Source organism: Streptomyces sp. D2-8 (assembly GCF_023184515.1).
Classification (GTDB): Bacteria; Actinomycetota; Actinomycetes; order Streptomycetales; family Streptomycetaceae; genus Streptomyces.
Genome location: NZ_JAAHBP010000019.1, coordinates 1 through 55,640, shown reverse-complemented (window position 1 = coordinate 55,640; position 55,640 = coordinate 1). Strand labels below are relative to the sequence as shown.

At 71.6% G+C, this 55,640-nt stretch carries 53 protein-coding genes, 6 tRNA genes and 1 pseudogene (1 of these 60 running past the window's edge); 21 read left to right on the top strand and 39 right to left on the bottom strand.

What is annotated here, in order from left to right; genetic code table 11:
- From G3I77_RS28590 to G3I77_RS28580, 3 genes are all read left to right on the top strand, one after another.
- Positions 1–1,006: the 3' portion of a helix-turn-helix domain-containing protein gene (locus G3I77_RS28590; protein ID WP_248508189.1), read on the top strand. Its footprint begins 656 nt before the window's first position; 1,006 of the gene's 1,662 nt are visible here — the last part of the coding sequence; its start codon lies beyond the left edge, outside the window; it ends in the stop codon at positions 1,004–1,006.
- A 248-nt stretch (positions 1,007–1,254) separates the two neighbouring features.
- A complete protein-coding gene (locus tag G3I77_RS28585) occupies positions 1,255–2,610 on the top strand; it encodes a diaminopimelate decarboxylase (RefSeq protein WP_248508188.1) in 1,356 nt (451 codons plus the stop codon).
- Between the two features lie 11 nt (positions 2,611–2,621).
- Positions 2,622–2,828: a hypothetical protein gene (locus G3I77_RS28580; protein WP_248508187.1), complete on the top strand. Its 207-nt coding sequence runs from the start codon at positions 2,622–2,624 to the stop codon at positions 2,826–2,828.
- 54 nt (positions 2,829–2,882) lie between these two features.
- Here G3I77_RS28580 and G3I77_RS28575 read toward each other — a convergent pair whose 3' ends face one another.
- The 7 genes from G3I77_RS28575 to G3I77_RS28545 all read right to left on the bottom strand — a co-directional run bounded on the left by G3I77_RS28575 (position 2,883) and on the right by G3I77_RS28545 (position 11,290).
- Entirely contained in the window at positions 2,883–5,618 is a 2,736-nt protein-coding gene (locus G3I77_RS28575) for a Tat pathway signal sequence domain protein (RefSeq protein WP_248508186.1), read from the bottom strand.
- Positions 5,619–5,730: 112 nt separating this feature from the next.
- Positions 5,731–6,321 (bottom strand): hypothetical protein, encoded by a 591-nt coding sequence (locus tag G3I77_RS28570; RefSeq protein WP_248508185.1) that lies wholly within the window; start codon positions 6,319–6,321, stop codon positions 5,731–5,733.
- 7 nt (positions 6,322–6,328) lie between these two features.
- The gene (locus G3I77_RS28565; RefSeq protein WP_248508184.1) at positions 6,329–7,216 is read right to left on the bottom strand and encodes a carbohydrate ABC transporter permease; all 888 of its coding nucleotides are present in this window, start codon (positions 7,214–7,216) and stop codon (positions 6,329–6,331) included.
- Positions 7,213–8,214, bottom strand: coding sequence for a carbohydrate ABC transporter permease (locus G3I77_RS28560; RefSeq protein WP_248508183.1), 1,002 nt, complete (start codon positions 8,212–8,214; stop codon positions 7,213–7,215). The genes G3I77_RS28565 and G3I77_RS28560 overlap by 4 nt, the downstream gene beginning before the upstream one ends.
- Positions 8,214–9,503, bottom strand: a complete 1,290-nt coding sequence (locus G3I77_RS28555) for an ABC transporter substrate-binding protein (RefSeq protein WP_248508182.1) — start codon at positions 9,501–9,503, stop codon at positions 8,214–8,216. Before G3I77_RS28555 ends, G3I77_RS28560 begins: the two co-directional genes overlap by 1 nt.
- Positions 9,504–10,683: 1,180 nt before the next feature.
- Positions 10,684–10,755 (bottom strand) — tRNA-Val (locus G3I77_RS28550).
- Between the two features lie 76 nt (positions 10,756–10,831).
- Complete coding sequence (locus tag G3I77_RS28545) at positions 10,832–11,290, bottom strand: TIGR02611 family protein (RefSeq protein ID WP_248508181.1); 459 nt, start codon at positions 11,288–11,290, stop codon at positions 10,832–10,834.
- A gap of 191 nt (positions 11,291–11,481) precedes the next feature.
- On the opposite strand from G3I77_RS28545, the gene G3I77_RS28540 reads away from it, so the two are divergent.
- Both G3I77_RS28540 and G3I77_RS28535 read left to right on the top strand, forming a co-directional pair.
- Complete coding sequence (locus tag G3I77_RS28540) at positions 11,482–11,895, top strand: SsgA family sporulation/cell division regulator (RefSeq protein WP_004002642.1); 414 nt, start codon at positions 11,482–11,484, stop codon at positions 11,893–11,895.
- 287 nt (positions 11,896–12,182) lie between these two features.
- Positions 12,183–12,743: a CGNR zinc finger domain-containing protein gene (locus G3I77_RS28535; RefSeq protein WP_248508180.1), complete on the top strand. Its 561-nt coding sequence runs from the start codon at positions 12,183–12,185 to the stop codon at positions 12,741–12,743.
- Between the two features lie 89 nt (positions 12,744–12,832).
- Here the strand turns inward: G3I77_RS28535 and G3I77_RS28530 are convergent, their stop codons facing one another.
- Both G3I77_RS28530 and G3I77_RS28525 read right to left on the bottom strand, forming a co-directional pair.
- Positions 12,833–13,009 (bottom strand): hypothetical protein, encoded by a 177-nt coding sequence (locus G3I77_RS28530; RefSeq protein WP_248508179.1) that lies wholly within the window; start codon positions 13,007–13,009, stop codon positions 12,833–12,835.
- Positions 13,010–13,166: 157 nt separating this feature from the next.
- Positions 13,167–13,607 carry a hypothetical protein gene (locus tag G3I77_RS28525; RefSeq protein WP_248508178.1) on the bottom strand — a complete coding sequence of 147 codons (441 nt, stop codon included), beginning with the start codon at positions 13,605–13,607 and terminating at the stop codon, positions 13,167–13,169.
- A 176-nt stretch (positions 13,608–13,783) separates the two neighbouring features.
- Between G3I77_RS28525 and G3I77_RS28520 the strand changes: the two genes are divergently transcribed.
- Positions 13,784–14,308 carry a DsbA family protein gene (locus G3I77_RS28520; protein ID WP_248508177.1) on the top strand — a complete coding sequence of 175 codons (525 nt, stop codon included), beginning with the start codon at positions 13,784–13,786 and terminating at the stop codon, positions 14,306–14,308.
- 32 nt (positions 14,309–14,340) lie between these two features.
- Here G3I77_RS28520 and G3I77_RS28515 read toward each other — a convergent pair whose 3' ends face one another.
- Genes G3I77_RS28515 through G3I77_RS28505 form a run of 3 tightly spaced genes read right to left on the bottom strand, consistent with a single transcriptional unit; the run spans position 14,341 to position 17,080 of the window.
- Entirely contained in the window at positions 14,341–15,165 is an 825-nt protein-coding gene (locus G3I77_RS28515) for an N-acetyltransferase (RefSeq protein ID WP_248508176.1), read from the bottom strand.
- Positions 15,166–15,218: 53 nt separating this feature from the next.
- Positions 15,219–16,040: an aminodeoxychorismate lyase gene (locus G3I77_RS28510; protein WP_248508175.1), complete on the bottom strand. Its 822-nt coding sequence runs from the start codon at positions 16,038–16,040 to the stop codon at positions 15,219–15,221.
- Positions 16,037–17,080 (bottom strand): chorismate-binding protein, encoded by a 1,044-nt coding sequence (locus G3I77_RS28505; RefSeq protein WP_248508174.1) that lies wholly within the window; start codon positions 17,078–17,080, stop codon positions 16,037–16,039. Before G3I77_RS28505 ends, G3I77_RS28510 begins: the two co-directional genes overlap by 4 nt.
- A gap of 176 nt (positions 17,081–17,256) precedes the next feature.
- On the opposite strand from G3I77_RS28505, the gene G3I77_RS28500 reads away from it, so the two are divergent.
- The 5 genes from G3I77_RS28500 to G3I77_RS28480 all read left to right on the top strand — a co-directional run bounded on the left by G3I77_RS28500 (position 17,257) and on the right by G3I77_RS28480 (position 17,725).
- A tRNA-Gly gene (locus G3I77_RS28500) sits at positions 17,257–17,329 on the top strand.
- A 38-nt stretch (positions 17,330–17,367) separates the two neighbouring features.
- Positions 17,368–17,441, top strand: a tRNA-Cys gene (locus tag G3I77_RS28495).
- Between the two features lies 1 nt (position 17,442).
- A tRNA-Val gene (locus tag G3I77_RS28490) sits at positions 17,443–17,514 on the top strand.
- A gap of 24 nt (positions 17,515–17,538) precedes the next feature.
- Positions 17,539–17,610 (top strand) — tRNA-Val (locus tag G3I77_RS28485).
- A gap of 43 nt (positions 17,611–17,653) precedes the next feature.
- Positions 17,654–17,725, top strand: a tRNA-Val gene (locus G3I77_RS28480).
- 48 nt (positions 17,726–17,773) lie between these two features.
- Here G3I77_RS28480 and G3I77_RS28475 read toward each other — a convergent pair.
- The 4 genes from G3I77_RS28475 to G3I77_RS28460 form a co-directional block, all read right to left on the bottom strand.
- Entirely contained in the window at positions 17,774–18,073 is a 300-nt protein-coding gene (locus G3I77_RS28475) for a zf-TFIIB domain-containing protein (RefSeq protein ID WP_248508173.1), read from the bottom strand.
- Positions 18,074–18,152: 79 nt separating this feature from the next.
- Entirely contained in the window at positions 18,153–19,088 is a 936-nt protein-coding gene (locus G3I77_RS28470) for an aminoglycoside phosphotransferase family protein (RefSeq protein WP_248508172.1), read from the bottom strand.
- Positions 19,089–19,387: 299 nt separating this feature from the next.
- On the bottom strand, positions 19,388–19,597 hold the full coding sequence (locus tag G3I77_RS28465; RefSeq protein ID WP_248508171.1) for a hypothetical protein: 210 nt from the start codon (positions 19,595–19,597) through the stop codon (positions 19,388–19,390).
- Between the two features lie 236 nt (positions 19,598–19,833).
- On the bottom strand, positions 19,834–20,073 hold the full coding sequence (locus tag G3I77_RS28460) for a hypothetical protein (protein WP_031139098.1): 240 nt from the start codon (positions 20,071–20,073) through the stop codon (positions 19,834–19,836).
- 195 nt (positions 20,074–20,268) lie between these two features.
- Here G3I77_RS28460 and G3I77_RS28455 point away from each other — a divergent pair, with 195 nt between their 5' ends.
- Complete coding sequence (locus G3I77_RS28455) at positions 20,269–21,711, top strand: serine/threonine-protein kinase (protein ID WP_248508170.1); 1,443 nt, start codon at positions 20,269–20,271, stop codon at positions 21,709–21,711.
- Between the two features lie 36 nt (positions 21,712–21,747).
- On the opposite strand, the gene G3I77_RS28450 is transcribed toward G3I77_RS28455, so the two are convergent.
- The 10 genes from G3I77_RS28450 to G3I77_RS28405 form a co-directional block, all read right to left on the bottom strand.
- The gene (locus G3I77_RS28450) at positions 21,748–22,140 is read right to left on the bottom strand and encodes an NUDIX domain-containing protein (protein WP_248508169.1); all 393 of its coding nucleotides are present in this window, start codon (positions 22,138–22,140) and stop codon (positions 21,748–21,750) included.
- A gap of 10 nt (positions 22,141–22,150) precedes the next feature.
- Positions 22,151–22,969, bottom strand: coding sequence for an RNA methyltransferase (locus G3I77_RS28445; RefSeq protein ID WP_248508168.1), 819 nt, complete (start codon positions 22,967–22,969; stop codon positions 22,151–22,153).
- Between the two features lie 64 nt (positions 22,970–23,033).
- Entirely contained in the window at positions 23,034–24,275 is a 1,242-nt protein-coding gene (cobA, locus tag G3I77_RS28440; protein WP_248508167.1) for a uroporphyrinogen-III C-methyltransferase, read from the bottom strand.
- 181 nt (positions 24,276–24,456) lie between these two features.
- Positions 24,457–28,608: a nicotinate-nucleotide--dimethylbenzimidazole phosphoribosyltransferase gene (cobT, locus tag G3I77_RS28435; protein ID WP_248508166.1), complete on the bottom strand. Its 4,152-nt coding sequence runs from the start codon at positions 28,606–28,608 to the stop codon at positions 24,457–24,459.
- 367 nt (positions 28,609–28,975) lie between these two features.
- Entirely contained in the window at positions 28,976–30,196 is a 1,221-nt protein-coding gene (gene cbiE, locus G3I77_RS28430; protein WP_248508165.1) for a precorrin-6y C5,15-methyltransferase (decarboxylating) subunit CbiE, read from the bottom strand.
- Positions 30,197–30,341: 145 nt separating this feature from the next.
- Complete coding sequence (locus G3I77_RS28425) at positions 30,342–30,974, bottom strand: GNAT family N-acetyltransferase (protein WP_248508164.1); 633 nt, start codon at positions 30,972–30,974, stop codon at positions 30,342–30,344.
- A gap of 141 nt (positions 30,975–31,115) precedes the next feature.
- Entirely contained in the window at positions 31,116–31,934 is an 819-nt protein-coding gene (locus G3I77_RS28420) for a MetQ/NlpA family ABC transporter substrate-binding protein (protein WP_248508163.1), read from the bottom strand.
- 63 nt (positions 31,935–31,997) lie between these two features.
- A complete protein-coding gene (locus G3I77_RS28415) occupies positions 31,998–32,705 on the bottom strand; it encodes a methionine ABC transporter permease (protein ID WP_248508162.1) in 708 nt (235 codons plus the stop codon).
- Positions 32,702–33,736 (bottom strand): methionine ABC transporter ATP-binding protein, encoded by a 1,035-nt coding sequence (locus G3I77_RS28410; RefSeq protein WP_248508161.1) that lies wholly within the window; start codon positions 33,734–33,736, stop codon positions 32,702–32,704. Before G3I77_RS28410 ends, G3I77_RS28415 begins: the two co-directional genes overlap by 4 nt.
- A 376-nt stretch (positions 33,737–34,112) precedes the next feature.
- Positions 34,113–34,763 carry an HAD family hydrolase gene (locus G3I77_RS28405; protein WP_248508160.1) on the bottom strand — a complete coding sequence of 217 codons (651 nt, stop codon included), beginning with the start codon at positions 34,761–34,763 and terminating at the stop codon, positions 34,113–34,115.
- Between the two features lie 69 nt (positions 34,764–34,832).
- On the opposite strand from G3I77_RS28405, the gene G3I77_RS28400 reads away from it, so the two are divergent.
- Together G3I77_RS28400 and G3I77_RS28395 are read left to right on the top strand one after the other, a co-directional pair.
- Positions 34,833–35,192 (top strand): hypothetical protein, encoded by a 360-nt coding sequence (locus G3I77_RS28400; protein ID WP_248508159.1) that lies wholly within the window; start codon positions 34,833–34,835, stop codon positions 35,190–35,192.
- The gene (locus G3I77_RS28395; protein ID WP_248508158.1) at positions 35,173–35,601 is read left to right on the top strand and encodes a hypothetical protein; all 429 of its coding nucleotides are present in this window, start codon (positions 35,173–35,175) and stop codon (positions 35,599–35,601) included. The genes G3I77_RS28400 and G3I77_RS28395 overlap by 20 nt, the downstream gene beginning before the upstream one ends.
- 72 nt (positions 35,602–35,673) lie before the next feature.
- Here G3I77_RS28395 and G3I77_RS28390 read toward each other — a convergent pair whose 3' ends face one another.
- The 3 genes from G3I77_RS28390 to G3I77_RS28380 all read right to left on the bottom strand — a co-directional run bounded on the left by G3I77_RS28390 (position 35,674) and on the right by G3I77_RS28380 (position 37,974).
- A complete protein-coding gene (locus tag G3I77_RS28390) occupies positions 35,674–36,171 on the bottom strand; it encodes a GNAT family N-acetyltransferase (protein ID WP_248508316.1) in 498 nt (165 codons plus the stop codon).
- Positions 36,172–36,228: 57 nt separating this feature from the next.
- Positions 36,229–36,723 carry an RNA polymerase sigma factor gene (locus tag G3I77_RS28385; RefSeq protein ID WP_248508157.1) on the bottom strand — a complete coding sequence of 165 codons (495 nt, stop codon included), beginning with the start codon at positions 36,721–36,723 and terminating at the stop codon, positions 36,229–36,231.
- A gap of 90 nt (positions 36,724–36,813) precedes the next feature.
- Positions 36,814–37,974: a glycerophosphodiester phosphodiesterase gene (locus G3I77_RS28380; RefSeq protein WP_248508156.1), complete on the bottom strand. Its 1,161-nt coding sequence runs from the start codon at positions 37,972–37,974 to the stop codon at positions 36,814–36,816.
- Between the two features lie 385 nt (positions 37,975–38,359).
- Between G3I77_RS28380 and G3I77_RS28375 the strand changes: the two genes are divergently transcribed.
- A complete protein-coding gene (locus G3I77_RS28375) occupies positions 38,360–39,034 on the top strand; it encodes a 1-acyl-sn-glycerol-3-phosphate acyltransferase (RefSeq protein WP_248508315.1) in 675 nt (224 codons plus the stop codon).
- A gap of 175 nt (positions 39,035–39,209) precedes the next feature.
- On the opposite strand, the gene G3I77_RS28370 is transcribed toward G3I77_RS28375, so the two are convergent.
- From G3I77_RS28370 to argH, 4 genes are all read right to left on the bottom strand, one after another.
- Complete coding sequence (locus G3I77_RS28370) at positions 39,210–40,745, bottom strand: MFS transporter (RefSeq protein ID WP_248508155.1); 1,536 nt, start codon at positions 40,743–40,745, stop codon at positions 39,210–39,212.
- A complete protein-coding gene (locus G3I77_RS28365) occupies positions 40,742–41,308 on the bottom strand; it encodes a TetR/AcrR family transcriptional regulator (protein WP_248508154.1) in 567 nt (188 codons plus the stop codon). The genes G3I77_RS28370 and G3I77_RS28365 overlap by 4 nt, the downstream gene beginning before the upstream one ends.
- Positions 41,309–41,397: 89 nt before the next feature.
- Positions 41,398–42,369: an aldo/keto reductase gene (locus G3I77_RS28360; protein WP_248508153.1), complete on the bottom strand. Its 972-nt coding sequence runs from the start codon at positions 42,367–42,369 to the stop codon at positions 41,398–41,400.
- Positions 42,370–42,505: 136 nt separating this feature from the next.
- Positions 42,506–43,939: an argininosuccinate lyase gene (gene argH / locus G3I77_RS28355; RefSeq protein WP_248508152.1), complete on the bottom strand. Its 1,434-nt coding sequence runs from the start codon at positions 43,937–43,939 to the stop codon at positions 42,506–42,508.
- A gap of 282 nt (positions 43,940–44,221) precedes the next feature.
- Between argH and G3I77_RS28350 the strand changes: the two genes are divergently transcribed.
- The 6 genes from G3I77_RS28350 (at position 44,222) to G3I77_RS28325 (ending at position 49,965) form a co-directional block, all read left to right on the top strand.
- The gene (locus G3I77_RS28350; RefSeq protein WP_248508151.1) at positions 44,222–45,133 is read left to right on the top strand and encodes a hypothetical protein; all 912 of its coding nucleotides are present in this window, start codon (positions 44,222–44,224) and stop codon (positions 45,131–45,133) included.
- Positions 45,134–45,273: 140 nt separating this feature from the next.
- Complete coding sequence (locus G3I77_RS28345) at positions 45,274–45,861, top strand: pyridoxamine 5'-phosphate oxidase family protein (protein WP_248508150.1); 588 nt, start codon at positions 45,274–45,276, stop codon at positions 45,859–45,861.
- A 3-nt stretch (positions 45,862–45,864) separates the two neighbouring features.
- Positions 45,865–46,563 (top strand): L,D-transpeptidase, encoded by a 699-nt coding sequence (locus tag G3I77_RS28340; protein ID WP_248508149.1) that lies wholly within the window; start codon positions 45,865–45,867, stop codon positions 46,561–46,563.
- A gap of 127 nt (positions 46,564–46,690) precedes the next feature.
- Positions 46,691–48,073, top strand: a complete 1,383-nt coding sequence (locus tag G3I77_RS28335) for a ferredoxin reductase family protein (RefSeq protein WP_248508148.1) — start codon at positions 46,691–46,693, stop codon at positions 48,071–48,073.
- Between the two features lie 40 nt (positions 48,074–48,113).
- Positions 48,114–49,169 (top strand): FMN-binding protein, encoded by a 1,056-nt coding sequence (locus G3I77_RS28330; RefSeq protein ID WP_248508147.1) that lies wholly within the window; start codon positions 48,114–48,116, stop codon positions 49,167–49,169.
- Entirely contained in the window at positions 49,162–49,965 is an 804-nt protein-coding gene (locus G3I77_RS28325; protein WP_248508146.1) for an FAD:protein FMN transferase, read from the top strand. The genes G3I77_RS28330 and G3I77_RS28325 overlap by 8 nt, the downstream gene beginning before the upstream one ends.
- A 98-nt stretch (positions 49,966–50,063) precedes the next feature.
- Here G3I77_RS28325 and G3I77_RS28320 read toward each other — a convergent pair whose 3' ends face one another.
- The 6 genes and pseudogenes from G3I77_RS28320 to G3I77_RS28295 form a co-directional block, all read right to left on the bottom strand.
- The gene (locus G3I77_RS28320) at positions 50,064–50,609 is read right to left on the bottom strand and encodes an arginine repressor (RefSeq protein ID WP_033311957.1); all 546 of its coding nucleotides are present in this window, start codon (positions 50,607–50,609) and stop codon (positions 50,064–50,066) included.
- 7 nt (positions 50,610–50,616) lie between these two features.
- Positions 50,617–51,816, bottom strand: coding sequence for an acetylornithine transaminase (locus G3I77_RS28315; protein WP_248508145.1), 1,200 nt, complete (start codon positions 51,814–51,816; stop codon positions 50,617–50,619).
- Positions 51,813–52,727, bottom strand: coding sequence for an acetylglutamate kinase (gene argB, locus G3I77_RS28310; RefSeq protein ID WP_248508144.1), 915 nt, complete (start codon positions 52,725–52,727; stop codon positions 51,813–51,815). Before argB ends, G3I77_RS28315 begins: the two co-directional genes overlap by 4 nt.
- Complete coding sequence (argJ, locus tag G3I77_RS28305) at positions 52,724–53,875, bottom strand: bifunctional glutamate N-acetyltransferase/amino-acid acetyltransferase ArgJ (protein WP_248508143.1); 1,152 nt, start codon at positions 53,873–53,875, stop codon at positions 52,724–52,726. Before argJ ends, argB begins: the two co-directional genes overlap by 4 nt.
- Complete coding sequence (argC, locus tag G3I77_RS28300; protein WP_248508142.1) at positions 53,872–54,900, bottom strand: N-acetyl-gamma-glutamyl-phosphate reductase; 1,029 nt, start codon at positions 54,898–54,900, stop codon at positions 53,872–53,874. The genes argJ and argC overlap by 4 nt, the downstream gene beginning before the upstream one ends.
- Before the next feature lie 608 nt (positions 54,901–55,508).
- Positions 55,509–55,640, bottom strand: a pseudogene (locus G3I77_RS28295) (IS481 family transposase); the annotation flags it as partial.

Sequence of the window (55,640 nt, the reverse complement as noted above, 5' to 3'; positions counted from 1 at the left end):
GTGGGGGGCGGGCGATGTGCTGCACCGGCCCGCCCACGGCCAGGACCCGGAGCGTCTGGTCGGCGCCGTGCGGGCGGGCGGAGAGGCGCTGGGGTCCATCTGGGTGGCGGCGGTCGCCGGCCGCCCGCTCGCGCCGAACGCCGCGGAGACGCTGCGCGCGGCGGCCCGGGCCGCCGCCGCCCACCTGCTGCATCACCGCACCCACAGCTCGGACGGCCGCCTGGTGGAGGATGCGGCTCGGGCGCTGCTGGAGGACCGTGGATCCGTCGAGGTGCTCGCGGAGCGGGCCTCTCTGCCGCCCCGGCAGCCCTGTGCCGTCCTCGCGGTCGGGACCGGGTCAGGCCACCACGGGGACGACGACCCGTCCGGGTTGTACGGGCTGCTCACCCTGCACTGCGCGGCGTTGGGCCACCGCGTCGTGGTGGTCCCGGCGGGCGGCAGGATCCTGGTGCTGCTGAGCGGGCTGGAGCGCGGCCCGGGTCGGGCCGACGGCCAGGTGCGCCGACTCGGGGAATCACTGGCCGATCAACTGTCGACGACGATCGGCCCCGCGGTGAAGGTGGGCCTCGGCGACGTGGTCCCCGGCCTGGCAGGGGCGCCCGCGTCACGACGGTCGGCCGAGCGGACCCTGCAGGCGCTCATCGCGGCCGCCGGGCCCCGCACGGTCGCGCGGAGCGAGGACGTCGCGGACACCGTGGGCATCCTCCAAGTCGTCGACGCCCTGCGGGAGGTGGCGCTGCCACCGCGGACCTCGGTGGCCCGGCTGAGGGAGTTCGACGCCGAACACAGCGGCAGTTGCCTGGTGGAGACCCTGCGCGCCTACCTCGACCACTTCGGTGACGTGTCCGCCGCCTCGCGCGCGCTGGGCGTGCACTCCAACAGCCTGCGCTACCGGTTGCGCCGGATCACGCAGGTGTCGGGGCTGGATCTGGAGAGTCCCGACGCCCGGCTGCTCGCACAGGTGCAGTTGCGTCTGGGGGGAGACGCCGACGGCGCACGCCCCTGAGCGACCGGCACGAGGCGGCCGCGGGCGTGCCGTCCGTCGCCTTGGCCGCGGCCACCATCGAAGGGCCTCTCCTTCGTCGTACCGCACAACGCCCTTGCCCGGCACGGCGGTTGTTGCGTCCAACCGCCGTCGGCGAGGCCCGCGTCTTTGACGACTCGACGAAGACGCCCTCCCGGTGCGGACAGCAGCCTGGTACTCCGCCCCGGGGAGGTCCCGGGCGCTGCGCGTACGACACCGGAAGGCTCACCATGACCGGACTGACCAGCGCCGCCGAGCGGCGCGAACGGATCCTCCAGGAAGCGGTGCGGCAGGGACTGCTGGACGCCGGGCGGTCCCAGCTGGCCGCCTTCGTCGACCTCGACGGCGTCGCCGCGACCGTCGCCTCCCTGCACCGCGCCTTCCCCTCTGCGCCGCGTGTGCTGCACGCGTTCGCCGCCAAGGCCAACTGCCTGGTGCCGGTGCTGGCGGAGCTGCGGCGGCTCGGCATGGGCTGCGAGGTGGCCACCGCGGGTGAGCTGGCCCGCGCGCTGGCCGCCGGATTCGCACCGGATCGGATCGTCTTCGACTCTCCGGCCAAGACGGAGGCCGAACTGCGGCACGCCCTCGACCTGGGGGTGACCGTCAACGCCGACAACTACCAGGAACTGGCCAGGATCGACCGGGCGTTGGGCGATCGCGTCCCGGTGTCGCGGATCGGGGTGCGCGTCAACTCCCAGCTCGGCGGCGGCAGCATCGCCGCGATGAGCACGGCGACGAGCACCTCGAAGTTCGGCGTCCCCCTGGCGGACCCGGGCAGCCGACGACGGTTGCTGCGCGCCTACCACGACCACCCGTGGCTGACCTGGGTGCACACGCACGCCGGTTCGCAGGGCTGCCCGCTCGACCTCATGGCCGGCGGGGTCGCGCAGGCCGTGGCGTTCGCCGAGGAGGTCAACGCCTCGCTCGGACGGCGCCAGGTCGTCGGCATCGACATCGGCGGCGGACTGCCCGTCAACTTCGCCGACGACGAGACCACGCCGACCTTCGGCACGTACGTCCGGCAGCTGCGCGCCCAGGCGCCCGCGCTCTTCTCCGGCGGGTACGAGATCGTCACCGAGTTCGGGCGCTCCGTCCTCGCCAAGAACGGGTTCACCGCCGCGTACGTCGAGTACACGAAGAGCATGGGCGGCCGGCCGATCGCGGTCACCCACGCCGGTGTGCAGGTGGCCACCCGGACGGTGTTCAACCCCGACGCCTGGCCGCTGCGGATCGAGGCGCACGACGGGAGCGGCAGGACCAAGCGGGGCGGACCGGTCCGCCAGGACATCGCGGGACCCGCCTGCTTCGCCGGGGATCTGCTGGCGCGGGACCGCGCTCTGCCGCTCCTGGAACCCGGCGACATCATCACCGTCCCGGACACGGGCGCCTACTACTTCTCGACGCCCTTCCACTACAACAGCCTGCCGGAACCCGCCGTGCACGGGGTCCGGACGAGCGGTGACGGCGGCGCTGTCCGCTTCGAACTCCTGCGCCCCGCCCAGGATCCGTGGGACGTGCCGGGCCCGGGCGGCCGCGGCACTCCCCCGCGGCAGCGGGCGCACGAGCCCGTTCACGGCGTCGGCTGAGGAGCACCGAGGTGGCACAGGCCGACCGTCGGGGGCCCGGCCGGGACGGACCGCTCCTCAGTCAGCGCGCCGCGATCGTCTTCCTGCTGGCATCCCTGGTCGGCATCGGTGCCACTGTCCTGGCGGCGCTGGCCGGCAACGTGTGGCCGGTCGCGGTGAGCGTCGGAGGCGGGGTGCTGGCCCCGGCCGTCCTGTTCTTCAACCAGATCATCGACTGAAACGAGCGGTTCCCGCTACGGCGTCGCCACGGGAACCGCTCGTTCAGCTTCCCGTTACGGCATCTTGTCCCCGAGCAGTGCCAGGTTCTCGATGGCGGCGAGGCCGTACAGCGCGGTCTCGTTCGTGGAGACCCAGGTGGCCTCGCTGCCCGGCACCAGCGCGACCGGACCGCTCAGCTTCTCCGTCCGCCAGGGTGCCGACTCCTTGTAGCCGTCGGAGTTGTAGAACTTCTCCCACGCCCGCTTGGCGAGCTTCTCGTCGCCGGTCTTGACGGACGCGTAGGCGTCGAGGCGCGAGTGGCCCTGGAAGAGCAGCAGGTTGCCGAAGTTGGAGCCGTAGCGGGCCGCCTGTTCGGCCTTGGTGGCGTTGAAGTAGCGGCAGTAGTCGAAGTACGCCTCGTTGAACTTCGGCATGTCGACGAGGTCGATGAGCTCGGCGCACAGCTCGTTCAGGCCGAAGACGGCCGACAGGTGCGAGACCTCCACCTTGGCGGCCCCGGCGACGGCGAACCTGCCGGTGTCCAGGTCGTACAGGCCGCTGCCCTGGACGAAGCCGTTGGGCTGGGCGGCAATGGTCTCCATCGTGGACAGCACGCGGGCCTTGGCCTTCTCCCACTTCGGGCCCTTGCGTTCCCACTCCGTCAGCCAGGCCGACACCAGGCCGCTCCAGTCCGTGCCGAAGCCGATCGACAGGGCGTGCCGGTCGGGGGTGTACGGCTCGGTGCGGATCTTGCGGAGCGGGTCGAGGGCGAGGAACGTCTCGTCGGAGTCGACGTTGGCGTGCATGAGGTCGCCGACCCGCTCGTCCGCCGTGAGGAAGTAGTAGTAGCGCCGGTAGGTGGTGTTGGCGATGCGCTGCTGCTTGGCGCTGTCGGCGAAGTGCTGCACGCCGTGCCGGGTGCCGAGGCCCGCCCATTTGCCCAGGTGGTAGACGTCGACCTCGCCGGTGTGCCGGGTCATCGCCTCGGCGAAGCGGAAGATGTCGGCGCGGCCGGAGCGCAGGTAGGCGAACCAGAGCCACAGGTCCGGCGACAGCTCGGAGTTGTCCCAGGCGTAGCCACCGATGTCGTACCGCCACTGGTGCCGGAACGTGTCGTAGGTGTGCATGATGTCGCCGTAGTCCCAGAAGCCGTACCAGCGGCGCTGCTCCACCTGGTCCTTGTAGTAGGTGAAGAGGAAGTCGAGGTGGTCCTCGATCTTCGCCTTGGCCGGGGTGGAGCGGTCGGGCTCGGAGTACAGGTTCGGCCCGAAGACCTGAGCCTTGATGAGCTGCTTGGGCGGGGCGGCCAGCTGCGGCAGCACGCGGACGGCCTCGACCTGCTCGGCGAACCGGTCGGGGCTGGGGGTCGACTCGTTGGCCCAGAAGAGGAGTTCGGAGGTGCGGGCGATGCCGTACGGGGTGCCGAACTCCGGCTCGTAGTCCTCGTAGGTGATGTTGAGGCCTTCGATCTGCTCCGGGTAGGTGGCCTGGCCCATGCCGTCGTGGTAGAAGCGCATGTCCATGGGCTGGGCCTCGGGTGACCAGAGCCAGAGGGTGACCTCGGCCTCGTCGGTGTGGGCGTCCCGGATGTCGAGCTGGGCGGGGAACTTCTCCCAGAAGTCGCGCAGTCCGAAGGAGAACCCGCCGCTCGCCCCTCCGACGTAGCCGAAGCCGGACGCGCGCCGGCCACCGCCCGCGGCGACCCAGCCGTGGCCCTTCTTGGTGCGCTTGCGCAGCGTGAAGCCGTCGGCGGAGAGCTGGGAGAGGGTGTAGTCGCCCCACTCGGGGATGTACTGCAGCCGGGTCGTCACCCGCTGGTCCCAGGTGGCGGGATCGGGCAGCTTCTTGCCCTCGAACTGGGCCGCCTGCACGGCCGCGCCCGGGTCCCGGCGCAGTCCGGTGATGCCCTTGACGGCCTCGCGCAGCAGTCCGGTGCCGTCGCCGCCGATGCGGATGTGGCGGTCGTACGCCTCGTCCCGCAGGGGCACGGTGAAGCGGACTCCGAGGCCGCGGATGAAGTCGCCACTGGCCTTGCCCGGTTCCTGCGTGCCGTCGTAGGTGATGGTGTGCACCATGCGGAAGGAGTCGGCGCCCGCGTAGAAGTAGAGCCGGATCGAGAAGGGCAGCCAGCTGCGGCCGCCCTTGCGGTGCTTGCCGTCGATGCGGACGACCGCGCGGACCGGGCCCGCCTGCTCGACCTCGACCTTGGTGATCGCGCCGTCGAAGCGCTCGGTCTTGACCGCGCCCTGGTCCTCGTCCTCGATCTCGGGCTGGCGGATCAGCACGAGCCGGCCGTTCTTCGCGATCTCCGTGGAGCCGCGGCTGACGGACTTGACGAGCGTGGAGCCGGACGTGCCGATCTTCGCGTTGATGACGCCGGTCGAGATGTCGATGGTGCCGCCGCGCTTGACGACGGTGACCTTCTTCTCGGGTGCGGCGGGCGTCCCGGCGGCGAGGGTGAGCTTGCCGTCGCCCGAGGCGACCGCGTGCGCGGTCCACTTGAGGGAGCCGTCGGGCCAGTAGGCGATGGGCCAGGACTGCACGGGTACGGCCTTGCCGCCGGCGTCCGTCAGCGTGAAGGTCTGGCCCTTCTGGTATGCGCCCTTGGGCCAGGGCACGCCGACGGTGGAGCCGGGTGCGGCGCCGAGGCCGCCGTCCTCCAGCCAGTCGAGGGTCACCGGGTCCGCGTCGGCGGGTCCGGCTCCGGGCGCGGCCTGGGCGTCCTGGGCTCCCAGCGCCCAGCTGAACTGGGCGGCGGCTCCGGTGACGGCGGCTGCCTTCAGGAGGGACCTGCGGGGGATGGGAGACATGGCGATGCTGCCTTTCCTCGTCCGTGCGGGAAGCGATTCCGTACGCTGGTCAGGGGCATGACAGAGAGAGGTGCGACGCCGGGGCGCCGACCTGGAAGGGGGGCACCGCCGTTCAGCGGTGCCGGTACCGCTCCTCCACCGCGACGGCCGCCGCCGCCACGGCCCCGAGGACGGCGATCGCCAGCGGTGCGGCGAACCAGGCGGACAGGGCCACCACGGCGAGCCCGCCGACGATCAGGAAGGACCCGGCCGGATCGAGCACCGTCCGCCGCCCGGCCTCGGCCAGCAGCGTCCGCCAGCGGGCGCCCGGCACCCAGACCGCCGCCGCACGCAGCCCGGCGACCACGAGCCCGATGAGCGCGACGACACCGAGGGCCCCGACGAACGGCCCGCCGGGGATCCCCGCCCGGGCCGCCTGCACGTCCACCCAGACCGCGGCAAGCGCCGCCCACCCGGCGAGCCCGGCGAGCCACCCGCCGCGCAGGGCCGTGCGGAAGTCGGCGGCGAACTCCCGCCAGCCACCGCCCTCATGAGAGGTACGGCGCCGCAGATGCCGCGCCCCCGCGGCGAACGCGGCGGGGTAGGTGACGACTCCCAGGGAGGCCACCGCGATCCACACACCGGTCAGCAGACACTCGGCGAACACCGCGAACCGCTCGGCGAGCGCTGACTCGCCCCGTGCTTTCACTCGTGTCACGGCCATGCCCGCCTCAGCCCTTCAGACCCGACGTGGCCATGCCGTCGATCAGGTAGCGCTGGAAGGCGAGGAAGAAGGCGAGGACCGGCAGCAGCGCGACCAGCGACATGGCGATCATGCCACCGTAATTGGCCAGCCCTTCCTGGTCGACGAACATCTTCAGGCCGAGCGAGACCGTGTACTTGTCGGGCTCGTTGAGGTAGATCAGCGGGCCCATGAAGTCGTTCCAGGAGTTGATGAAGGTGAAGATCGCGCTGGTGATCAGGGCCGGCCGGCTCAGCGGCAGCACGATCGACCAGTAGATCCGCAGGTGTCCGCAGCCGTCGAGGCGGGCCGCCTCGTCCAGTTCCCTGGGCATGTTGCGCATGAACTGCACCATCAGGAAGACGAAGAACGCCTCGGTGGCCAGGTACTTCCCGAGCAGCAGCGGCGTGTAGGTGTTGATCAGCTCCATGTTGCGGAACAGCACATACTGCGGGATCAGCAGCACGTGGTACGGCAGCAGGAGTGTGCCGATCATCAGCGTGAACAGCAGGTTCCGCCCCGCGAACCGGATCCTGGCGAAGGCGTAGGCCGTCAGCGAGCAGGACACCAGGATGCCGACGACCGAACCGACCGCGAGGAAGAGCGAGTTGAAGAAGAACGTGGAGATCGAGATGTCGGCGATGCCGTCGGCCAGGCTCGTGTAGTTGGCGATGACCGGGTCGCCCGGGAAGAGGTCCAGGCTGCCGACGATGTCCTCGCTCTTCTTGAAGGACCCGCCGATGACCCAGATCACCGGATAGAGGATCACCGCGAGGATCAGCAGGGACCCGATGTGCCAGGCGAGGGAGCCGGGCAGCCTGCGCCTCAGCGCCCCGGCTCCGGCGGCGGGCTTGATGTCGGTGGCCTGCGCACTCATCGGGCGCCCTCCTCGTAGTGCACCCAGCGCTTCTGGGACCAGAACAGCACCGCCGTCACCAGGGCGACCGCGACCAGCAGCAGCCAGGCCATCGCCGAGGCCAGACCCATGCGGCTGTTCTCGAAGCCCTGGACGTAGAGGTAGCAGGTGTAGACCATCGAGCCGTCGGCCGGACCGCAGGCGTTGCCTCCGGCGCCGCCGCCGACGATGTACGCCGAGCTGAAGATCTGGAAGGAGTGGATCGTCTCCAGCAGGACGTTGAAGAAGAGCACCGGCGAGATCATCGGCAGCGTGATGTTCCAGAACCGCCGCAGCTTGCCCGCCCCATCGACCTCGGCCGCCTCGTACAGCTCGCGCGGGACCTGCTTGAGACCGGCCAGGAAGATGACCATGGGGGCGCCGAACTGCCAGACGGTGAGCGCCACCAGGCTGTAGATGATCATGTCCGGGTCGCCGGTCCAGCCGCCGACGTCGATCCCGAAGATCTTCTGCGTACGGTCGACGATCGCGTCGTCCGAGAAGATCGCCTTCCACACGATCGCGACGGAGACACTCGCGCCGATGAGCGACGGCGCGTAGAACGCGGCCCGGTAGAAGGCCTGCCCGCGCCGGCTCTGCGCCAGCAGCAGCGCCACACCGAGGGCGGCGATCAGCTTGAGCGGCGTGCCGACGGCGACGTACCAGAGCGTCACCTGCACCGAGTGGCGCCAGCGCGGATCGCCGAACATCTCGGAGAAGTTGTCGAGGCCGATCCACTGGGGCGCGTCGAACAGGTTGTAGTCGGTGAAGGCGAAGTAGAGCGAGGCGATCATCGGACCCGCTGTGAGCAGCAGGAACCCGGCGATCCACGGGGACATGAAGAGATAGCCGGCCAGGTTCTCCCGGCGCCGCCGCCGCTTGAGGGCGGCGGGGCGCGCGGGCTTCACCGGACCGTGCCGCGGCTCGGAGTCCTGGGACAGGTCCTCCATCGCAGGGGCGTGTGTCACGGTGGTTCCCATCAGGTGCCGAGAGCCGTCTTCGACTCGGTGAAGAACTGCTTGACGGCTTCCGCCACCGACCTCTTGCCCAGGCCCATCTCCTCGGCGATGCGCAGGAACGCCGACTCGCAGATGTCCGCGCCGTTCGGGTGCGGGGTGATGGGCTCGAGGACACCGGCCTTGACGAGGGACTGCTCGTAGGCGGCTATCGCCTGGTTGACCGGGTCGGTCGGCTTGTACGCGTCGAACTGGGCCTGCGTGGCGGGCACGCCCCGGTCGTACCCCATGATCTTGGCGACCTCGGGTTCGTGCACCATGAAGTCGATGAACTGGGCGACTTCCTTGGGGTGCTGGGTGCGCTTGGAGGCGCTCAGCATCAGGGAACCGAGGTACTGGCCGGTCTTCTTGCCGTCCGTCGTCGGGATGGGGGCCAGGCCGTACTCGCTCTTGCCCTCGGAGGTGTAGCGGACGGTGAAGTTGTCCCAGGTGTACTCGCCACCGGAGAGCTCCGCGGCGAGCGCCGACTTGGGCTTGATCTGGGCGACCTTCTTGGGGTCGGAGTAGAGGCCCTCCTCGACGCCCTTCCTGGCCTTCGTCCACCAGTCCGTCAGGTCCGCCTCGGTGAAGCCGAGTCCGTCCTCGGTGAAGAACGCTTTGCTGTTCTGGCGCAGGTAGAGGTCGTAGAGGTACATGGTGCCGTACATGCCGCTGTCACCGGCGCGGCCCGTCTTGTCGCGGATCTTCTTCATCGCCGCGTCGAAGTCGTCCCAGGTCCAGCCCTGCTCCGGCTTGATGCCGGCGCGAGTGTAGACGGGCTTGTCGATGACCAGGGCCATCGAGTTCGAACCGACCGGAACGCCGAGGAGCTTGCCGTCTATCTCGCCGAACTTCTCGAGGCCCGCGCGGAATCCGTCCATCCGGAGGTTGCCGGCCTCGACCTGCTCGCTGAGATCGAGCAGCACGTTCTTCGCGTCGTATTTCCGGAGGAAGCCGATCGCGTTCTGGAACACGTCCGGCGGATTTCCCCCGGAGGCCTGGGTGTTGAACTTCTTCCAGAAGTCGAGATAAGGCTGGAAGTCCGTTTTCACCTTGATCTTCGGGTACTTCTTCTCGAAGAGCTCGATCGTCTTGTTGATTCTCTCGGCGCGGTCCTCCGCACCCCACCACGCGTAACGGATCGTCACCGTCCCGTCCGCGGAGGCCCCTCCGTCACCACCGCAACCGGTCGTCGCGGCCAGCCCCAGCGTGGCTGCCGTGGCTCCGGCCGCCTTCAGGATGGTGCGTCTCTCAACATTCCTGCCGTTCACCACGGTTGGACCTCCCCGCACGTCGTCCCGCTCGCATGAATCGTTTCAAGTAAGCGCTTGCTGGCACAAGGTACGGAGGGGCTGAGAGTGCGTCAATGATTCGGACAAGATTTTCTTACCGCGGGAGTGGGCGACGGGGTGGGCCGCGGAGGTGGGGCTGGAAGCGGGGCCGGACGACGCCGCTGGTGACGACCGCGCAACCGGAACGCCGAACGGGGATGGGGAGTCGGGCTGCTTTCGGGGGCGTCCGAAAGTCGATGGTGGGGTGGTGGGAGTGGGTTGTGGGCGCGGGGGTTGGATTTGGCCATGTGGCGTTTGGGTGGGGGGCGTTGTGGGTGGGGGTTGGCGGGGTGACGGCAACTGGGGGCGACGGGGGCTGGATGAGGGCGGGCGGGTCGGCGACTCGTTAGGTCGCGGGTGGCCAGCCCCTGCGGGCGGGATCTGCGACGGCGGGTTCGGCGGGTGGCCGATGTGTGGGGGGCGGGCGGCTGTGCGGGGCGACGGGGCGATGGCATGGACGGGCTGACGTCCAGGATTCGACGACGGTACGGGCGGATGGGCAGTGTCGGCACGGGCGCCCTGGCGGACGGAGTCGGCCTGACGGCGGACCGGTGACAGTCGGCTTGATCGGTGCGTCTCGGCGACCATCGGGTTCGACGAAGAGCGACGGCACGGGCGGCTCACCGGCAGAGGTTTCCGGCATGCCTGATCCGGGGCGAATCGCGGGGCGAGCAGGCTCGACGAGGGGGCCCTGCGCCAGTTGGCTGGACGGCGGCGGCGCGGGCGGCTCACTGGTAGGGGGTTTGTCTGCCACACCGGCCCCGGGCAGATCTTGGCCCTGGCCGGCCCGATGGCCGGATCTCGGCATCAGCCGCCTCGACGGAGAGCGGTGGCGCAAGCGGGCTCACCAGGCAGGGGATCCGGCCCGCCCAGCCCCGAGGTGATAACGCGGCGCAATCTGCCCCGACAAGGGGGTCTCGGCGTCACCAGCGGCCCGGGGGACGCGCTCGGGAACGGTGTGAGCGGGCCGGCCGAGGCGAGTTCCAGCCACGCCGGGTGTCGGGCGCCTGGCACGCCTGACACCCGCAGCGCCGTCACTCGTCAGGCCCCGGCCCGACGCTCCCCGGGCGGATACAACGACGGCGGCCCACCTGCGCAATCGCAGGTGGGCCGCCGGTCCGGGTGGGCGATACTGGGTTCGAACCAGTGACCTCTTCGGTGTGAACGAAGCGCTCTCCCACTGAGCTAATCGCCCGGACGCAGGAAGAACATTACCCCATGTCAGCGGGTGCCTGTGACCAGCCGGCCGGCACCCGCACCCCGGTCGTCGCTCACTGGTCCTTGATCTTCCACGGCATGACGATGCCGAATTTCCACAGGTAGATACCAACCAGTACGCCCACGATGACCAGCCCGATCGACGTCAGGATGATGTTGCGGCGCCGCACCTTGGGATCGAGGGCGCGCTGGGCCGCCTCGGTGACCTTCCGCTTGGTCCAGCGGAGCACCAGCTGGGCCCAGACGAACTCCGTCGCCCAGATCGCCATGCCGCCGAAGATCACGACCCAGCCCGGCCCGGGCAGGGGCAGCATGATGATGCCGGCCACGACGACCGCGAGCCCGATGATGAAAACGCCGACCTGCCAGCTCACGTGCAGCGCCCGACGGGCCTTGATGAATTCCGGCGCCCGCGAACCGAGCCCACGGTGCTGCTCGCCGTACGTCTCGCCCGTCCCCGTCTCGTCCGACGCCACGGCCACCTCGCCCGGCTCGTTACTCCCCGTATTCATACGGCCAAACACTACCCGAGCGAAACCAGTCACCGGAATGGACGCACGACGCGAACGATCTCTCGGCCGGAAGAGTTACGTAAAGGCACGCAAAACACTCAGAGGGGTTTACAACGGCACCGTAGGTGGCATGTCGATTTCGCCGACGTGCGAATCCCCGAGCGCACACTGAGCGAAAGGCCCTGGCGCTTATGAACACCACGGTCAGCTGCGAGCTGCACCTGCGCCTCGTTGTGTCGAGCGAGTCCTCCCTGCCTGTCCCCGCAGGCCTGCGGTACGACACGGCCGACCCCTACGCCGTGCACGCCACCTTCCACACCGGAGCCGAGGAAACCGTCGAGTGGGTGTTCGCCCGCGACCTCCTCGCCGAGGGGCTTCACCGCCCTACGGGCACCGGCGACGTCCGCGTCTGGCCGTCGCGCAGTCACGGTCAGGGCGTCGTGTGCATCGCCCTGAGCTCGCCGGAGGGCGAGGCCCTGCTCGAGGCCCCGGCACGGGCCCTGGAGTCCTTCCTGAAGCGGACCGACGCCGCCGTGCCGCCCGGCACGGAACACCGGCACTTCGACCTCGATCAGGAGCTCTCGCACATCCTGGCGGAAAGCTAGGGCGAGGCCCCCACAAAGCCGCCCGGCGCCGTCGACTCGGGGAGACGGCTCGGGCCCGGACAACCGCATACGGGATGACACCGGCGCCGGTCCGCGGCTCACGCGGCACGGCGCCGGTTCACGTGCGAGCACCCCTCCCCCACCGTCGCCGCGGGAACCCTGGCGGGCCCGGCGGCGTTGTATTCGAAGCCATGTGCGGGCATGAGGGCGGTCCGGCGGTGGTGGAGCGGTTACCATCGGCCAGCATCGGCGGGCGCCCGCCCGACCCTCAGGCCAGGGAGCGAATCGTGCTGATCACCCACGACACCCGGTGCGCCCTCGACACCGTGGTCGATCTGGTGAACACCGCACCGGAGGACGACACGGCGTCGGACGGGCTGCCGGACGTGGCGGCCCTCGCGGACTTCGTGCGGAACCACGAGATCAGCGATGTCGGGGTGCTCTCGGAGTTCGACCTCTCCGCGGTGCGCAAGATCCGCGGGCGCTTCGCCGCCGTCTTCGCCGCCCCCGAAGCCCGGGCCGCCGCCGGACACATCAACGAGCTGGTCGCGGCCGCCGGGACCACGCCCCGGCTCACGGACCACGACGGCTACGACTGGCATGTGCACTACTTCGCGCCCGGTGCCTCCGTCGCCGATCATCTGGCCGCCGACTGCGGGATGGCCCTGGCGTTCTTCGTGGTCGCCGGCGAGCAGGAGCGGCTGCGGCGGTGCGAGGCGCCCGACTGCCGGCGCGCCTTCGTCGACCTGTCCCGCAACCGCTCGCGGCGGTACTGCGACAGCCGCACCTGCGGAAACCGCCTGCACGTGGCCGCCTACCGGGCGCGCCGCAAGGAGGCGGCGGGCTGAGCTGACAGCCGTCGCCGGGACGCGGGATCGCGGAGGACGTCGATGCCGACGCGGCCCCGGCGGGTGACGCCGGGTACCGCGGGTAAGGCTCACAGCAACAGCAGATCGTGCAACGAGGCCATGAGCAGCAGGCTCCCGATCACCGCCAGGAAGATCATCAGCGGTGGCTGGGAGAGGGCGAAGAGGCAACCACGCGGCTCGTCCTGCCGGGGACGTGGCTCGTCCTGCGGCGGTGCGGGGTCGCTCTGTTTCGTCGTGTCCAGCATCTCGCGGCGATGATGGCGCAGTCGCCCCACCGGACGCGATCAGCGCCCTCGTTGCGTGCGGGAGTGCGCCGATTCCGTGAGGTCCGGTTCGGGTTGTGATCACTTCCGCGCGTCGGCGGACCCACTGTGACGATTCAGCCCCGGGCGGGCTGCTCGGTCATATGCCGTGCTTCTTGAGGATGGCCTCGATGTCGCTGAAGTCCTCGTCGCCGCGGGACGCGGGCGCGGGCCGGGTCGCCGGGCGGGAGCCCTGACCCAGGGAGGGAGCCGTGGCAGCCGGGGCCACCGCATCGGGCTGGTCGGCCGCGCGGGCCGCCGCCCTGCGCTCCTTGCGGGTGCCGCCACGGCGGCGCTCCACGGCTCGTGTGCTCATGAAGAGCACCCACGCGACGCCGAGCACCCCGAACCCGGCCCAGGCCGTCGGGCTGAACGCGGTGTCGGCCAGCCACTCGACGACCCCTGTCATGACCAGGCCGATCGGGACGAGGGAGTAGGCGGCGATACGGACCGCGGCGAGGTAGCGCTTGCGGTACGCCGTGACGACCGCAATGCCCAGGCCTGCCGCGGACACGGCGGAGCAGACGGTCTCGGCAATCATCCGGTCCTCCAGGCGTGGCGCGGTCGGGTCGGGGCACTTCGTCCCTTCCATCCTGCACCCGCCGTACCCCGGCGGGCCATGCTCCGGCCCGACATCAGGGACATCTCCGGGTCATCTCCTCCGCAGGTGCCGGTGCGGGCCGCGTCCCCGGCCGCGGCTGCTGGAAGACTGTCGGCATGAGCGACTCCTCCCCCGACCGTTCCGCCGCCCCCGTCCTCGAGGTCTGGTGCGACCTCCAGTGCCCGGACTGCCGCACCGCGCTGGACGACCTCCGTGCCCTGCGCGCCCGCTACGGCGACCGTCTGGAGCTGCGGCTGCGGCACTTCCCGCTGGAGAAGAACAAGCACGCCTTCGCCGCCGCCCAGGCCGCGGAGGAGGCATGGGAGCAGGGCCGGGGATGGCCGTACGCCGAGGCCCTGCTGGGGCGGGTCGAGGAGCTCGCCCGCACGGGAGAGGCCTTCCTCGTCGAGGTGGCCCGCGAACTGGGCCTGGACGCCGAGGAGTTCGACACCGCGCTGGTCGACGGCCGGCACATCCTGATCGTGGACGCCGACCAGGCCGAGGGCAAGGCGATCGGCGTGACCGGCACCCCGACGTACGTCATCGGCGGTGAGCGGCTCGACGGCGGCAAGAGCCAGGAGGGGCTGCGCGAGCGGATCGAGGAGATCGCGGACCGGCTGCTGGCCGGGCAGGAGGACTGATCTCCCGCGCCCGGCTCTCGGCTCCCGGGCCACTACAGCAGCGGCTTGAACATGGCGTACTGCGTCGTCTCGTAGCCGAGTGAGGCGTAGAGCCGTTCGGCCGGGGCGTTGCCGGCGAAGACGTTGAGGCCGAGGGTCCGCCGGCCCTCCGCGATCGTCTGGGCCTCGGCCAGCAGCATCAGGGTGCGGCCGTGGCCCTTGCCCCGGTGGGCGGGGTCCGTCTCGACTTCGAAGACGAACGCGCTGCTCTCGCGCATCGCCAGCCACAGCGTGCCCACCGGTGTCCCCAGGTGTTCGACGACGCTGACGAGCATGCCGGGGGTGGCGAGGCCGTCCGGCAGCAGGGTTGCGTGATCGCGCTCGGACTTGGCCCGGGCCTCGGCCTCCGGGACGCCCCGCTCCATCCAGCTGTGCGCGTAGTCCTCCTTGCCCTTCTCCAGCCAGGGGCCGAACTCCGCTTCGGTCATGGGCCGGGCGCGGCTGCCCTCCGGCAGGTCGGGCGGGGTGTCGCCGAGCCGCTTCTCCATGCCGCGGTTGCGGACGACGTAGCCGAGCGCCGTGGCGAGCCGGAGCCCCGCCTCGGATGCGGCGGGGACCGCCGCCTCGACGCGGTGGCACCCCCAGCCCCGCGCCACTTCCTCCGCGGCGAGCGCGGCGACCGTGCCGCGGCCCCGCCTGCGGTCCGGTTCGTCGATGCGCAGCTTCATGATCCGGGCCACCGCGGTGCCGAACACGGGGTGCGTGCCGAGGTGTATCGCCCCCACGGGACGGCTGTTCACACACACCTGGTAGCGGCGTGAGCGCGTCCCGTCGGCGTTCTGCTGAAGCGGCTCGATCGGCCGCAGGGTCGTGGTCATCAGGGGTGTTCTACCCGCAACCACGGCCCTGGTCAGCCTAATTTCCGGGGCTGTCAGGGGTCGAGGTCGTTGCCGGCCCGCTCCTCGAAGATCCGCATCGCCTTGGTGGTCACCGGGCCCGGCGCGCCGGGCAGCTCACGGCCGTCGACGCGGTGCACGGCCTGCACGTCCCGCAGGGTGGACGTCAGGAAGATCTCGTCGGCCCGCTCCAGGACGTCCAGCGGCAGGTCGGTCTCCTTGGCGCCGGTCCATTCGACGGTCAGCGCGCGCGTGATGCCCGCGAGGCAGCCCGAGGCGAGCGGCGGCGTGTGGATCTCGCCGTCGAGGACGACGAAGACGTTCGACCCGGTGCCCTCGCACAGCTGCCCCACCGTGTTGCCGAACAGGGCCTCGGACGCGCCCTGTTCACGGGCGCGGGCGAGTGCGACGACGTTCTCTGCGTACGAGGTGGTCTTCAGGCCGGTGAGCGCGCCGCGCTCGTTGCGGGTCCAGGGGACCGTGATCACGGCGGTGGAGTCGGGGCGGCGGATCGTCTCGCCGAGGGCGACGACGAGGGTCGGGCCGTGCTCGCCGCGGTCGGAGCCGAGGGGGCCGTGGCCGCCGGTGTAGGTGATGCGGAGGCGCCCGAGCGGCACCGGGTGAGCGTCGAGGACGGCGGCGCAGGCGCGGCGGACCTCGTCGTGGTCCGGGTCCGGCAGGCCGAGGCCGCGCGCGGACCGGGTCAGCCGGTCGAGGTGCCGGGTGAGGGCGAACCCCCGGCCGTCCACGGCCTTCACGGTCTCGAAGATGCCGTCGCCCACGGTCAGCCCGTGATCGAAGACGGAGACGCGGGCGGACTCGCTGTCCTGCAGTCCGCCGTCGAGCCAGATCTTCACGTCAGGTCCTCTCCACTCACCTCATACGCTCCCGACGCTATCGCGAGCAGCCGGGACGCCTTCAGCTCGGTCTCCCGCCACTCCCCCTCGGGATCGGAGCCCCAGGTGATGCCCGCGCCGGTGCCGAAACGCAGCACGCCGTCGGCCCGGTCGATCCAGAAGGTACGGATACCGACGGCCAGCTCTGCGACCTCCCGGTCGGCGTCGACCCAGCCGATCCCGCCGCAGTACGGCCCCCTGGGCGCCGTCTCCAGCGCGTCGATGATCCGCAACGCGCTGGACTTGGGCGCGCCGGTGACCGAGCCGGGCGGGAAGGCGGCGCCGAGCAGCTCGGCCCAGCCGGCCCCCTCCCCCAGCTCACCGCGCACCGTCGAGACGAGATGGACCAGCCCGGGGTGCTTCTCGACGGCACACAGATCGGGCACCGTCACACTGCCCGTGGCGCACACCCGCCCGATGTCGTTGCGGACGAGGTCCACGATCATCACGTTCTCGGCGTAGTCCTTCTCCAGCAGGTCCGCCTCCGTTCGGCCGGTGCCCTTGATCGGCCCGGACTCGACGACCCGGCCGTCGCGCCGCAGGAACAGTTCGGGAGAGGCGGTGGCGATCTCCACGTCGTACCCGGGGAGGCGGATCGTTCCTGCGTACGGCGCCGGGTTGCCGCGGGCGAGCAGGGCGGAGAGGGCGTCCACGTCGGCGCCGGGCGGCACGGGCGCGGACAGCACCCGGCACAGGTTCGCCTGGTAGACCTCACCGGCCGCGATGTGCTCGCGGATCCGCCGTACCGCAGCCGTGTACGCGGCGCGGTCGAGTGAGGACGTCCAGTCACCGGCAGCGGGGCCGCGCCATGCGCCGGGCACGGGAGCGGGTACGTCCGCCGTCCGGACCTCCGCGAAACGGGCGCAGGTCAGACGGCCCTCGAAGTCGGCGCAGACGGCCCAGAAGCCGCTGGACTCCAGGGCTTCGGGATCGTCGGTGACATCGAGGAGCCCGGTGGCGACACGGTCGCCGAAGCGGGCGAGAGGAGGGAGGTCGTGCACGCTGTCGAGTCTATGGCGGGTTCCCGCGGGCGACCGGAGGATGTCCCGCCAGGCGGCCCGCGACCGCCCTGAGCAGGGGAAGCGCAGCACGCTGCACAAACGCGTTTTTGTACTGGCCCGGGAATCCGCTAGAGTTCAACACGTCGCCGGGCCGCGAGGGCGGACCGAAACGACAGGCGGACGTAGCTCAGTTGGTAGAGCGCAACCTTGCCAAGGTTGAGGTCGCGAGTTCGAACCTCGTCGTCCGCTCGAAGGAAGAGGGGGGCTTACCGGCCCCCTACACTCCTGGTGGAGTGGCCGAGAGGCGAGGCAACGGCCTGCAAAGCCGTCTACACGGGTTCAAATCCCGTCTCCACCTCCAAGGACGATTAGCTCAGCGGGAGAGCGCTTCCCTGACACGGAAGAGGTCACTGGTTCAATCCCAGTATCGTCCACTGGATCTCTCAAGATCCCAACCCGCGCGATTAGCTCAGCGGGAGAGCGCTTCCCTGACACGGAAGAGGTCACTGGTTCAATCCCAGTATCGCGCACGCAGTGCCCATGATCCGCTGCTCTGAGTGGTCATGGCCCCGAGGACGATTAGCTCAGCGGGAGAGCGCTTCCCTGACACGGAAGAGGTCACTGGTTCAATCCCAGTATCGTCCACACCACACAGAAGCCCCCGGCCGTTCGCGGCCGGGGGCTTCTGGCATATCAGGACGAGAAGAGCATGCGTCCGAAGCTCTTGTTGCGGTGGTGACCGTGGTGGCCGTGGTGGCCGTGGTGGCCGTGGCCGCCGTGCGGGGCGCCCCAGGCGGGGGCCGGAGGGGCCGGGTAGGCCTGCGGGGCGGGCGGGGGCGGCGGGGCACCCTGGGACCACTGGGCCTCAAGGCGGGTCAGCGACTCCAGCTCGCCATAGTCGAGGAAGATCCCGCGGCAGCCGCTGCACTGCTCTATCTGGACACCGTTGCGGTTGTACGTGTGCATCGGCGCACGGCACTTCGGACACTGCATGGTGGGTCAACTCCTCGCCGGTCGGTCCTGCTTCACATCTCGCCAGGACAGACTCTGTCCCGCTGTAGTCGGTTGCACCCTACTTCGCGTGCTCCTGCGCCAACTGTGGCGGGACGGTAGCCATTCGGTCACAGGCGTCCACGACCGACTGCTCCACCTCGTCCAGCGGACGGCCGGCCGCGACCGCCTTGGCGACGGCCCGGGCCGCGGTCTGCGCGGTGAGGGCGCGGGCGGGGACGTCGAGAGCGGGCCAGGGGTCGCCCTCGGCGGGGACGGCGGGTCCGCCGGCCTCCCGGTAGGCGGTGAGGAAGCGGGTCCATGCGTCGGGCGGGAGCAGGCCGCAGGCGTACCAGGCGGCGGGGCGGCCGAGGTCCCAGGCGGGGACGCCGACACCGAGGTCGTCCACGTCGATCAGCAGCCAGGGGCCGTCCGGAGCGGGGTGGCGGATGAGCTGGCCGAGGTGGAGGTCGCCGTGGCAGAGGACGCGGGTGTGCGGCATCGGAGTCTCGGCGCGGGCCCAGGGCGGGAGGGTGGCCCAGGCGCGCAGGACGGGGGCGGCCGCCGGGTGCGGGCCGGCCTCGCGGAGCCGGGCGATGGCCTGGGCCGCTTTTGCGGGACCGCGCATGGCGGGCAGGCCCGCCGGGGCCGGGCTGCGGTGGAGGCGGGCGAGGAGCGTGGCGGCGGCTTCCCAGGGAGCGGCGTCCGGATCGTCGGGATCCACGGGGGTGCCGTACGGCCAGAAGGTCACCAGGCGGCCGTGCAGGTCGACCGGGGCCGGGTCGAGTGGGAGCAGGAGGAGACCGGGGTGGCGGGTGGCGACGGCAAGGCGGCTGGTGAGCTCGGCGTGGGTGGTGCCCGGGGGGTGCGCCTTCGCCACGGTGGTCGCGTGGCGGACCACGAGGCCGTCGGGGCGGTCCGCCAGTGTGGCCGCTCCGCAGGGGCAGGCCGATGAGCGGGCGTGGGCGGCGGCCCGGGCCTTGGCGGTGAGGGCTTGCAGGAGTGGGGCGGGAGTCACGGGGTGAGGGTACGCGGGGGCGAGGTGCGCCGTGAGGGGCTGTCGACGGCAGGTGCTCGGCGTTGGCGCCGGGGCCGGGTGGGTGCGCGGCCCCGGCGGAGCGGGATGCCGCTGCTGCCGCCCCAGCGGCACGACTGCCCGCTGCTCGGGCGGGTGCGACCGCCTGAGGGCAAAGCAATGCCGGCGCAGCTCCCCAGCTGCGCCGGCATCTTTTGCCGTCCGCCGCACCCCCGTCCCCACGGGGTTTCATGGTCGGGATGTCCCCGCCCGGACCGCTCTTCCGGGCCTGGGGTCGCCGCTCAGCGCCCCAGCATCTCGCCCACGGACGACGCCTGTGTGGCCACTGTCTCCCACCCGTCGAAGACGAGGAGGAGCAGGACCGCCAGGGGAAGGGCCATCAGCGTCGCCACCACCGGGTGGCGACGGCCCTGGCGGCGGGGGCGGAACGCGGCGGCGTACGCCTTGCGTCCCTCCTCGCGGAGCAGCGTCCGCGGAGCCGTCTGGGCCATGAGTCCCTCTCCTGACCGTTCTCAGTTGTCGTTGGCAGCGGCGGGCGTCTGACCTCGGGGGACGAGTGCTGCCACCCGCCGCTTGTCCTCAAATCTAGGCGTCCGGCCCTCCTCCGGCGTCATGCCCTCGTACCGATTGCCGGGCCTCCCGGAGGATGAGCCGCCACCTGCGATGTACTCCCCTGGGTGGAGACGGGGGCGCGGGACTCAGGGTCTTCCCCGACGGGGCGCCCGCTTCACCCCTCTTTGTCCGGGCTCTCCTCCCGCGGAACCGGCTGTTCCACCAGTGCCAGCACCCGATTCGCCATGAAGCGGGCGGTACGCACTACCGTCCCGCTTCGGGTGACTTCGCTCACTTCCACGACACCTCGGCGTACCGCCGTCTCCACCCTGCGGCCCGCTCTGCTCGCCACTACCTCATACGTGCGCGTCGTGTCCCCCGCGTCCACGACTATCTCCACGCGATCACCCTTCACAGGACCAATCCCCCTTCTGCGACGGGTGGTTGGGATCACCGACCACGCGAAGTCCGCCTCTTCGCGCTCTCCCTGACCACCTTTCAAGTCTCCCACCCACCACTGACAATCCATCACGCCGAGAGGGCGCGGCCTCTGCGCGCGGGCGGCCGTGGAAACGTAAGCTGTGGCTCGTCACAGGACCGGGCAGCGGGGATGAACATGGCGATGATGCGCCTGAGGCGCGAGGACCCGCGCGTCGTCGGCTCGTTCAGGCTTCACAGACGGCTCGGCGCGGGCGGGATGGGCGTGGTCTACCTGGGCTCCGACAAGAAGGGGCAGCGGGTCGCGCTCAAGGTCATCCGCCCCGACCTGGCGGAGGATCAGGAGTTCCGCTCCCGGTTCGCCCGTGAGGTCTCGGCGGCCCGGCGGATCCGCGGCGGCTGCACGGCCCGGCTGGTGGCCGCGGACCTCGACGCGGACCGCCCCTGGTTCGCCACGCAGTACGTGCCCGGCCCCTCCCTGCACGACAAGGTCGCAGCCGAGGGACCGCTCGGCGCGGCCGATGTCGCGGCCGTCGGTGCGGCCCTGTCGGAGGGCCTGGTCGCGGTGCACGAGGCCGGGGTGGTGCACCGGGATCTGAAGCCGTCCAACATCCTGCTGTCCCCGAAGGGGCCGCGGATCATCGACTTCGGCATCGCCTGGGCCACCGGCGCCTCGACGCTCACCCATGTCGGCACGGCGGTCGGCTCGCCGGGCTTCCTCGCGCCGGAGCAGGTGCGCGGGGCCGCCGTCACCCCGGCCACGGACGTGTTCTCGCTCGGTGCCACGCTCGCGTACTCCTCGATGGGCGACTCGCCCTTCGGGCACGGCAGTTCCGAGGTGATGCTGTACCGCGTGGTGCACGAGGAGCCGCAGCTGCACGGCGTGCCCGACGCGCTGGCTCCGCTCGTCCGGGCGTGCCTGGCGAAGGACCCCGAGGAGCGGCCCAGCACGCTCCAACTGTCGCTGCGGCTCAAGGAGATCGCGGCGCGGGAGTCGCAGGACATGGCCGGCGTCCGGCCGCCCGCGCCTCGCGGTGCCGAGAGCGAGCGGCCCGCCGACACCTACCCCGAGCGCACCCGGCGTCCGCAGGGACAGCAGGGTGGCGGGGCTTCCGGGGCGCAACGGGGCCGGGGCACTCCCCCGCCGCGGGGTGCCGCTCCGTCCCGGGACGGCCATCCGTCGCCGGACGGTACGGCGTCCCAGAGCGGCACCGGCGCGCGGAGCGGAGCCCGGTCGACGGGGAGCGGGAACCGCGGCAGGACTCCGGTGCGCGGGCCCGGTGCCTCGCGTGGCGGCACCCCGTCGCGGTCCGGGTCGCGGCCGACGCCCACCGGGCGGGGCGGCACGCGGTCGGGCAGCGGCAGCCGCCCCGCACCGCACAGCGGCACCGGGCGTCCGGCGTCCCGGAACACGGGGACCGGGCTGCGGCCCGCCAATCCGCGGCTGCTGCGGCAGCGGCTGTTCGTGTTCGTCGTGGTGACGCTGCTGGTGGCGGTCGGTATCGCCCTGGTGCAGGGCTGCCAGGGACCGGCGCGGGGGCTCGGCGGCGACGGGGGCGGGGTACGGCAGGAGCACGTCCAGCAGGGCTCCGGCCCGCGGGACGTCCAGCCGTAGCGGCCGTGGGGCGACGTCCGGCTGTTCAGCGAGGCGTCACAGCTCCGGCAGGATCCGTTCGAAGAACTCGCGGTCGCCGTCGAAGACCGGGTCCAGGGCCAGGAACTCCCGCGCGGTGACCCAGCGGGTCTCGGCGACCTCCCGCGGGTCGGGGACCACCTCGCCCGTGTCGGCGCGGGCGGTCCACCAGTGGAGGCGGAAGCGGTGGTCGTCGGTCTCCGACTCCCAGACCTTCGCCTCCGGTACGACGGTGAGGCCGACCTCCTCGCGTACCTCCCGGACGACCGCCTGCTCCTGGGACTCGCCGGGCTCGACCTTGCCACTGAGCGGCTGCCAGTAGCCGGGTCGGGCGACCGCCGGGCCGCGCCGGACGGCGAGGAGGTGGTCGCCACGCAGGAGCACGGCGACGACGGCCTCGCGCCGGTCCACGTCCGGCCCCCTAGACCCGGGGCCGGCCGGTGGCCACGGCGTAGAAGGCGACGGCCGCCGCCGCGCCCACGTTGAGCGAGTCGACGCCGTGGGACATGGGGATGCGGACCCACTCGTCGGCCGCGACCAGGGCCTGGGTGGACAGGCCGTCTCCCTCGGCGCCGAGCATGAGGGCCACACGGTCCATGGTGTGCGGGGCGGCCTCGTCGAGGGGCCGGGCCTTCTCATCGGGGGTGAGGGCGAGGAGGGTGAAACCCGCCTCGCGGACCGACTCCAGGCCCTTGGGCCAGGTGTCCAGGCGGGCGTACGGGACGGAGAAGACCGCGCCCATGGAGACCTTCACGCTGCGGCGGTAGAGGGGGTCGGCGCAGTCCGGCGAGAGCAGGACCGCGTCCATGCCGAGGGCGGCGGCCGAGCGGAAGATCGCGCCGATGTTGGTGTGGTCGTTGACCGACTCCATGATGACGACGCGGCGGGCCGTCTGGAGGAGGTCGGCGGCCGTGGGCAGGGGTTTGCGCTGCATGGAGGCGAGCGCGCCGCGGTGCACGTGGTAGCCGGTGACCTGCTCGGCGAGCTCCGGGCTGACGGCGTAGACCGGGGCGGGGAGTTCGTCGATGACGTCGCGCATGACGTCGACCCACTTGGCCGAGAGCAGCATGGACCGCATCTCGTAGCCCGCTTCCTTGGCCCTTCTGATGACCTTCTCGCCCTCGGCGATGAACAGGCCCTCGGCGGGTTCGCGCTTGCGGCGCAGTTCCACGTCGGTCAGGCCGGTGTAGTCGCGCAGACGCGGGTCGTCGGGATCCTCGACGGTGATGAGATCGGCCACAGGGTGATACTGCCTTGTCCTGGGTGCGGTGCCAACGGCTCGGGACGGTTTGTGTTACCCGGGGTTACTTTCGGGGCGCGGGGGCCGCGGGGCCGACCTTCACGACCTCGCCGATGACGATGACCGCCGGGGGCTTCACGTCCTCGGTCCGTACGGTCTCCGCGACCGTCGCGAGAGTGGCGTCGACGCGGCGCTGACCGGCTGTCGTCCCTTCCTGGACCAGGGCGACGGGTGCGTCCGGGGACTTGCCGTGGGCGATGAGCGTCTCGGCGACCTTGCCGATCGTGCTGACCCCCATGAGGATCACCAGCGTGCCGGTCAGCTTGGCCAGGGACGGCCAGTCGACCAGGGAGCGCTCGTCGTCGGGGGCGATGTGGCCGCTGACCACGGTGAACTCGTGGGCGACGCCCCGGTGGGTGACCGGGATGCCGGCGGCGCCCGGGACCGAGATGGAGCTGGAGATGCCGGGCACGACCGTGCACGGGATGCCGGCCTCGGCCAGGGCCTGGACCTCCTCCATGCCCCGCCCGTAGACGAAGGGGTCGCCGCCCTTGAGCCGGACGACCGACTTGCCCTTGCGGGCGTACTCGATCAGGGCGTCGTTGATGGCCTCCTGGGCCATGAACCTGCCGAAGGGCAGCTTCGCCGCGTCGATCACCTCGACGCTCGGGGACAGCTCGGCGAGCAGGTCGCGCGGGCCCAGGTGGTCGGTGATGACCACGTCGGCCTCGGCCAGCAGGCGGCGGCCGCGCACGGTGATCAGGTCCGGGTCTCCGGGGCCGCCGCCGACCAGGGCGACTCCGGGGGTGCGGGTGCGGTGGTGCGGGGCGACGAGCGTGCCGTCGCGCAGGCCCTCGACGACCGCGTCGCGGATGGCGGCGGTATGGCGGGGGTCGCGTCCCTTGGCGTCGGCGGTGAGGACGGCGACCGTGACGCCCTCGCTGTGGCCGGTGGCCGGGGTCCAGGCCGTGGCCCGGTCGGCGTCGTCGGAGCGGACGCACCAGACGCGGTGGCGCTCCGCCTCGGCGGATGCCCTCGTGTTCGCTGCCGTGTCGCTGGTGGCGATCAGGGCGTACCAGGCGTCCGCGAGGTCGCCCTCCTCGTACGGGCGCCGGTGCCAGGTGATCTCGCCGGCGTCCGCCATCGCCTCGACCGAGGGGGTCGCCTCGGGGGACACGAGGACGATGTCCGCACCTGCCCCGAGCAGTGCCGGGAGGCGGCGCTGGGCGACCTGGCCGCCACCGAGGACGACCACGCGGCGGCCGGTGAGGCGGAGGCCTACGGGGTAGGCGGGGTGTTCGGCCATGAGGTGCGGCTCCTGTTGCGGCGGTGTTCAGTGCCCTGACGTGCGGATTTTAATGGGCAGGAGTGAGGGCGGCTCGGGTGGTCCAGTGGCTGGGCACCCCGGCCGTCTGCCGATGGGTGCGTGGGCGGGCGTTCCGTCCCGCGGAACGCCCGCCCACGGACCTACGAGGACGACAGGAGTCCTACTTCTCCGTCACTCCCGCCGAATCGAACGTCGCCACCTCGTGCATCGCCCGGGCCGTGCTCTGGACCAGCGGGAGGGCGAGCAGGGCGCCGGTGCCCTCGCCGAGGCGGAGGTCGAGGTCGACCAGGGGACGCAGGCCCAGCTTGTTGAGGGCGGCGACGTGGCCCGGCTCGGCGCTGCGGTGGCCCGCGATGCACGCGGCCAGCACCTCCGGGGCGATCGCGCGGGCGACCAGGGCGGCGGCCCCGGCGCTGACGCCGTCCAGGATCACCGGCGTACGCAGGGAGGCGCCGCCGAGGAGCAGGCCGACGATGGCCGCGTGCTCGAAGCCGCCGATCGCGGCGAGGGCGCCGATCGGGTCGGCCGGGTCCGGCTGGTGGAGTTCCAGGGCGCGGCGGACGACCTCGGTCTTGCGGGCGAGGGTCTCGTCGTTGATGCCGGTGCCCCGGCCCGTGACCTCGGCCGGGTCCGCGCCCGTGAAGACGGAGATCAGGGCGGCGGACGCGGTGGTGTTCGCGATGCCCATCTCACCGGTCAGCAGGGCCTTGTTGCCGGCGGCGACCAGGTCGCGGGCGGTCTCGATGCCGACCTCGATGGCCTGCCTGGCCTCCTCGCGGGTCATCGCGGGGCCGGTCGTCATGTCGGACGTTCCGGGACGGATCTTGCGGGGCAGCAGGCCCGGAGTGGCCGGGAGGTCGGCGGCGACGCCCACGTCCACGATGCAGACCTCGGCACCGACCTGGGTGGCGAAGGCGTTGCAGACGGCACCGCCGCCGAGGAAGTTGGCCACCATCTGGGCCGTGACCTCCTGCGGCCAGGGGGTGACGCCCTGGGCGTGCACACCGTGGTCGCCCGCGAAGATCGCGACGGCCGCGGGCTCCGGGATGGGGGGCGGGCACTGGCGGGACAGGCCGGACAGCTGCGCGGAGATGATCTCCAGCATGCCCAGCGCACCGGCCGGCTTGGTCATACGCTTCTGGCGCTCCCACGCCTCGCCGAGCGCCTTGGCGTCCAGCGGGCGGATCTGCGCGACGGTCTCGGCGAGCAGGTCGTGGGGTTCCTCTCCGGGCAGGGCACGGCGGCCGTATGTCTCTTCGTGCACGACCCAGGACAGCGGGCGGCGCTTGGACCAGCCGGCCTGCAACAGCTCGGGCTCGTCCGGGAACTCGTCGACGTAGCCGACGCACAGGTAGGCGATGATCTCCAGGTGCTCGGGCAGGCCGAGGGCGCGGACCATCTCGCGCTCGTCGAAGAAGCTGACCCAGCCGACGCCGAGGCCTTCGGCGCGGGCCGCGAGCCAGAGGTTCTCCACGGCCAGGGCGGCCGAGTACGGGGCCATCTGGGGCTGGGTGTGGCGGCCGAGGGTGTGCCGGCCGCCGCGGGTCGGGTCGGCGGTGACCACGATGTTCACCGGCGTGTCGAGGATGGCCTCGATCTTCAGTTCCTTGAACTGCTTCGCCCGGCCCTTGGGCAGGGACTTCGCGTAGGCGTCGCGCTGGCGCATGGCCAGCTCGTGCATCGCACGCCGGGTGTCGGCGGAGCGGATGACGACGAAGTCCCACGGCTGCGAGTGGCCGACGGAGGGCGCGTGGTGGGCGGCCTCCAGGACGCGGAGCAGCACCTCGTGCGGGATCGGGTCGCTGCGGAAGCCGTTGCGGATGTCGCGGCGTTCACGCATGACCTTCAGGACGGCCTCGCGCTCGGCGGGGTCGTAGCCGGGGGCCGCGGGGCCGGTGGGCTGTCGGGCTTCTGCCACTGCGGCCGCGCTCTCTTCTCGGCGTTCCTGGTCGGCCAGGTCTTCCTGTTCGGCGGCCCGGGTGTCCAGGTCGTCGGCGTTCTGGGCGAGTTCGGCGTCGCCGTCGCGGGGAGCCGGGACGGTGGCCGCGGGTGCGGGGGGCTCCAGCGTCTCGGGCAGCGCCGACTGGGACTGCTGCGGACCCTGCACGGGCTGCCCGGGCTGCTCCTCCGCGGCCGGGGCGGGGAGTACGACGGTGACGTCCTCGGTGGGTGCCGGGGTGTCGGGGGCGGTTCCCTGGGGGGCCGGGGCGGGCTCGACGGCTTCGGCAGCGGGGGGCGCTGTGGCCGCCTCGGGGGTCTGAGCCGGGACTGCTGCGTCGGCGGCGGGGTCGGGCATGGGGGCCTCGGGTGCGTCGGGTGCCTCGGATGCCTGAGCGGGGGCGGGGGCCTCGGTGGGCGCCGTTGCCGCGGTGGGCTGAGTGGGGGCGGGCGCCTCGGGGGGCATCTCCGGCGAGGCATGCGTGGCGGGGCCGGCGGGGTCGGGTGCGTCGGCAGGCGCGGCGGCTTGGGCTGCCGGTTCCGGGGCCGGGGTGGCGACAGCCTCGAAGGCAGGGGCCGGAGCCGCGGCAGGCGGAGCGACGGTCTCGGCGGCCGGGGCTGGCGCAGCGACAGTCTCGGCTACGGCGGTCGCAGTGGTCGCGTCCTGGCCGATCGGCTCGGTGGCCGGGGCAGCGGCGACCTGGTCGGGCGCTTCGGGGCCAGGGGTGCCGGTCTGTGGAGCCGTCGCCTCGGGCTGCTCCGCGGCTGGTGCGGCGTCAGTTGCCGCAGGAGGCTGGGGCACAGCCTCTTCGGCGGTGACGTCCGGCTGCGGCGCGACGGTCTCGGCGGCGGTCGCGTCCGGGCCCGGTGCGGCGGCCTCGGGAGCAACGCCCGCTGCCGGCACCTGCGCAGCGCCCTCCGGGGCTGCCACCTCGGTCGCCTGCGCGGCAGCGTCCGGGGCTGCCTCGTCCGGTACCTGGGCGGGGGCCTGCTCACCGGTGGTCTCGGGCGGAGTCACGGCGGCGTACCCCGGGGCAGCGGCCGCCTCGGGGAACGGGACCGCCTCGGGGGCCTGGCCGGCCTCCGGTCCAGGAGCCGGCGCCGCGGCCTGCTCGGCAGCGACCGCCGGGCCCTGTTCGGCGGAGGAGGCATCCGGCCAGGAAGTCTCGGGAGGAACTCCGGCAGGCTCAGCGCCCTGCGCAGCGCCGTCCGCGACCGGCCCCGGCTCGGAAGCCGGCGGCGTAGCCGCTTCCGGAGCAGCTACGGCCCCGGCCTCGGCGGCAGCCACCTGGCCCGCGTCCGGGCCGACGCCGGCTCCGGCGGGGTCGCCCGCAACGGCCGCGTCCGGCTCGGGCACCGCGTACCCGGCCTGGGCCACCTGGGCCTCGACCGCACCGGCGGGGTCACCGGCAGCAGCCAGGCCGGCCTGGGCGGCGACGACCCGGCCCGCTGCCGCGTCCACGCCCAGGCCCGCGGGGTGGGCCGCCTGCGCGGGCAAGGCCTGCTCCGCGGCGGCCGGTTGGGGTCCGTCCGGGCCGACTCCCGCACCGGCGGGGTCACCCGCAGGGGTCTGACCGGCCTCGGCCGCGGCCACGTGTCCTTCTGCCGGGCCCACGCCCGGCACCACGGGGTCACCCGCGGCAGCCGCTGCGGCCTCGGCGGCACCCTGCGCGGCCTCGGCGGTGGCCATCGGCTCGCCCGCCGGCTGCTCGGCGTGGACGGCCTGCGCGGCCTCGGCCGGTGCCGGCGGTGCCGTGTGGCTCGTCTCCGTCGCCACGCTGGTCGCGACCGCCTGGGCCGGGCCCGACGGTTCCGTTGCCGGAACAACCGTTTCCGCAGGCGCCGCCCCGGCGCTCACCTGGGCCGGGGCCGTGACCGGTGCGCCCCAGGGCGCGGCGGCCCGCGCGGGCATCTCGGCGGCGCGGGGGCCGTCGAGGTACTCCGGGCCCGCCGGGGACGGCGCAGGCTGACGTACGGGCGCGTCCGCGGGGCCGCGGTCGGCGAGGGAGCGGACCGGGCTGGCGGAGCTGTCGGGCAGCGGCGGGCCGAGGTGCAGAGGCCGGCGCGGGGTGATGGGCGGGATCGGCGGCGGGTCGGGCAGACGGACGCCGCCGAGGTCGACCGAGCCGCTGTCGCGGCCGGAGATCTCGTGCGGGCCCGGCTGGTGCACGGTCTCGAGGACCGGCTCCGGCGCGGGCGGAGGGACCTCGTTGCCCCAGGCGCCCTGGGCGCCCGGCAGCAGCAGCAGGTCTTCGTCCTCGGCGGTGGTCTCGGAGAGGTAGGTGTACGCACCGGGCGCGGGGGCGCCCGGCTGCTCCACCATGCCTGCGCTCTCCGGCAGTCCCTCGCCCGGGACCTGGCCGGTGTCGGTCATGCGTACCCCTCGCCCATCGGTTAGTGCTCCTACGACCAGCTCGCCCGGAACGGCGCACCGACCGCCCCGCAGTGAAGAACGAGCGTGCGTCCCCAGCGGCACGAACGGTCCGCCCGGAAAAGGCGACAAAGCCATTCACTGGCATTGTTGCGGCCGTACCACCCTCACGGCAGCTTGATCCGCGACGGTTCCGCTGTGGACTGCGCCACGTTGCGCGTCCTCCGGTTCTGCCGTACCACACACACCCCAAAACGGGCGGGTTTTCCGGACATTGGCCGACGAAGCGCCGGGCGTCCTTGTGCGGTGCAGCGATCGGCCAGCCTACCGCGCGCAGTACGACAACCCGATCACGGGGACGGCGGCGGGATCAGGCGCCGCGCCGCGGCAGCACGCCGCTGAGCAGGAACGCGACGCTCCGTTCCGTCTCCGTCCAGGCCCGGGTGTCGAGTTCGACGGACTGCAGCAGGGCGCACTCGACGCCGTAGCCGTGCTCGGACAGGTCGCGGCCGATGAGTTCGGCGGCGTCGCGGGTGGCGGCGTGCGTGACGATGCGTTGCGGGCGGCGGTCGGCGACCGCCGGGACGACGGCCGCTCCCCCGCCGCCGACGCGGACGACGTCCGGTTCGGGAAGGTTCTCCAGGATGTGCGGGGCGGTGCCGTGCACGATCTGGAGCTGGACGCCGAGGCGGCGGGCGGCGGCGTCGGTGCGGGCGCAGGCGGTCCGGTCCCTGTCGACGGCGAGGACGGCGGCGCCGGCGCGGGCGGCCTCGATGGCGAAGGCGCCGTTTCCACAGCCGATGTCCCACACCAGGTCGCCGACGCGGGGCCCGAGGCGGGCGAGTTGGGAGGCGCGCAGCAGCTCGGTCTCGCCCTCGCCGAGGTCGCCGCCGTACACGTCGGCGGGCAGGGTCCAGCCGCGCGGTCCGGCGGACGGGTCGCGGCCGGAGATCCAGCCGCCGGTCTCCCCCGTCGTGTCCGGCCGGGTCGGGCCGCCGAGGACGATGACGACGTTGGGATCGCGCCAGGTGTGGTCGGCGGCCTTGTCGGAGGTGACGACGGAGACGCGTTCGCGCTCGGTGCCGAGTTCCTCGCAGATGACGAAGGAGCGGTGGACTCCTTCGAGGAGGAGGCCGAGTTCGGCGGGGCCGGCTCCGGGTGAGGTGAGAACCGCCACCTTGGTGTGGGCGCGGCATACATTGACCGCGCGCCGCAGGGTGCGGGGGTGTGCGACGACCACCTGTGCGTCGTCCCAGGGCATGCCGGCCCGGGCGAAGGCGGCGGCGACGGAGGAGACGGCGGGCACGACCTCCACCTCGAGGCCGAACTCGGGGGCGCGCAGGGTGCGTACGACGCCGAAGAAGCCGGGGTCGCCGTCGGCGAGCACGACCGCCGTGCCGCGGTGGGCGGCGATGCGGCGGGCGGCGAGGGCGACACTGCCGAGGCGGATGCGCTCGGCGCCGGCTGGTACCTCGGGGAGCGCCAGGTGGTGGGCGGCACCCGCCACGAGCGTGGCGGCACCGAGGGCGGCGCGTGCCGCGGCGGTCAGCGGCGAACCGTCCCAGCCGATCACCGTGACCCGGTCGGCCATCGTCGTCAGTCTCCAGGGGTTTTCGCAGGTCGTCTGCGTGGCGTGGTGGGGAGCAGCCCGGGGGCGGGCTCCGTGAGGGTACCCGGTGGAGGTGTCGGAGAGAGTGCCGGTGTCGTCGCGGCCCTCGTCCTCCGGGTGGTTCCGGTCAGTTCCAGTCACCGAAGGACGTGAAGCCGTCGCGAAGTTGTTCGCCGACGCCTTCCAGGTCCTCGGGGAGCAGGCTCCAGACGATGAAGTCGGTGCGCGCCTCGGTCCAGGTGCCGTCCTCGGCGCGGACCCGGGCTATACAGGCGTTGCGCAGCACGCCCTCGCTGATACAGCCGATCTTCTGGGCGACCTGCTGGGAGGCGGTGTTGTCGGCCGCCGTGCGCAGTTCGATGCGCTCGAACTTCTGGTCCGTGAAGAGCCACTGGGCTGTGGCCAGGGCGGCCTCGGAGGCGTAGCCCTCGCCGCGGGCCCAGGGGGCGATGATGTACGACAATTCGGTGGAGCGGACGTGCCAGTTGGTCTTGCCGAGCTGGATGATGCCGACCAGGCGCTGGGTGAGGAACTCGGTGACCGCGAAGTCGAGTCCGCGTCCCTCGGTGCGCTCCGCGGGGGCGTCCTCGGTGATCCAGGTGCGGGCGGCGTCCTGCGTGAAGGGCTGGGGGACGGAGCTCAAGGCCGCCACCTGCTCGTCGTTCATCATCGCGGTCAGGGCGGCGACGTCGTCCTCGTCCAGGGGACGCAGCACCAACCGCTCCGTGCTGATGGAGATGTTGGGGAAGGTGCTCGTCATGCGCCGCTCCGTAACCGTCGGTGAACCTTCAGGGCATTGCTGAACTGCCCAGCATGCAGCATGAAAGCATTGATCCGCACCACGGGGCCCTCCCCACCGGGTGGGGGAAGGACCCCGTGTGCGCGGGTGCCGGGCGGGTGCTCAGAAGGAGGCGAGCACGGAGCCGGCGTACTTGTCCTGGATGAACTTCTTGACCTCGGGCGAGGTGAGGATCTTCGCGAGCTTCTTGACGCGCGGGTCGTCCTCGTCGCCCTTCTTCACGGCGAGGAAGTTGCCGTAGGGGTTGTTCTTCGGGGACTCAAGGACAAGAGCGTCCTCGGAGGGCTTGAGGTCGGACTCGATGGCGTAGTTGCCGTTGACCACGGCGGCGTCCACGTCGTCGAGGGAGCGCGGCGTCTGGGCCGCCTCCAGCTCCTTGAACGTGAGCTTCTTGGGGTTCTTGGCGATGTCGGACGGGGTCGCCTCGTTGCCGACGCCCGCCTTGAGGGTGATGAGCCCTTCGGCGGCGAGGAGTTTGAGGGCGCGGGCCTCGTTGACCGTGTCGTTGGGGATGGCGACGGTCGCACCGCTCTTCAGGTCTTCGGCCTTCTTGACCTTGTGGGAGTAGAGGCCGAGCGGCTCCAGGTGGACCGTGACGACGGGCACGATGTCGGTGCCGTTCTTCTTGTTGAAGTCGTCGAGGTACGGCTTGTTCTGGAAGTAGTTGGCGCCCACGGAGCCGTCCTGCGTCGCCGTGTTCGGCGTGACGTAGTCGGTGAACTCCTTGACCTGCAGGTCGAGGCCTTCCTTCTTCGCCAGGTTGTCCTTGACGTAGGTGAGGATCTCGGCGTGCGGGACGGGGCTCGCGGCGACGATCAGGGGTCCGTCGGAACCGGAGTCGCCGGCGCCGCAGGCGCTGAGCCCGAGGGTGAGGGCTCCGGCGGCGAGCACGGCAGTGGTGATCTTTGCGGTGTTACGCACGAAAAGTGCCTTTCCTTATGACCTTGCGGGTGGTGCGACCCCGTCGTGGGTGAACGGGGGGGTTCAGGAGGCGGCTTTGAGCAGCCGCAGTTTCGGGGCGGGGCCCGCGTGGGCGCCGCGGCGGTGCAGGGAGCGGGCCGCGTAGTCGCCGGCGAACTGGATGACCGAGATGACGACGGCGAGGATCGCGACGGTGATCCACATCAGCTGGGTCTCGAAGCGCTGGTATCCGTAGCGGATGGCGATGTCGCCGAGGCCTCCGGCGCCGACGGTGCCCGCCATGGCGGAGTAGCCGATGAGGGCGACGACCGTGGTGGTGGTGCTGGAGATCAGCGACGGCAGCGACTCGGGGACGAGGACCTTGCGGACGATGGTCCAGGTGTTGCCGCCCATGGACTGCACGGCCTCGACGAGACCGTGGTCCACTTCGCGGACGGCCGTCTCGACCAGGCGCGCGAAGAAGGGGATGGCGCCGACGGCGAGCGGCACGATGGCGGCCTCGACGCCGATGGTCGTCCCGGTGATCGAGCGGGTGAAGCCCATCAGCGCGACCATCAGGATGATGAACGGCAGGGAGCGGGCGATGTTCACGATCTGCCCGATGACCTTGTTGGCGGCGAGGTTCTGCAGGAGGCCGCCGCGGTCGGTGAGCACCAGCAGGATACCGAGCGGCAGTCCGCCGACGACGGCGATGAGCGTGGACCAGCCGACCATGTAAAGGGTGTCCCAACACGCCTGCTCCAGCAGGGGCTGCATCTCGGACCAGGTCACTTGGCACCTTCCTTCACCAGTTCGGACTCGTGGCCCGGGAGGTCGATCTGGAGGCCCTGTTCGCGCAGGAAGCCGATCGGCACGACGTTGTCCTCGTAGCGGCCGGGCAGTTCGATGCGCATCCGGCCGACCTGGAGGCCGCCGACGGTATCGATGGCCGCACCGAGGATCGATATGTCGATGTTGTAGGTGCGGGCGAGCTGCGAGATGACGGGCTGGGTGGCGCTCTCGCCCTGGAAGGTGACGTCGACGACGGTGCGGTCCTCGCCGGAGGCCTCGCCGTCGAGCGGGAACAGCGCGGCGGCCAGTTCCGAGCCGGGGGTGGCGAGCAGTTCGCTGACGGTGCCCGACTCGACGATGCGCCCGTTCTCCATGAGCGCGGCCGAGTCGCAGACCGACTTCACGACGTCCATCTCGTGGGTGATGAGCAGGACGGTCAGGCCGAGCTGCCGGTTCAGGTCGCGCAGCAGCGCCAGGATCGAGCGGGTGGTCTCCGGGTCGAGGGCGCTGGTGGCCTCGTCGGACAGCAGCACCTTCGGGTCGCCGGCCAGCGCGCGGGCGATGCCGACACGCTGCTTCTGGCCGCCGGAGAGCTGGGCGGGGTAGGCCTTCGCCTTGTCGGCGAGGCCGACCAGGTCGAGCAGTTCCAGCGCCTTGCGGGAGCGTTCCTGCCCGGACTTCCCGAGGATCTCCAGCGGCAGCTCGACGTTGTCCTGGACGGTCCGGGAGGACAGCAGGTTGAAGTGCTGGAAGACCATGCCGATACGGCTGCGCGCCTGCCGCAGTTCCCTGCCCGCGCGCGGGCCGCGGCCGGCCAGGGCGGTGAGGTCCTGCCCGGCGACGGTCACGGTGCCGGAGGTGGGGCGTTCCAGCAGGTTGACGCAGCGGATGAGCGAGGACTTGCCGGCGCCGGACTGGCCGATGACGCCGTACACCTCGCCTTCGCGGACGTGCAGGTCGACGCCGTCCAGGGCGGTGACCTCGCGGCCGCGTGAACGGTAGACCTTGGTCAGGCCCGTGGTGGTGATCACTGGGATTCCGTCACTGTCGAGTGCGCGGGCGTGGGTGTGCCCGGGCACAGGTGCATTCGGTCAGGGACGCGACACGGTTCTCTCTGGAGAGTGGAACCGGGGAGAACATGTGCGCGGGGCGGCTTCGCGTCACGCAGCACTCAGGGCGTGCGGACGGGCCGCGTCTCGCTTCGGGGCGCGAGCTCAGGGGGTGGTGCAGGGGCCCTCTAGAAGGCGCACATTCGACACATACAACGAGCACCGGGCGTCATGGTCGCCTCGGTCGCGGGGATGCGGTCGCTCGTCGTGGTCATGCCGTCAGTAAAACATGTGTACGGTCCTGACCGACCCTCCGCTGTCCGAATGCTGGACAGCGGTGGACAGAGCCGCCGGACTCTCAGCCGCGCGGAGAGATCTCCACGCCCTGCTCGGTGACCAGTGCGGACAGGGCCGACAGGTTCTCGACGACCAGATCGGCGTGGAGTTCGTGGGCCTGGTGGGTTGTGGTCAACGCCACGGTGGTCATTCCGGCGGCTCGGCCGGCCGTCAGGCCCGCGGGGGCGTCCTCGAAGACGACGCAGTGCGCGGGGTCCACGCCGAGCGCGCGGGCGGCGAGCAGGTAGGGCTCGGGGTCGGGCTTGCCGCGCGTGATGTCGTCGGCGGCGACGAGTGTCTTGGGCAGGATGCCGACGGCGTCGAGCCGGGCCTCGGCGAGGCGCCGGGTGGCGGAGGTGACGACGGCCCAGCGGTCGCCGGGCAGGGAGTCGAGGAAGCCACGGGTGCCGGGCAGCAGGTGCACACCGCCGTTCGGCACGTCGTCGACCTCCAGGTCCTCGATGCGGGCGACGGCCTGCGGCACGATCTCGGCGGGCAGCAGGTCGGCGGCTATCTCGGCGGCCGGCCGCCCGTGCAGCTCGATGCGCGCGAACTCCTCGGCCGTGATCCCGTACTCCCCGGCCCACCGTGTCCAGCAGCGGTCCACCGAGGCGAGGGAGGAGACGAGGGTTCCGTCGTTGTCGAACAGCACGGCCTGCGCGTGGATCGTCATGCCCTCGACCCTACGGTGCAGGCCAGGGCCAGAAGCATCGGGCCTTTTCGGCCGTAATAAGGTCGCAGCATGCTTGATGCCCTGACGCTGGTGACCGGTGTCGCCGCGCTGCTGCTCGCCGCCTGGTGCGGCTGGGCGGCCTACCGTGACCAGCCGACGAAGGACTGGCACTTCATCGGGATGGCCGTGGTCACGCTGCTGTCGCTGGTCCAACTGATCGTGGGGATCGTGCTGCTGGCGCAGGGCGAGAAGCCGGAGCAGGGCACGACGATCTTCGTGGCGTACCTGCTGGGGGCGTTCGCGAGTGTTCCTGCGGCCGGGTTCATGTCGCTGGCCGAGCGGACCCGGTGGGGTTCGGTGACGGTGGCCGCCGGCGGTGTGGTGCTGGCGGTGCTGGAGGTGCGTCTCTATGACATCTGGGGAGGCTGAGGTGAGCCGGCGACGGCTGACCAGCGGGCCGGGCACGCTGCTGGTGTGGCTGTACGGCGTGATGGTCGTGGGGGCGGTGTCGCGGTCCGCGTATCAGATCGCGACGGAGTTCGACCGGGCACCACTGGCGTACTCGCTGTCGGCGGTGGCCGGTGTCGTGTACGGGTTCATCACCTACACGTTGGTGCGGGGTGGGGAGACGGCACGGAAGGTCGCCCTGGTGTGCTGTGTCGCCGAGTTGGCGGGGGTGTTGACGGTGGGGACGTGGACCCTGGTCGAGCCGTCCGCCTTCCCGGACGCGACCGTGTGGTCGGACTTCGGGATGGGGTACCTCTTCATTCCCGTGCTCTTGCCGCTGTCCGCCGTTTACTGGCTGCGGAAGGGTGCGCCCCGGGAGGGTGCCGCCTGAGGTTCGTCAGGCGGCAGCGGGCCATGTGTGGCTCGTCGCGCAGTTCCCCGCGCCCCTAAAGAAGGCCGATCATCACGCTGTCGCCGCGTAAGTGCTCGCCGGCTTCTCCAGGATGATCATCAGTACGCCGTCGGCGCCCTGGGACGTGCCCACCGTCTCGTAGCCGACCTTGCGGTAGAGGCGGAGGTTGCCCTCGCTGCGGTGGCCGGTGTGGAGGCGGAAGCGGGTGGCGCCGTGCCGGCCGACGAGGGCCGACTCGGCCGCTCGGAGAAGACGGGCGCCGATGCCGTGACCCTGGAGGCGGGGGTGGACGCAGAGCTTGCCGATCGCGGCGGCGCCGTCCTCGGTGACCGAGCCGCGGACCGAGCCGACGACCTCCTCGCCGAGCCGGGCCACGAAGACACAGTCGCCGGTGACCTCCTCGCGGACCGAGTCGAGGGTTTGGACGAGCGGGTCGATGCGGTAGTTCCCGTACAGCGCCGCCTCCGACTGGAAGCACAGGTACTGCAGTCTGAAGATCTGCTCCGCGTCCTGCTCGGTCGCCGCAGAGATGGTCACGCTCATGCCCATGTGCGCACGCCTCCCGCTCATCTGATCACCTGTCGTCCCCCACTCCTATCCCCGTCCTCAGCGGGCCGCAACCTCCGGCGTGAGCATTCTCCGGAGACATCCCAGGCATCTGGAACGTTCCGGGCCAAGACTCCCCTGTGAGATACCCAACTCCCCTGCGATTTCCCGGTATGTCAGGTCCTCCGGCGAGAGCAGGGCCTCCATCAGCCGGGGGCAGCGGCCCGGGAGACGGCGCACGGCCTCGCGCAGGGCCCGGCCGCGGGCCGCGGCGAGGGCGAGCTGCTCGGGGTCGCGGTCTGGGTCGTCGACCGGTTCACCGGAGTACGGCCGTTCGAGGCGGCTCGTACGGCGGGTACGGCGCGCCTCGGAGCGGACGGCGCGGCGGAGCCACCGCTGGGGGTCGAGCGGCGGGTCCTCGGCGTCGAGGCGCTCCAACAGGCGGAGCCAGACCGCCTGCTCCAGGTCGCCCGGCTCGGTTCCGGTGGAATATGCCTCCGCGGAGGCCTCGGCGGTGAGCTGCGGGCGCAGGGCGGTGACCAGGTCGTGCGTCATGTGCGGAGCGACGCGGCCGCCCGGGCGGCGGGTTGCCCGGACGGCCGAAACTCACTCGACCGAGTGGTGCGAGCTCAGATATTGACGGGCTCAGCCGTTGAAGTCCTCGCGGGCCAGCAGACCCGTGTCGGGCTGGTCGGTGAAGACGCCGTCGATGCCGGTCGCGAAGTACGCCCGGTACGCGCCGAAGACGTCACCGTAGGCGTCCGCGTCCGTGCCCTTGCGGAAGTTCGCGGGCAGGAAGGGGTTTTCGTTGCGCATGGTGTACGGGTGCAGGATCAGGCCCACCCGGTGCGCGTCGGCGACGAGCGTCGTCGGCTTGGTGAGGTTGCCCTGGGCGTCGCGCGGGATGACCAGGTCCAGGGTCGGGCCGATGCCCTGCGCGTAGGAGGCGATCTCCCGCAGTCCGGCCGGCTTGACCAGGTCGGCGACCGTGCGCGGGTCGCCGGTCTGGACGAAGTCCCAGGGGCGGGAGTCCGCCGAGGACAGCAGGACGACCAGCGGGTTGCCGACGAGCTTGTGCAGGCGCTGGATGCTGGTCGGCTCGAAGGACTGGAGGATGACCGGGGAGGTACGCCGGTCCTTGCGGTACTTGCGCAGCAGCTTGGCGACGCGCTCCTCCAGCGGGAGGCCCTGCCGGCGGAAGTAGGTGGGGTGCTTGAGCTCGGGGTAGATCCACACCTGCTTGCCGCGCTTGCGGGTCTGCTCGTCCTGCCAGCGCAGGACCTCTTCGAAGGTGGGGATCTCCCAGCGGCCGTTGTAGAGGGTGTTGTGCGGGCGGTTGGCCGGGATGCGCTCGACCGCGCGCAGCGTCTTCAGCTCCGCGAGCGTGAAGTCCTCGGTGAACCAGCCGGTCGTGGAGACGCCGTCGAGCAGCTTGGTCGTCTTGCGGCCGGCGAACTCGGGGTGGTCGGCGACGTCCGTGGTGCCGCCGATCTCCGGCTCGTGACGGCAGACCAGGTGCCCGTCCTTCGTGGGCACCAGGTCGCCCGCCTCGACGATGTCGGCGCCCATGTCGAGGGCCAGCTGGTACGAACCGAAGGTGTGCTCCGGGCGGTAGCCGCTGGCGCCGCGGTGGCCGATGATCGTCGGCTTGGGCAGGCTCCTCGGTCCGCCGCCGTGCCGGGCGCCGTCGGCGCGCGCCGTGCCGGCCATGCCGATGACTGCTCCGCCGGCACCGAGCACCGCCGCGCCGAGCAGCGCCCGCCGTCCGGTACCGCTCGTTTCTTCGTTCGACTCCTGCGTTCCCATGAGCGCCCTCCAGGCCGTTCTGCTCGTCCGTGCGGGCCGATCGTAGGGGCGCGTACATGACCGGTGGGAGACCCCGCGCGGAACACGCGGGTGACGTCGGATGTCGTAGTGGCTGGTGGGGAGGATGAATTGACGACCCGTCGCCTCCGGCTCGATTCGGTCCGGCCGTTCTGGGAACGCGTGCGGTGGGCCCGGGGCGATGTGCGTCACATCGTGTCGGTCGCGTTTCGCACCCTCGACGGCGCGCCACCGCAGGTAAACACGCGTCAACAGTGCGTAAGGCCTCGGTGAAGTCGCCGTGCCCGATGTGCGCGATGCCCGGGGCCACGAGTATCGTCCTCACCTGCACAGACTCATACAGAACCCCTTGACACCGGAGGGTCCGTTGTCCCGCTTCGCGCTCATCAAGGCAGTGCTCGGCCCGATCATGCGCCTGATGTTCCGCCCACAGGTGGAGGGTGCGGAGCACATTCCCGGCGACGGCCCGGTCATCCTGGCCGGAAACCACCTGACGTTCATCGACTCGATGATCCTGCCGCTGGTCTGCGACCGTCAGGTCGTCTTCATCGGCAAGGACGAGTACGTGACCGGCAAGGGCCTCAAGGGCCGGCTGATGGCCTGGTTCTTCACCGGCGTCGGCATGATCCCGGTGGATCGTGACGGTGGCCGGGGCGGTGTCGCCGCGCTGATGACCGGGCGGCGGGTGCTGGAGGAGGGCCGCATGTTCGGCATCTACCCGGAGGGGACGCGGTCGCCCGACGGGCGGCTGTACCGGGGGCGGACGGGGATCGCCCGGCTGACCCTGATGACGGGTGCGCCCGTGGTGCCCTTCGCGATGATCGGCACGGACAAGCTTCAGCCGGGCGGGGCGGGGCTGCCCCGTCCGGGCAAGGTCACCGTGCGGTTCGGTGAGGCGATGGAGTTCTCCCGGTACGAGGGGATGGACCGGGACCGGTATGTGCTGCGGGCCGTGACCGACTCGGTGATGACCGAGGTCATGCAGCTGTCCGGGCAGGAGTACGTGGACATGTACGCGAGCAAGGCGAAGGAAGCGGCTTAGGTTTCTCCGGGCGCGGTCGGGCTCGGGCGGCCGCGGGTGAGTGGGGGCTGGCCGCGCAGTTCCCCGCGCCCCTGAGGGCATGACCCCAGGGGCGTTCGCTGCGTAGGCCCCGCTCCCCTGAGGGCATGACCCCGGCGCGTTCGCTGCGTGGCCCGCGCCCCTGAGGGCGTGGACCTCACGCGTGTTTCGACCCGCCGCCTTCCAGCTTCTGGCCTCGCAGCAGGAACCACGCCGCGACCGCCGCTGCCAGCAGGACCGCCGCGCCCACGCCCGCCGCGAGGGCCAGGCCGTCGACGAAGGACGTGCGGGCCGCGTCCAGCATCGCGGCGGCGCTGTGGGCGGGCATGCCCGCGGCCGCCTCGACGGCGCCGCCCAGTGACTCGTGGGCCGCGGCCGGTGTGCCCGCGGGACCGGTGAAGTCGCGGTAGACGCCGGTCACGATCGAGCCGAGCGCGGCGATGCCGAGCGCGGCGCCGAGTTCGTACGCCGTCTCGGACACCGCGGACGCGGAGCCCGCCTGCTCCCCCGGCACGCTGGAGAGGATCACGTCGGCGGTCACGGTGAACGAGAAGCCGGCGCCGACGCCGACCACCAGCAGCACGGTCCCGAGCAGCGGGTAGCCGGTGGACTGGTCGAGCACCGTGAGCGCGGCCAGAGCGAGGCCTATGGCCGCGAGACCCCCGGAGACGACGGCCCGCACCGACAGGCGCCGGGCCGCACGCCCCGCGATCAGTCCGGCCACCACCGCGCCGATCGCCGCGGGCAGTTCGGCCAGCCCGGCCTCGAACGGGCGCCTGCCCTGGACGAGTTGCAGATACTGGGACAGGAAGAACACCAGCCCGGACAGGCCGAGGATGGTCAGCAGGTCGGCCAGCACCGCCCCGCTGAAGCCGCGGTTGCGGAACAGCCTCATGTCCAGCAGCGGCGTCGGCAGCCTGAGCTGGCGGCGGACGAACCCGTACAGGGCGGCGGCGCCCAGCAGGCCCGCGGCCAGGGTGGTCCACGCGAAGCCGTGCGTGGCGGCTTCCTTGACGGCGTACACGATGCCGATCATGCCGACCAGCGACAGCACGACGCTGACCAGGTCCCAGGGGCCGGGGTTCGCGGTGCGCGACTCGGGCAGCAGCTTGATCCCGACGAGGACCAGCACGGCCATCACGGGCAGGTTGATCAGGAAGACCGATCCCCACCAGAAGTGCTCCAGCAGGAACCCGCCCACGATCGGGCCGACCGCCGTACCGGCGGAGGCGGTGGCGCCCCAGATGCCGACGGCGAGGCTGCGCTCGCGCGGGTCGTGAAAGAGGTTGCGGATCAGGGCGAGCGTGGCCGGCATCAGGGTCGCACCGGCGACGCCGAGCAGCGCCCGCGCGACGATCATCATCTCGGGGGTCGTGGCGTAGGCGTTGAAGACGGATATCGCGCCGAACGCCGTGGCACCGACCAGCAGGATCCGCTTGCGGCCGATCCGGTCGCCGAGGCTGCCCATGGAGACGAGCAGACCGGCGATGACGAACGAGTAGACGTCGCCGATCCACAGCAGCTGGGTGCCGGAGGGCTTCAGGTCCTCACTGATGTAGGGGGTCGCGAGACCGAGGACGGTCGCGTCGACGGCCACCAGCAGCACGGCGAGCACGAGAACGGCGAGCGCGAGCCAGCGGCCCGGGCGCTGCACCGCCTCGGTCGTCTTCGCCGTCTGCAGGGTGCTGGTCATGATTCCTCTCTCTGTGGTGCGTCTCGTCGCAGCGCGCCGCCGAGCAGCAGCTCGACGATCATGTGCTGGAAGTCGTTGGGGGCGCCCTTGCCGCTGTGCACCATCCAGGCGCCGGAGGCCAGCAGGCCGTACAGCGCCTCGGTGAGCCAGGCGGGCGTGAGGTCGATGCGGAACTCGCCGCTGAGCTGGCCGCGCCGGAACAGGGCGGAGATCCGGTCGTCTATCAGGGTCCAGCCCGCGTTCAGCTCCTCGCCCTCGAACAGCTGGTTCTCGGAGTAGAGGAACGCGAGCAGCCCGGCGGCGGGCTCGATGGCTCCGACCAGCCGGCGCACGGCCTCACCCGCCGTGCCCTCGTCGAGCCGGGCGGCGTCCAGCGCCGCCTCGCACTCCGCGATGCCCAGCGACTCCAGCGCGCGGACGAGGGCGTCACGTCCGGCGAAGTGGCGGTGCAGCGTGGCCCGGCTGATGCCGGCGGCCTTGGCGACCTCGTCCATGGTCGCGGTGGATTTGCGGGTCAGCAGGGCCGCGGCGGCGCGCAGCACATGCTCGGGATCGACAGCCATGAGACAACAATAAACCATATGAGACATGAATGTCTCAATCGGGGTATGCGTGACTCATGGCTGCCGTGCCGGTGTGCGTGCCGGGGTGATCAGTGCCAGGGCAGCTGCGCGCGCCGCTCCCAGTACGCGTGCGGCTCCTCCACCAGCGTGGCGAGGCGGGTCAGCTGGTCGTCGTCGAGGTCGACGACCGCCGCGTGCAGGTTGGAGGCGAGCTGGTTGGTGGTGGCCGCGCCGGAGAGGACGACACCGGCCCAGGGCTCGCGCAGGATCGCGGCCAGGGCGACGGCGTCGCAGCCCAGCCCGGCCCGCTCGGCGATCTCCTTCACGACGTCCGGGGCGTGCGGCCCGGCGAGCTGGCCGTTGGCCATGCCCTCCTTGACGATCACGGTGAGTCCGGCGTCGTGCGCCTCGGCGAGGGCGGGGGCGGCGGAGGTCTCCAGCGCGTTGTACGTGGACTGCACGGTACGGAAGAGGGGTTCGCCGTCGACCGTCACGGCGAGGGCGGCGCGGATCGCGTCCGCCTGGGCGGGGCCGCTGGTGGAGAAGCCGACGGTGAGGCCCTGCGCGGCGGCTTCCGCGAGCTTCGCGTGCAGTTCCTTGTCGGTGAGGGCCGGGCTGTCCGGGGTCACCGAGTGGATCTGGTAGAGGTCGAGCCGGTCGCCGAGCAGGCCGTCGCTCTCCGCGCGCTGCCGTTCGTAGGTGGCGAGGGTGTGGTCCTTGACCTCGTGCCGCTCGGCGTCGGTGGACCAGTCGGCGGTGTAGGTGTAGCCCCACTTGCTGCCCACGACGATGTCGTCGAGGCCGGGCCTGTCCTTGAGCCAGCCGGCGAGGAACTCCTCGGAGCGGCCGTAGGAGCGGGCGGCGTCGAAGTAGCGGACGCCCTGGGCGTAGGCGGCGTCGAGGAGCGCGTGGGTGCGTTCCCGCAGGGCATCGACCGTGCGCTCCGCCGGAAGGTCCTCGTCCCGGCCGAGGTTGATGTAGCCGGGGCGTCCCACGGCGGCGAGGCCCAAGCCGATGTGGCAGGTGGGGGTTGTTGCTGTGGCCAGGCGGGCGAAGGGCATCGGGGGGCTCCGTTCGGTCGGCTACGGCTTTCGACCAACGTAACTCCCGCGATGACCTTCGCCTCAGAGGCCGGGACGTGCTGTGTTTCGGCGAGTGCGGGTCGCGTGGGGTTGCTCGCGCAGTTCCCCACGCCCCTCAGGACTTCTGTCGTGCTGTCGCCCACTCGTGCTGCGCCGTCACGTCCGCCTTCACCTCGGCCAGCTGCACCGCGACCGCGCTCGGGGCCGTGCCGCCCCTGCCGTTGCGGGAGGCCAGGGCGCCGGGGACGTTGAGGACCGTACGGACCTCGGGGGTCAGGTGGGCGGAGATCTTGGCGAACTGTTCGTCCGTCAGCTCGTCCAGTTCCTTGCCCTCGGCCTCGGCGACCTTCACACACTCGCCGGCGACCTCGTGGGCCACGCGGAACGGGACGCCCTGCTTGACCAGCCACTCGGCGATGTCCGTGGCGAGGGAGAAGCCGGCCGGGGCCAGTTCCTCCATCCGCTCGCGGTGGACGGTGAGCGTGGCCATCATGCCGGTGAAGGCCGGGAGGAGGACCTCCAGCTGGTCGATGGAGTCGAAGACCGGCTCCTTGTCCTCCTGGAGGTCGCGGTTGTACGCGAGCGGGAGGGCCTTGAGCGTGGCCATCAGGCCCGTCAGGTTGCCGATCAGACGGCCGGACTTGCCGCGCGCCAGCTCCGCGATGTCCGGGTTCTTCTTCTGCGGCATGATCGACGAGCCCGTCGAGAACGCGTCGTGCAGGGTCACGAAGGAGAACTCCTTCGTGTTCCAGAGGATGACCTCCTCGGCGATCCGGGACAGGTTGACCCCGATCATCGCCGTGATGAACGCGAACTCGGCGACGAAGTCCCGGGAGGCCGTGCCGTCGATGGAGTTGCCGGCCGAGCCGTGCTCGAAGCCGAGGTCCTTCGCCACCGCCTCCGGGTCCAGCCCGAGGGAGGAGCCCGCCAGGGCGCCTGATCCGTAGGGCGAGACCGCCGTGCGCGCGTCCCACTGGCGCAGCCGCTCCGCGTCCCGGGAGAGGGACTGGACGTGGGCCAGGACGTGGTGGGCGAAGAGGACGGGCTGGGCGTGCTGAAGGTGCGTACGGCCGGGCATCGCCACGTCGGGGTGGGCCTCGGCCAGGCCGATCAGCGCGTCCTGGAGCTCGGCGATCAGGCCGCCGACGATCCGGGCGTGGTCGCGCAGGTACATGCGGAAGAGGGTCGCGACCTGGTCGTTGCGGGAGCGGCCCGCGCGCAGCTTGCCGCCGAGGTCGGGGCCGAGACGCTCCAGGAGGCCGCGCTCCAGGGCGGTGTGGACGTCCTCGTCGGCGATCGTGCCCACGAAGGAGCCGTCGGCGACGTCCGCCTCCAGCTGGTCCAGCCCGGCGATCATGCGGGTCAGCTCGTCGTCCGTGAGCAGGCCCGCCTTGTGCAGCACGCGCGCGTGGGCACGCGAACCGGCGATGTCGTACGGCGCGAGCCGCCAGTCGAAGTGGACGGACGCGGACAGCTTCGCCAGGGCCTCGGCGGGACCGTCGGCGAAACGACCGCCCCAGAGCCGGACGTCACCGCTGTTGCTGCTCACCTGCTGCGCTCCTCAATGGGTGTGGATGTGCCACCGCCTTCTCGCCCGGGGGCGTGGAGACGGTCATCACGCTACTGCTCAGGGCAGATCACCGACATGCATGAGTATGCAGAGCTCTGCATGATTCGTCAATCCGCCTGGGCTGAGGGGCCGGATTCCGGTCGGCCGAGAGGAATTTGAAGATTCCTTGAACACGGGAAACCGCTTACCCGTACCTCTCGCCGAACGCAGGCGCCGCGTTACGACACCGACGACACCCCCGACCCCTAGTGAGGCATCCGCATGTCCAGGGCTCTTCCGAAGTACAACAAGCGTCGCGTCACGTTCATCGGCGGCGCCGCCGCGGTGGCACTGTCCGGCACGGTGATCGCCGGCTTCGCCCTCGCCGGGGAGACGCCCGACAGCGGCGCCACGAACGCCCGGACGCTGGCGGACCCCGGAACCATCTCGTGCCCGGACGTCACCGGCCAGCTGCCCGCGGTCCCCGCCTCGGCGAAGGCGGAGGTCGACAGCAACCTCGCCCAGCTGAACACGCAGATCCAGGAGGCCAACAAGCGCCTGGTGGACACGGTCGGCCAGGGCGGGCCCAACTTCGTCCAGAACGCCATCCTCGGCCCGCTGGAGGACAAGCGCGTCGCCGCCCTCAACCGCATCGAGACCGCCATCGGGCGGGCCGCCGAGAAGCCCGAGGGCCTCGAGGCCTTCGCCGCCTGCCAGCTCAACGCCGACGGCGGCGCCGGAGCGGGCGAGGCGGCGGGTGGCGAGGCGGGCGCCGGTGCGGAAGCGGGTGCGGGCGCCGAGGCCGGAGCCGGGGCAGGTGCCGGAGAGGGCGGCGCGGGTGCCGAGGAGGGCGCCGGCGCGGAGGCCGGTGCGGGTGCGGGCGAGGCGGGGAACGCCGGTGCCGGCACGATCAGCTGCCCGGACGTCGCCTCCGAGCTGCCCGCGGTCCCCGCCTCGGCCCAGGCCGAGGTCGACCGGAACCTCGGGCAGCTGGACACCCAGATCCAGGAGGCCAACAAGCGCCTGGTGGACACGGTCGGCCAGGGCGGGCCCAACTTCGTCCAGAACGCCATCCTCGGCCCGCTGGAGGACAAGCGCGTCGCGGCGATCAACCGCATCGCCACCGCCATCGGCCGCACGGCCGAGCGCCCGGCCGGGCTGGATTCCCTGGCCGCCTGCACCCTCACCAAGTGAGGTGACAGGAACCCGTGGCCGCCCCGTGCGAGCGCCGGCCGGGGCGGCCACGGAGACGTCTGCCCGCGGGGTCCGGCAGAGGTGACCGGATCCCGCAATTCCTTAGACAGTCGAAATAACTGCGACCATAATCGTTCGACATGGGAAAGACTTACGAGCGCATCGACGGCCGGCTCCGCGCGTTCATCGAGGCGCAGCCGGTCTTCTTCACCGCCACCGCACCCCTGGCCGCCGACGGCACGGTCAACCTCTCCCCCAAAGGTCTCTCGGGCTCCTTCGCGGTGCTCGACGAGCTCACGGTGGCCTACCTCGACTTCGCCGGTTCCAACGCCGAGACCATCGCCCATCTGCGGGAGAACGGGCGGATCACCCTGATGTGGTGCGCCTTCCAGGGCCCGCCGAACATCGTCCGCGTGCACGGCAGGGGTGAACCGGTCTTCCGCGACGACCCCCGTTTCGGGGAACTGCTCGCGCACTTCCCGGACATCGACCCGGCGCAGCACGGTCTGCGCGCGATCATCGTCGTCACCGCCGAACTCGTGCGCGACACCTGCGGCTACGGGGTGCCCTTCATGGCGTACGAGGCGGACCGCGATCTGCACGGCAAGCGTTTCGCCCGCGAGGACGACGCATCGCTGAGTGCCTACTTCACCAAGAAGGAGCACATCGCCACCAGCCTGGACGGACTACCCGGGCTGCCGTTGCCGCTGCCGCCCTCTACGGTCTGAGGCATGCGCCCCGGTGCCGTCGCCCTCGCCGTCTCCTCCCTGATCGTGCTCGGCGCCGGGCCGCCCGCCCCCTCGCCGCCGCTGCCGGCCCGGATGGCGGACACCGGCGGCGGCACCCAGCTGATCACCGCGGTGGCCCCGAAGCGGGCCTCGACGACGGGCACGGTCATCTGGTGGGACCGCGCGGACGGGCGCTGGGTGAAGAGGGGCTCCGCGGCTGCCCGCTTCGGCGCGAACGGACTCGTCGAGGGCGCCCTTCGCAAGCAGGGCACCAACACCACACCCACCGGCCTCTACGGCCTGCCGTACGCCTTCGGCATCGAGGCGGCGCCGCGCGGGACGGCGTACCCCTACCGCCGGGTGCACCAGGACTCCTGGTGGTGCCAGGACAACGGCTCCCGCTCCTACAACCGCTGGACCGAGCCGCGTGCGGCCGACTGCCGGGCCGCCGAGTCCGAGCACCTGATCACGTATCGCGCGCAGTACGCGCACGCGCTCGTCATCGGCTTCAACTACGCGCGTCCCGTGCGGGGGCGCGGCGCGGGCATCTTCCTCCATGTCAACGGGCGGGGGGCGACGGCCGGTTGTGTCTCCGTCTCCGAGGAGGCCATGCGGCGGATCCTCCTCTGGGCCGACCCCGCGCGGCGGCCGCACATCGCCGTGGGGACGCGGAGCGGAAGCACGGCCGTCACCCGCCTGTGACGGGACGCCGGCCGGGTGAGTGTTACCAGGGGTCACTGCTGTTCGCGCGCGACTCGGCCCGTGGCTGAACACTCCCGTGTCCCGGCACGTATCAGTGGGCCAAGGGTCAAGTCCCCACGGAGGAACCGTGACCACCACGCTCGCAGGCGGACGTGCCGCCCGCCGCCAGACGATGCGCCGCATCCGCCCGCGCCGCTCCCCGGCCGTCCCGCTGTTGATCGCCCTGTGGGCCGGAGCGGCGGCCGTGCTGTGGCTGTGGTGGGACAACACACCGTCCCTCGCGGACACCTCGAGCAAGATCCTGGCCGCGGGCCGGATCACCGGCCTGCTCGCCGGCTACCTGATGGCGCTCGTGGTGCTCCAGATGGCCCGGGTGCCCGCGCTGGAGCGACGGGTGGGTACCGACCGGGTCGCGCGCTGGCACGCCATGACCGGCCGCTACACGCTCTGCCTGGTCCTCGCCCATGTCTTCCTCACCATGTGGGGCTACGCCCTGCAGGCGGGCAAGGGACTCGGCGACATCGTCCAGCAGACGACCGACTCCATCAACCAGCTGCCGGACATGGGCAAGGCCGCCATCGGCACGGGCCTGCTGTTCCTCATCGGGATCCTGTCGATCGGCGGTGTGCGCCGCCTGATCGGGTACGACACCTGGTACCACGTGCACCTGCTCACGTACGCGTCGGTGTACATGACGTTCTGGCACCAGATCACGACGGGCAACGAGTTCGCCGTCGAGCCCGCCGCGAAGACCTTCTGGTACGGGCTGTACGGCGTGGTGACCGCGCTGGTGCTCTGGTTCCGGATCCTCACCCCGATCCGGCTGAACCTGCGGCACCGCATGCGGGTCGAGGCGGTCATCGAGGAGACCCCGGGGATCGTGTCCGTGCTGATCAGCGGACGCAAGCTGCACCGGATGGGCGCGGAGGCCGGGCACTTCTTCCGCTGGCGGTTCATGGCACCGGGCATGCGCTTCAGTTCGCACCCGTACTCGCTGTCGGCGGCGCCCCGCCCGGACATGCTGCGGATCACCGTCAAGGCGATCGGCGACCACACCTCCCGGCTGCGCGAGCTGACGCCCGGCACCAAGGTGTGGGCGGAGGGACCGTACGGCGCGATGACCGCGCAGCGCCGCAGCCGCGGCAAGGTGCTGCTGGTGGCGGGCGGTGTGGGCATCACCCCGATGCGGGCCCTGTTCGAGACGCTGCCGGGCGCGTCCGGTGACATCACGCTCCTCTACCGGGCCAACAGCACCCAGGACCTGGCCCTGTGGGGCGAACTCGCCAAGATCGCCGACGAGCGCGGCGCCCGGCTGATGTACGCGGTCAACAGCCCGGACGGGGAACGCCCCGACATCTCGGCGGAGTCCCTCCAGCGGAAGATCCCGGACATCGACAACCACGACGTCTTCATGTGCGGGCCGCCCGGCTTCGCGCAGTCGGTCTACGAGGCACTGCGCGGAGCGGGAGTACCCGCCCGCCGTATCCATCACGAGTCGTTCGAGATGTGAGCGACGGGACACCAACGGCCCTTCAGGAGCTTGAGAAACGATGAGGAAGTCTCACCCCGTCCGGCGTGCCGTGCTCGCCGGCGCAGCCACCGTCTCCGGGATCGTGCTGCTGCTGTCCCTGAAGCCGGCCTCCGACCCGGGATCCGCCCAGGCTGCGGGCCAGGCACCGCCCGCGGCGGCCGGGCAGGCCCCGCAGGGCGGCGTGAACGGAGCGGTCACCGGCGACGCGGCGCAGACGCAGTACGGCGCCGTGCAGGTCCGCCTGACGATGAGCAACGGAAAGATCACCCAGGCCGAGGCGGTCCAGGCGCCGAAGGGCGGCCGCAGCGACCAGATCACCGCGAGCTCGGTGCCGCGTCTGAACCAGGCGGTGATGGCGGCGCAGAACGCGGAGATCGACGCCGTCTCCGGGGCGACGTACACCAGCGCCGGCTACAAGAAGTCGCTCCAGTCGGCCCTGGACAAGGCGAAGGCGTCGGCCGGATCGCAGCAGGGTTCGGGCGCCGCGCAGACGCTGACCGGCGATGTCGCGCAGACGGAGTACGGGCCGGTCCAGGTGCGGGTGACCGTCGCGGGCGGGAAGATCACCAAGGCCGAGGCGGTCCAGGCCCCCAAGGGCGGCCGCAGCGACCAGATCACCTCCTCCTCCGTCCCCCGCCTCAACCAGGCGGCCGTCGCGGCCGGAAACGCGGACATCGACGCGGTGTCGGGCGCCACCTACACCAGCGCCGGCTACAAGAAGTCGCTCCAGTCGGCCCTGGACAAGGCTCCGGCCGGCGGCGGTTCCTCGCAGGCCGCGGGCTCGGGGGCCGGCCAGGCCACGACGCAGACCCTCACCGGCAGTGCGGCGCAGACGCAGTACGGCCCGGTGCAGGTACGGGTGACCGTCACCGGCGGGAAGATCACCAAGGCCGAGGCGGTCCAGGCCCCCAAGGGCGGCCGCAGCGACCAGATCACCTCCTCCTCCGTCCCCCGCCTCAACCAGGCGGCCGTCGCGGCCGGAAACGCGCAGATCGACGCGGTGTCCGGGGCGACGTACACCAGCGCCGGCTACAAGCAGTCCCTCCAGTCGGCGCTGGACCAGGCCGGTGGCTGACACGGTGGCCGACTCCGCACAGGCTCCCGCCGCGGTACGTCATGCCGAGGAGACGATGGGGACCGTCTTCTCCTTCGACGTCCGCGGCGGGGAACCGGCCGCCGTGCGCGCGGCCCTGGACGAGGCCGTCGCCGGGCTGCGCCGGGTCGACGAGGTGTTCAGCACGTACCGCGAGGACAGCCAGATCTCCCGGTTGCAGCGCGGGGAGCTGACCGTCGCGGAGTGCGACCCCGAGGTCGCCGAGGTGCTGGAACTGGCCGCCGAGGCGGAGCGGAGAAGCGACGGCTGGTTCAGCACGTCGTACCAGGGCCGCCTCGATCCGACCGGCATCGTCAAGGGCTGGGCGGTCGAGCGGGCGGCGCGGGGGCTGGCGGACGTGCCCGGGGTATGCGGAGTGAACCTGAACGGCGGCGGCGATGTGCAGCTGCTCGGGACACCGGGTGGGCAGCGGCCGTGGCGCGTGGGCGTGTCCGACCCGTTGCGTCCGGGGGGTCTCGCGGCGGTCGTCTCGGCGGCCGGGATGGCGGAGCTGTCCGTGGCCACGTCCGGTACGGCGGAGCGGGGAGACCACATCGTCGATCCCCGTACGGGGCGTTCCGCGGTGACCGACCTGGTCGCCGTGACAGTGGTGGGCCCCCGGCTGACGTGGGTGGACTGCTGGGCGACGGCGGCGTTCGCGATGGGCTCGCGGGAGGGGCTGGCGTGGCTGGAGTCGCTGCCGGATGTGGAGGCGCTGCTGATCACGGCCGGGGACGAGGTGCGTTGCACGGGAGGCCTGGCAGCACGGCTGGGCTGATTGCGGGCTGAGGTCAGGGCGTTCCGCTCACCCGCGCCCCAGGGGCGCGGGGAACTGCGCGGCCGGCCACGGCCCACCCGCGCCCGAACGACAACCGCTCAGTGCCCGTTCTGCGCCAGCCTCAGCAGATGATCCGCCAGCGCCTGCCCACCCGTCGGCTCCCTGCTGATCAGCAGCAACGTGTCGTCACCGGCGATCGTCCCCAGGATGTCGTGCAGCTCCGCCTGGTCGATCGCCGAGGCCAGGAACTGCGCCGCCCCCGGAGGGGTCCGCAGCACCACGAGATTCGCCGAGGCCTCCGCGGAGATCAGCAGCTCCTGCGAGAGCCGCCGCATCCGCTCCTCCTTCGCCGACCCGCCGAGCGGCGCCCGGGGCGTACGGAACCCGCCCTCGCTGGGCACCGCGTAGATCAGGTCGCCGTCGGCGTTGCGGATCTTCACCGCGTTCAGCTCGTCCAGGTCCCGGCTGAGCGTCGCCTGCGTGACGCTCAGCCCGTCGTCGGCGAGCAGCTTCGCCAGCTGGCTCTGCGAGCGGACCGGCTGCCGGTTGAGGATGTCCACGATCCGGCGGTGGCGGGCGGTGCGGGTCTGCGGCACGGCGGGCCCGTTCGCCCCCGGCTGCTCGTGGTCCTGCGCCTGACTCATCGTCGTCTCATTCCCCGGATCGTCCGTCCCCGCCTACTGCCTGGAGGATGCCGGGCAGCGCCCCGAGGAACGCGTCCACCTCGTCGTCGCCGAGGTTCAGCGGCGGCATCAGCCGGACGACGTCGGGGGCGGGCACGTTCACCAGGAATCCGGCCTCCTGAGCCGCCTGGCGCACCTGGGGCGCGAGCGGCTCGGTGAGCACGATACCCAGGAGGAGTCCCGTACCCCGGACGAAATCGATCAACTGATGGCCGAGGCCCTCGATTCCGTCCCGCAGCCTCTCGCTCTGCCGCTTGACGTTCTCCAGCAACCCCTCGTTCTCGATGGTGTCGAGGACGGCGAGCCCGGCGGCGCAGGCGACGGGGCTGCCGCCGAAGGTCGTGCCGTGCTGGCCGGGCTGGAGCAGGTCGGCCGCACGGCCGAAGGCGACGGTGGCGCCGAGCGGCAGTCCGCCGCCGAGTTGCTTGGCGAGGGTGACGATGTCGGGCAGGACGCCCTCGTGGGCCTGGTACTCGAACCAGTGCCCGGTGCGGCCGATGCCGGTCTGCACCTCGTCGAGGACCAGGAGCGCCCCGGTCGCGGCGGTGATGGCCCGGGCCGCCTTGAGGTAGCCGGCCGGCGGGACGACGACACCGAGTTCGCCCTGGATCGGCTCGAGGATGACGAGCGCGGTCTCCTCGGTGACGGCGGCGGCCAGGGCCTGCGCGTCGCCGAAGGGCACGTGGGTGACGTCGCCGGGCAGCGGCAGGAACGGCTCGCGCTTGCCGGCCTGGCCGGTCATCGCCAGGGCGCCCATGGTCCGCCCGTGGAAGGCGCCCTCGGTGGCGACGATGTGGGTCCGGCCGGTCAGCCGACCGATCTTGAAGGCGGCCTCGTTGGCCTCGGCACCGGAGTTGCAGAAGAAGACCTTGCCGTCCCGGCCGAAGAGGCGGAGCAGCCGCTCGGCGAGGGCGACCGTCGGCTCGGCCATGAAGAAGTTGGAGATGTGACCGAGGGAGCCGATCTGGCGGCTCACGGCCTCGACGATCGCCGGGTGGGCGTGGCCGAGGGCGTTGGTGGCGATGCCGCCGACGAAGTCGAGGTACGCGTTGCCGTCGGCGTCCCACACCTTGGTGCCCGCGCCGCGTGCCAGGGGCAGCAGCGGGGTGCCGTAGTTGTTCATGAGCGCGCCCTGCCACCGCTCGGCGTACTCCTGATGGGCGGTCATACGGCATCCCCCTCTTGCTCGTCGGGCACGACCATCGTGCCGATGCCCTCGTCGGTGAAGATCTCCAGCAGGATCGAGTGCTGGACCCGGCCGTCGATGACGCGGGCGGTGGTGACGCCGTTGCGTACGGCGTGCAGGCAGCCCTCCATCTTCGGCACCATGCCGGACGACAGGTCCGGCAGCAGCCGCTCCAGCTCGACGGCGGTGAGGCGGCTGATCACCTCGTCGCTGTGCGGCCAGTCCTCGTAGAGGCCCTCGACGTCCGTGAGGACCATGAGGGTTTCGGCGCCCAGAGCAGCAGCGAGTGCCGCAGCCGCCGTATCAGCATTGACGTTGTAGACATGTCCGTCGTCCTGGGAGCGGGCGATCGAGGAGACGACCGGGATGCGGCCGTCGGCGAGCAGGGCCTCGATCGCGCCGGTGTCGATCGCGGTGATCTCGCCCACCCGCCCGATGTCGACCAACTCGCCGTCGATCTCGGGCTGGTGCTTGGTGGCGGTGATGGTGTGCGCGTCCTCGCCGGTGAGGCCGACGGCGAGCGGACCGTGCTGGTTGAGCAGCCCGACCAGTTCGCGCTGGACCTGCCCGGCCAGCACCATCCGTACGACGTCCATGGCGTCCTCGGTGGTCACCCTGAGGCCCGCTTTGAACTCGCTGACGATGCCGTGCCGGTCGAGGGCGGCGCTGATCTGCGGGCCGCCGCCGTGCACGACGACGGGCTTGAGGCCGGCGTGGTGCAGGAACACCACGTCCTGGGCGAAGGCGGCCTTGAGGTCCTCGTCGATCATGGCGTTGCCGCCGAACTTGATGACGACCGTCTTGCCGTTGTGCCGGACCAGCCACGGCAGCGCCTCGATGAGGATCTGCGCCTTGGGCAGGGCGGTGTGTTTGCGGGTCGATCCACTGCTCATGAGGAGTACGCGCTGTTCTCGTGGACGTAGTCGGCCGTGAGGTCGTTGGTCCAGATCGTGGCGGTCTCGGACCCGGCGGCGAGGTCGGCGACGATGTGCACCTCGCGGTAGCGCATGTCGACCTTGTCGCGGTCCTCGCCGACTCCGCCGTTCTTGCAGACCCAGACGCCGTTGATGGCGACGTTGAGCCGGTCCGGCTCGAATGCGGCCTGCGTGGTGCCGATCGCGGAGAGCACCCGGCCCCAGTTGGGGTCCTCGCCGTGGATGGCGCACTTGAGGAGGTTGTTGCGGGCGATGGAGCGGCCCACCTCGACGGCGTCGTCCTCGGACGCGGCGTTGATCACCTCGACCTTGATGTCCTTGCTGGCGCCCTCGGCGTCCCGGATGAGCTGCTGGCCGAGGTCGTCGCAGACCTGACGTACTGCTTCGGCGAACTCCTCGTACCCGGGGGTGACTTCGGCGGCGCCGGAGGCGAGCAGCAGCACGGTGTCGTTGGTGGACATGCAGCCGTCGGAGTCGACCCGGTCGAAGGTCGTCCGGGTGGCCGCGCGCAGGGCGTTGTCGAGGACGTCGTCGTCCAGGTCGGCGTCGGTGGTGAGGACGACGAGCATGGTGGCGAGGCCGGGGGCGAGCATGCCCGCGCCCTTGGCCATGCCGCCGACGGTCCAGCCGTCCTTGGTGACGACGGACGTCTTGTGGACGCTGTCGGTGGTCTTGATGGCGATGGCGGCCTTCTCACCGCCGTGCTCGGAGAGCTGCGCCGCGGCCGTCTCGACGCCCGGGAGCAGTTTGTCCATGGGGAGCAGGACGCCGATGAGGCCGGTCGAGCAGACGGCCACCTCGATGGCGCCCCGGCCGAGGACCTCGGCGGCCTTCTCGGCGGTCGCGTGGGTGTCCTGGAAGCCCTTGGGGCCCGTACAGGCGTTGGCACCGCCGGAGTTGAGGACGACGGCGGACACCTGGCCGCTCTTCAGCACCTGCTCGGACCACAGGACCGGCGCGGCCTTCACACGGTTGGAGGTGAACACGCCGGCGGCGGCGCGGCGGGGGCCGGTGTTGACCACGAGGGCCAGGTCGGGGTTGCCGTTCTCCTTGATCCCGGCGGCGATGCCCGCCGCCGTGAATCCCTTTGCTGCCGTCACACTCACGGCGCAACTCCGATCGTCGTCAGTCCGGTGGTCTCGTCGAGACCCAGGGCGATGTTCATGCTCTGGACGGCACCGCCCGCGGTGCCCTTGGTGAGGTTGTCGATGGCGCTGATCACGATGATCCGTCCGGCGGCGGCGTCGTACGCGACCTGCACCTGAACGGCGTTCGAACCGTAGACGGACGCCGTGGCGGGCCACTGGCCCTCGGGGAGCAGGTGCACGAACGGCTCGTCGGCGAAGGCCTTCTCGTACGCGGCGCGCAGGGACTCGCCCGTGACGCCGTCGGCGGCCTTGGCACTGCAGGTGGCGAGGATCCCGCGCGGCATCGGCGCGAGGGTCGGGGTGAAGGACACGGAGACCGTCTCCCCCGCCGCCGCGCTGAGGTTCTGGGTGATCTCGGGCGTGTGCCGGTGCCCGCCGCCGACGCCGTAGGGGGTCATCGACCCCATGACCTCGCTGCCCAGCAGGTGCGGCTTGGGCGCCTTGCCCGCGCCGGAGGTGCCGGACGCGGCGACGACCACGGCCTCGGGCCCGGCCAGGCCGGCGGCGTACGCCGGGAAGAGCGCCAGCGACACGGCCGTGGGGTAGCAACCGGGCACCGCGACGCGCTTGGACCCCTCCAGCGCGGCGCGGGCACCCGGCAGTTCGGGAAGGCCGTAGGGCCAGGTTCCGGCGTGCGGCGAGCCGTAGAACCGCTCCCAGGCGGCGGCGTCCGTCAGCCGGAAGTCGGCGCCCATGTCGATCACCAGCACGTCCGGGCCGAGCTGCTCGGCGACGGCGGCGGACTGCCCGTGCGGCAGCGCGAGGAAGACGACGTCGTGACCGGCGAGGACCTCCGGGGTGGTCTCCTGGAGCACTCGTCCGGCCAGGGGCAGCAGGTGCGGCTGGAGCGCACCGAGCTTCTGCCCCGCGTTCGAGTTGCCGGTCAGGGCACCGATCTCGACCTCGGGGTGCGCCAGGAGCAGACGCAGCAGTTCCCCGCCCGCGTACCCACTCGCTCCGGCCACTGCCGCACGTACCGCCATGGATCCTCCTCCTCAGAGAGCATGACTATACGTTTCGCTGCACGTTTATGCAATCCCATTCATGGGCGGCGCGAAGGCGGGTTGCCACCGAGATTCTTAGTTGGCACCTGGAGCACGCCAGCTGGCGAATCTTGGCCCGGGCAGCCCCTTGCGCGACAGCTCGCTGATCTGGGCGGCATGATGCCAGCAAGGGGGTTCTTGCAGATCACACCGGGCAGGCGGGTCGCGCTTCACGGCGTCGAGTGGACGATCGAAGACATCCACGGCCCATTCGGCCGGCTCGTCCTCACGGATGACGACGGCCGCACGGAGACCCGCTCGTTCCGCCGGCTCATCGACCATCCTGACCTGCGGCTCCTGCCGACGGTCAAAGAGGCGGGTCGCCCGTCACCTGTCTCCCGACAGCCGAGGACACTGGCCGCCCTGACCGAGGACCAGCTGGGGCGGGCCCGGCTGCGGGCTGCACACTTACTGGAAGCTGAGACGGCCGGGAGGGCCACCCGACTCGGGCCTGGCCAGGTGAGCCCCGGCCGGCTTAGGGGTCCTTTCACTATGCCCGCCCGGGTCGCGTGGTCTGGCACCGCACCTCGCCGCGTTGCCAAAAGGCCCTAGTTGTATTGACCCGCAGCGTTGTTCACACGGCTGATCGGTGGCTGGCCCCCGAGTGCGGTGTGGCAGCGGTGGTGGTTGTAGCTGTGCAGGAAGTCTGCCAGGGCTGCGGTGCGTTCGGTGTTGCTGGT

Bases quoted from the DNA above. Each gene is read 5' to 3' on its own strand.
- G3I77_RS28385 (WP_248508157.1), bottom strand. From the start codon at position 36,723: ATGACGCACGACCTGGTCACCGCCCTGCGCCCGCAGCTCACCGCCGAG.
- G3I77_RS28350 (WP_248508151.1), top strand. From the start codon at position 44,222: ATGTCCAGGGCTCTTCCGAAGTACAACAAGCGTCGCGTCACGTTCATC.
- G3I77_RS28380 (WP_248508156.1), bottom strand. From the start codon at position 37,974: ATGGGAACGCAGGAGTCGAACGAAGAAACGAGCGGTACCGGACGGCGG.
- G3I77_RS28365 (WP_248508154.1), bottom strand. From the start codon at position 41,308: ATGGCTGTCGATCCCGAGCATGTGCTGCGCGCCGCCGCGGCCCTGCTG.
- G3I77_RS28340 (WP_248508149.1), top strand. From the start codon at position 45,865: ATGCGCCCCGGTGCCGTCGCCCTCGCCGTCTCCTCCCTGATCGTGCTC.
- G3I77_RS28345 (WP_248508150.1), top strand. From the start codon at position 45,274: ATGGGAAAGACTTACGAGCGCATCGACGGCCGGCTCCGCGCGTTCATC.
- G3I77_RS28570 (WP_248508185.1), bottom strand. From the start codon at position 6,321: ATGGCCGTGACACGAGTGAAAGCACGGGGCGAGTCAGCGCTCGCCGAG.
- G3I77_RS28455 (WP_248508170.1), top strand. From the start codon at position 20,269: ATGAACATGGCGATGATGCGCCTGAGGCGCGAGGACCCGCGCGTCGTC.
- G3I77_RS28320 (WP_033311957.1), bottom strand. From the start codon at position 50,609: ATGAGTCAGGCGCAGGACCACGAGCAGCCGGGGGCGAACGGGCCCGCC.
- G3I77_RS28525 (WP_248508178.1), bottom strand. From the start codon at position 13,607: ATGATTGCCGAGACCGTCTGCTCCGCCGTGTCCGCGGCAGGCCTGGGC.
- G3I77_RS28520 (WP_248508177.1), top strand. From the start codon at position 13,784: ATGAGCGACTCCTCCCCCGACCGTTCCGCCGCCCCCGTCCTCGAGGTC.
- G3I77_RS28425 (WP_248508164.1), bottom strand. From the start codon at position 30,974: ATGACGAGCACCTTCCCCAACATCTCCATCAGCACGGAGCGGTTGGTG.
- G3I77_RS28370 (WP_248508155.1), bottom strand. From the start codon at position 40,745: ATGACCAGCACCCTGCAGACGGCGAAGACGACCGAGGCGGTGCAGCGC.
- G3I77_RS28545 (WP_248508181.1), bottom strand. From the start codon at position 11,290: ATGAATACGGGGAGTAACGAGCCGGGCGAGGTGGCCGTGGCGTCGGAC.
- cobT (WP_248508166.1), bottom strand. From the start codon at position 28,608: ATGACCGACACCGGCCAGGTCCCGGGCGAGGGACTGCCGGAGAGCGCA.
- argB (WP_248508144.1), bottom strand. From the start codon at position 52,727: ATGAGCAGTGGATCGACCCGCAAACACACCGCCCTGCCCAAGGCGCAG.
- G3I77_RS28585 (WP_248508188.1), top strand. From the start codon at position 1,255: ATGACCGGACTGACCAGCGCCGCCGAGCGGCGCGAACGGATCCTCCAG.
- G3I77_RS28575 (WP_248508186.1), bottom strand. From the start codon at position 5,618: ATGTCTCCCATCCCCCGCAGGTCCCTCCTGAAGGCAGCCGCCGTCACC.
- G3I77_RS28315 (WP_248508145.1), bottom strand. From the start codon at position 51,816: ATGACCGCCCATCAGGAGTACGCCGAGCGGTGGCAGGGCGCGCTCATG.
- G3I77_RS28560 (WP_248508183.1), bottom strand. From the start codon at position 8,214: ATGGGAACCACCGTGACACACGCCCCTGCGATGGAGGACCTGTCCCAG.
- G3I77_RS28515 (WP_248508176.1), bottom strand. From the start codon at position 15,165: ATGACCACGACCCTGCGGCCGATCGAGCCGCTTCAGCAGAACGCCGAC.
- G3I77_RS28400 (WP_248508159.1), top strand. From the start codon at position 34,833: ATGCTTGATGCCCTGACGCTGGTGACCGGTGTCGCCGCGCTGCTGCTC.
- cbiE (WP_248508165.1), bottom strand. From the start codon at position 30,196: ATGGCCGACCGGGTCACGGTGATCGGCTGGGACGGTTCGCCGCTGACC.
- G3I77_RS28475 (WP_248508173.1), bottom strand. From the start codon at position 18,073: ATGCAGTGTCCGAAGTGCCGTGCGCCGATGCACACGTACAACCGCAAC.
- G3I77_RS28395 (WP_248508158.1), top strand. From the start codon at position 35,173: ATGACATCTGGGGAGGCTGAGGTGAGCCGGCGACGGCTGACCAGCGGG.
- G3I77_RS28360 (WP_248508153.1), bottom strand. From the start codon at position 42,369: ATGCCCTTCGCCCGCCTGGCCACAGCAACAACCCCCACCTGCCACATC.
- cobA (WP_248508167.1), bottom strand. From the start codon at position 24,275: ATGGCCGAACACCCCGCCTACCCCGTAGGCCTCCGCCTCACCGGCCGC.
- G3I77_RS28540 (WP_004002642.1), top strand. From the start codon at position 11,482: ATGAACACCACGGTCAGCTGCGAGCTGCACCTGCGCCTCGTTGTGTCG.
- G3I77_RS28405 (WP_248508160.1), bottom strand. From the start codon at position 34,763: ATGACGATCCACGCGCAGGCCGTGCTGTTCGACAACGACGGAACCCTC.
- argC (WP_248508142.1), bottom strand. From the start codon at position 54,900: ATGGCGGTACGTGCGGCAGTGGCCGGAGCGAGTGGGTACGCGGGCGGG.
- G3I77_RS28330 (WP_248508147.1), top strand. From the start codon at position 48,114: ATGAGGAAGTCTCACCCCGTCCGGCGTGCCGTGCTCGCCGGCGCAGCC.
- G3I77_RS28565 (WP_248508184.1), bottom strand. From the start codon at position 7,216: ATGAGTGCGCAGGCCACCGACATCAAGCCCGCCGCCGGAGCCGGGGCG.
- G3I77_RS28530 (WP_248508179.1), bottom strand. From the start codon at position 13,009: ATGCTGGACACGACGAAACAGAGCGACCCCGCACCGCCGCAGGACGAG.
- G3I77_RS28465 (WP_248508171.1), bottom strand. From the start codon at position 19,597: ATGGCCCAGACGGCTCCGCGGACGCTGCTCCGCGAGGAGGGACGCAAG.
- G3I77_RS28390 (WP_248508316.1), bottom strand. From the start codon at position 36,171: ATGGGCATGAGCGTGACCATCTCTGCGGCGACCGAGCAGGACGCGGAG.